Source organism: Bradyrhizobium sp. Bra78 (assembly GCF_024519855.1).
GTDB classification, from domain to species: Bacteria; Pseudomonadota; Alphaproteobacteria; order Rhizobiales; family Xanthobacteraceae; genus Bradyrhizobium; species Bradyrhizobium japonicum_G.
The window spans coordinates 792,972-849,910 of record NZ_JALJRE010000001.1; the positions used below are offsets into that span (position 1 = coordinate 792,972).

Below are 56,939 nucleotides of genomic sequence, written 5' to 3' on the forward strand. Positions count from 1 at the left end.
CCTTCGAGGCCAAGGGCGCCGACACCACGCATGCGGACCTCACCAGCGGCGAGTGGGTGATGCGCTGCGAGGCGCGGACGCTCGACGACATCCGGGCCATGGGCGGCAATTCGCCCGAGGACGAGCGCCGCTTCGCCGCCGCCAAGCGAGTCTCGGAGCTCAACCTCGCCGCCTATCGGAAGTTCGTGCAGCCATGGATCAAGAGCATGGTGGCGCCCCAAACGGCGGAGTTGATGCGCAATCTGCATCCGTTGCGGACGCAGTATGAGGCGTTCAGCAGTCAGAATCCGTGGATGACGGCGGTGAAGTCGGCGGCGGATGGCTTGGAAGAGAACCGCAAGCCGGTTTCGAAGGACAATCCTTTCCTGGCGTTTCAGGAGCAGGTCTCCAAGCAGATCGTTCATGTCCTGGACGCCTGGCGCGATTCGCAGGAAGCGCTGAGCGAAGCGATCTTCCTCAACGTGTATGGCTCGCCAGCGCTCCAGGCGGCCGTCGGGATCGATCCGAAGGCCGACCCGTCGCACCGGCGGGAGATGCCCGCCGAACACCGCGCCATGCTCGAGAAACGGACCGCCGAGCTCAAATCCAGGATTGGGGAGGGCGGACTGCGCGAAGCTGCCATTCGTGCCCTGCTCTATGTCGGCTCGGCGAGAGGAATGGTGGACGAGCGCAGCATCGAGGCGTTGCGGCAGGCTCGTCGCGACGACAGCGGAGCGAAGTTGACGCTTCCAGAGTTCAAGATGCTGGTCCGCGAGCAATTCTTCATGCTGCTGCTCGATCGCGAGGCGGCGCTGGCTGCGATTCCGAAGTTGCTCCCCGACGACGTCAATCAACGCCGAGCTGCCTTTACGACGATGAACGAGGTGCTGTCGGCCAGTGAGGATATCACGGGCGAGCGCGCCAGCCGCCTGCAGCGTGTCGCAACGCTGTTCGGTCTCGACGCCGGCGAGACGTCGGGGAGGGCGTCGAACGTTGCCCCTTTCGATCCCAAGGCGAAGGCGTCGTAACACTGGTTGGAAGGAGCGGCCTCATGTCAGCCGACGCGACGCAGACCCCGAGCAAATACGACCGCCTGATCGCCGCCGCGAGGGCGGTGCCGCCGACCCCGACCGTCGTCGTGCATCCCTGCGACGAGACATCTCTGCGCGGTGCCGTCGAAAGTGCACAGGCCGGCATCATCCGGCCAATCCTGGTCGGGCCTGAAAAGAAGATCCGGGAGACGGCCGCCAAACACGGCCTCGACATTGCTCCCTTCGAGATTGTCGATGCCGCGCACAGCGACGAATCTGCCGCCCGCGGGGTCGAACTGATCCATGTCGGCAAAGGTGAGCTGCTGATGAAGGGCAGTCTGCACACCGACGAACTGATGCGCGCCGTCACCGCCAAGGTCGGCGGCCTGCGCACCGACCGACGCATCAGCCATGTCTTCGTGATGGACGTGCCGGCTTATGCCGAGACCATCTTCGTGACGGATGCGGCCATCAACATCTTTCCCGATCTCGACGCCAAGCGGGACATCATTCAGAACGCGATCGATCTCTATAATCAGGCGGGCTTCGGCACGTCGCCGCGGGTGGCGATCCTGTCGGCCGTCGAAACGGTGACCTCGAAGATTCCGTCCACGATCGAGGCGGCCGCGCTCTGCAAGATGGCCGATCGCGGCCAGATCACCGGCGGGCTGCTCGACGGCCCGCTGGCGTTCGACAATGCCATCGATATGGAGGCAGCGCGGATCAAGGGAATCAAATCGGAGGTCGCCGGCCGGGCGCAGATCCTGGTCGTTCCAGACCTCGAGGCCGGCAATATGCTCGCGAAGAATCTCGCCTATTTCGCCAAGGCGGACGGCGCCGGCATCGTGCTCGGAGCCCGGGTGCCCGTTGTCCTGACCTCGCGCGCGGACTCGGCGCGCGCGAGGATGGCTTCCTGCGCGGTGGCAGCGCTGTACGCCCACGCGCGGCGCCAGCATGCTCCGACGATTGCCGCGTGAGCGCCATGGACACTATCCTTGTCGTCAATGCCGGCTCTTCCAGCGTCAAGTTCCAGATCTATTCGATCGAGGGTGAAGGAGCGCTACGACAGCAGCTCAAGGGGCAGATCGACGGCATTGGAAGCCGTCCGCGCCTGCGCGCGAGCGGCGCCAGTGGCGATCCACTTGCCGATCGCGCTTATCCGATCGAGACGGTGCCGGACGTTCCCGCCGCGATGGACATCGCCGGCGCCTGGCTGCGGGACGAGCTTCGCATCCAGCCCATTGCCGTCGGCCACCGCGTCGTTCACGGCGGACCCGACTATGATCGCCCGATCCGGATCGACCATGGCGTCGTGACCCGGCTGGAACGGTTCATCGCGCTGGCGCCGCTGCATCAGCCGCACAATCTGGCGCCGATCCGCTCGATTCTCGCCAATTTTCCGGCGCTTCCGCAGGTCGCCTGTTTCGATACCGCATTTCATCGCACGCATAGCGCGGTCGCTGATCATTATGCGATCCCGCACCAGCTTCATGCCGAGGGCGTGCGCCGCTACGGCTTTCACGGTCTCTCCTACGAATACATTGCGAAGTCCTTGCCGAAGATCGCGCCGAAAATTGCGAATGGGCGGGTGATCGTCGCGCATCTCGGGAGCGGAGCCTCGATGTGCGCGATCAGAGGCGGACGCAGCGTCGAGAGCACCATGGGTTTCACGGCCCTCGACGGGCTCCCGATGGGGACGCGCCCCGGTCAGATCGATCCGGGCGTCGTGCTCTACCTCATCTCCGAGAAGGGAATGTCCGCGCCGAACGTCCAGGATTTCCTCTATCGCGATTGCGGCCTCAAGGGATTGTCCGGCATCAGCAACGACATGCGCGAGCTTGAAGCCAGCGACAGCTTCAACGCCAAGCTGGCGATCGACTATTTCGTCTACCGGATCGGGCTCAACGCCGGCATGCTCGCGGCGGCATTGCAAGGGCTGGATGCCTTCGTCTTCACGGCCGGCATTGGCGAGAACTCCGCGACCATTCGCGCGCGCATCTGCGATCAACTCGCATGGCTCGGCGTCGGCATCGACCAGGCGGAAAACGCCCGTCATGCCCGGCTGATATCGCGCTCGCACAGCCTCGTTCCCGTCTACGTCGTGTCGACCGACGAAGAACTGATGATCGCGCAACACACGCTGTCGCTGCTGATGAACTCGCCATCGTCCACCCCCAGACATGAGAAAGCGTCATGATTCCCGCATTTCCGGAAACCAAGGTCGCCCTCAAGGGCAAGAAGGGACTTGTCGTCGGCATCGCCAACGACCAGTCGATCGCATGGGGATGCGCCAGGGCCTTCCGCGCGCTCGGAGCGGATCTCGCGGTGACCTACCTCAATGAACGCGCCAAAAAGCATGTCGAGCCGCTCGCGCAGGCGCTTGAGGCGCCGATCTTCATGCCGCTGGACGTCATGGTGGAAGGACAGACGGAGGAGGTGTTCGCCCGGGTCGAGAAGGAATGGGGGCAGCTCGATTTCCTGCTGCACTCGATCGCCTTCTCGCCAAAGGAAGCCTTGCACGGACGCGTGGTGGACGTCGGCCGCGACGGCTTCCTGAAGACGATGGACGTCTCCTGCTGGTCATTCATGCGCATGGCTCATCTGGCCGAACCGCTGATGAAGAACGGCGGCACGATGTTCACCATGACCTATTACGGCAGCCAGATGGTGGTCGAGAACTACAACGTGATGGGTGTGGCCAAGGCGGCGCTTGAAGCATCCGTCCGCTACATTGCCGCCGAACTGGGGCCGAAGGGTATCCGCGTGCACGCGATCTCGCCCGGCCCGCTCGCCACGCGCGCGGCGTCAGGCATCCCGGAATTCGACGAGTTGATGGACAAGGCGCAATCCAAGGCGCCGGCGCGCAGCCTCGTCAGCATCGAGGACGTCGGCAACGCCACGGCCTTCCTCGCCCTTGACGGCGCCAAGCTGATCACTGGCGGCGTGCTTTATATCGACGGTGGCTATCACATCATCGATTGAACGACGAGCCCGGCGGGCGTCCCGCGCGCCGGCTAGCGATAGTGCAGGGCGATCAACTCGGCGACGCAGGCCGGGCGTTTGCCCCCTTCGACCTCGATCACGAGATGGTAGTTCACGCGCAGGCCGTCGGGAGGCACGTCCTCCGTCTCGGCAACGGTGACGCGGCCGCGCAGCTTTGAGCCCGCCGGGACCGGCGCAAGGTACCGGATCCTGTCCGCGCCGTAGTTCAGGGTGTTGCGCAGGCCCTTCAGCCCCATGACCGATCGGATAAACATCGGCGCCAGCGCCAGCGACAACAGTCCGTGGGCGATGGTGGTGCCGCCGGGCAGTTCCTTCCTCGCACGCTCCTGGTCGACATGGATCCACTGCTCGTCGCACGTCGCTTCCGCAAACCTGTTGATCCGATCCTGCGTCACCTCGATCCAGTCACTGGCGCCGATTTCGGTGCCGACCGCGGATCTGATCTCGTCGAAATCGCCGAATATCCGCATGTCCGTCACCTCGTCAGATCTTCATTTCCGGGACGTGATCGGGGACGACGAGGTCGGCCTCCGTCACCGCCATGACTTCACCGACGCTGATGCCCGGCGCGGTCTCCAGCAGCGTGGCCTTGCCGTCCGGGAAGCCGATCACCGCCATGTCGGTGACGACGAGATGGACGGGCCGCGCGGAGGTTAGCGGCAACGTGCACTTGCCGACGATCTTCGACTTGCCCTTTGCGGCATGCTGCATGGCGACGATGACGCGCTTGGCGCCGCTGACGAGGTCCATCGCGCCGCCCATGCCGGGCACCATCTTGCCAGGGATCATCCAATTGGCGAGATGGCCGTGCGCATCGACCTGAAGACCGCCGAGCACGGTGACATCGACGTGGCCGCCGCGGATCAATCCGAACGACATCGCGCTGTCGAAGGTGCTGGCGCCGGGCAGCGCACTGATCGGGCGTCCGCCTGCGTCCGTCAGCGTCGGATGCGCCAGACCTTGCTCGGGGATGGGCCCGGTGCCGATCAGTCCGTTCTCCGACTGGAAGAATACTTTCAGATCCGCCGGAACGTAGTTCGCAACCAGCGTCGGAATGCCGATGCCGAGATTGACGAGGTCGCCGCTCTTCAGCTCCTTGGCGACGCGCCGGGCGATGACAATCTGCGGATCCATGGGTCACCCGTTCGCAATGAGGTAGTCGACGAGCGGTGCCGGCGTCACGACGTGGTCGGGAGCGATCACACCGACGGGCACGATGTTCTCGGCCGTCACGATCACCGTGTCGGCCGCCATCGCCATGATCGGGTTGAAGTTGCGCGCCGTCAGCGCGTAGGTCAGGTTGCCGAGGTAATCCGCGAGAAAGGCGTGCACCAGCGCGAACTGCGCACGCAGGGCCGTCTCCAGCAGGTACGGCTTACCCTCGACTTCGATCTGGCGCTTGCCTTCCGCAACCAGCGTGCCGACACCGGTCGACGTCAGGACGCCGCCCAGGCCGCATCCGCCGGCGCGAATGCGCTCGGCAAATGTTCCCTGCGGTATGAGATCGACGGCGATCGTGCTAGCCAGCATCTGCTGCTGCGCCTTCGCATTGAGACCGATATGCGTTGCGGTCAACCGCGACACCAGCGCAGCGTCGAACAGCTTGCCGACGCCTTTGCCGGGGGTCGCAGCGTCGTTGCAGATCAACGACAGGCCGGTCTTCTTCTGGCGCACGATCTCGTCGAGCAGTCGCTCCGGTGTCCCGACGCCCATGAACCCGCCGACCATGACGCTGGCGCCGGTCGGGATCATTGCGACGGCTTCTTCGACGGAAACGACCTTCATGACGACAACTCCGGTCGGGGCACAGAAGCGACGGTTGTTGAATGTTGGGGGGCGCCGGCCGCGCGCCCTTGATCTGCGTCAAGCCCCCGCATTATTCGCGACTGCGATTCCCACGCTTTCGAGCGCGTCGCTCCAGAGCTTGCGCAACTCGGTGTGTCGGCGTTCGAGCGCCGCGCCGACGACATCTCTGAAAGGCACCAGGTCCGGCCCCTTCAGGAACATGATTTGAGCCTGCAACAGCCGGCCGCTCTCGAATTCGATCCGGCGCAGCGCCACCGCGAAGGGATCGTTCGCATTCGCCTCGATCGGCAGCAAGGCCGCCGGTCGTATTCCGGCATGAACGGCATGGGCAAGCGTGGTCAGGTGCACCGCTTGCGCAAGTGAGCTATCGCTGATGCCTTTGATCGGCGTCGGGAACCATGCTGTCTCCCAGGACGTGGCCATGTAGCACAGGGCAAGGTCAGGCACCCACGTGGTTGCGCGCATCAGAAGCGAGACGATCTCGGTCTCGCGGTAGAACTGCGCGTTCAACTCGCTCTGCCAGGCGGACTGAAGCTTGAGGGGCAGGGTGAACGCGAACTGCCGCGCCAGGGCGCCATGGGCGGAGATCAGGAAAGCGGCGGCGCGCGTCTGCTGGTGCGGTGGTACGCGACCTTCGGGATCGAGAGGTCCAAAGAATCCGCTCATGTTGACGTCCCCTGCACGGGGATCGCGCGCAGATGATCGTAGCCGGCGGGAAACGGGGTGAGCTCACCGCCGGGATCTTCCGGCGCAATCCAGACCGCCTTGTTGCCCCGCCAGCGTCCGGCCAGCACGTCATCGGCGAAGCGCGCGAGCAGGTCAGCTGTGAGCGCACCCTTCTCGAGCGTAAAGGCGTGATAGGCACGCGGGATGATCACGAGCGCGCTGTCGGGGATTTCGACCCGCAAGGTCTCGTGCAGCGCGCGCGGCGTCAGGAAGTCGAACTCGCCGTTCAGGATCATGGTCGGCACGGCGATCGACGAAAGCTGCGGCGTCAGCGGCTGAAAGTCGAGAAACGACTCCATCAGGTTCTGAAGCGCGTAGACATCGTTGACCAGCCAGCCCTGCCGCTTCACGCTGTCGAGCTTGTTCAGCAGCGGCTTGAGCCATTCATCGGACAGGTTCATCGGCAGCAGCAGATCCTGGAGATAGCCGGTGCCGCCCAGGATCAGTCCGGTGCGCAGGGCATTGCCGATCAAGAGAAGCTGGGGCGAAAGCTCGGCAAAGCAGCTCATCGGCACCAGGCCCGAAAGGCGCTTGCCATGCTCGATGGCGTAGCGAAGCGCGATCAAGCCGCCGAAGCTGATACCGCTGAGGAAGATCGGCTCATCGCCGAGCTCGCCGATCAGGCGATGCAGCGCCAGGACCTGGTCGTCCTGATTGATGAAGAGCGCGGGCTTGTCGGAGGCGCCCTGACCGAGCAGATCGAAGGTCGCAACGCGAAACCCACGCGCGATCAGCGCGTCGCGATAGGGGGTCCACAGTTCGGAATATTGTGTCAGTCCGTTGACCAGCACATAGGCCGGCGCCTTGGCAGGACCGTCGAGCTCGTACCGGATCCGGTAGGAGCTGTGGCTGAGGAAAGGCATCGCGGCGCCCCGGCGGGAAATTCGTCGTGGAAATTCTCGCGCGCGCAGTGCGAATTCCCTTGCGCTAGATCAAGGGTCGCGCCGCCGCCGCTCATAGCGTTTGAAAAAATGTAGCCTGCCGGAGGAATTCGCCATGATCGTGAGACATGTCATGCGGCGATATCTCATCAGCCTGCTGTTGCTGTTGATCGGGACATCGCTTGCGGTCGCGCAGCCGTTCTCGCGCCGCTCGTCGCAGGTGCAGCACGACGGGTTGAAGAAGACCTACGAGATCGCCAACTTCCGCCTCGGCGGAAAGTACGATCTCGCCGATCCCTCGAAATGGGAGAATGGCGGCGAGGGCGGCGTCACGCTGGAATCGCTTGGCGCCGGGAAACTGCACACGGCCTATATCGCGGTCGGCACGCCGCGGCGCAATGCCGCCGGCGAGATCACCAATGCCGTCGTCATCAACTCATACTATTCCGGCGATTCCACCGACATGTATGAGCAGTGGGTCAAGGGCGCCGCCTTGTCCGGCACCGTGCCCATCATCGGTCCGGGCCGGCCGATCGATACCGACCGCTATTACGTCATCATGGTCGACCCGCTCGGGACCTGGGGCGCGAGCAAGCCGTCCGACGGGCTTGGCATCAAGTTTCCGCAGTACAGCTACTATGACATGGTCCAGGCCAATTACCGGCTGCTGCGCGACGAGCTGAAGGTCGCGCGCGTGGCCCTCGTGTCGGGCGTCTCGATGGGCGGCACCCAGACCTATGTCTGGGGCGTGATGCATCCGGAATATATCGGCGCGCTGATGCCGATCGGTGGCACGACGCAGTCGGATGGCGAGGATCCCGTCGGCAACTGGACGTTCCAGATGATGACCGCAGCGATCGAATCCGATCCGGTGTGGCAGGCGACGAAGGGCGATTATTACAAGCTGCCCAAGGAGAAGCATCCGATGCCGGGCGTGGCATTCGGCTGGTCGATCCTCGGCATGACGGGCTATGACTTTGCCTTCCGTACGTCCCAGAACTGGGGGGCCGTCCAGCCCGAAATCTTCTATTGGGACCCACCGAACGAAAAGGCGGCGCTGAACGTCGTCAACCGTGCCAAGCTTTACGACGCGGTCGACCTCGTCTGGCGCAACCGGGTCGGCGAAACGCACAACATCAACGCTTATCTCGGCCGCATCCAGGCGCGCACGCTGGTGATGCACATCACGAACGACCTTTGGCTGAACTTCAAGCTGGCACAACAGGCGGTCGACCGCGTGCCCGGTGCGGACCTTATCGCTCAAGAAAGCCCGGTCGCCCATTATGGCGTGTTTCCGATCATCAACCAGCGGAAGAACGACCCGAAGTTCGTCGCCTTCATGGACGATGTCGCAAGCCTCGATCGCGCGCAGAAGTTCGTCGACAAGAACTATCGCGTGCCCGGCGTCGCCGGGAATATCGATCCGAAGAAGTCTTTCTGGAAGGAGTTCGTGACCTACCCCTATCCGGTCAAATACGCCAACGCCAAGGACAAGAGCGGCAATACCTGGCAGATCGGCTACATGGATGAATATGCCGGCACCGACAAGGATCCGAAGGTCCTCGTCGTCATCCATGGCAAGGGCGCTTTCGGCGGCCACTACGGCAACATCATGCAGTATGCGCTACGCAGCGGCCTGCGCGTGATTGTGCCCGACCTGCCGCATTACGGCATGTCCGGGCCCGGCAATCTCGACAAGAGTCTGGCGCGCACCATGCAGGACATGCGCGAGGTCATCTACGACCTCGTCGTCAACCAGCTCGGCGTCAAGAAAGCGTACTATCTCGGCCATTCGCTCGGCGGGCAGTTCGTGATGGGTTACGCCCTGACCTGGCCGGATGCGGTGCAGGGCCTCGCACTGGAGGCTCCGTCGGGGCTCGAGGAATATCCGCGCGACATCACCATCGCCAAGGGCAAGAAGGCGCGATTGTTCGACCCGGCCTTCGATCATGACTTCGACAAGTGGAAGGCGACCTGGGACCAAACCGGCATTCTGGCCGCGGAGAAGGCGCGTGACGAGCAGAACATCCGCGACTTCTTCTACTTCAAGAAGCGCGACCCTGAGACCGGCGCGGTGTCTGCGGCGAAGAGCGGCTATTTCTTCAGCGACAGCGAATATGCCCGCCTCCACACCGAGCAGCGCGTCGGGCTGACCAAAGGTAATCCGAAGGAGCTCGAGCAGTGGTGCAACGTGTTCATCTATGACGTCTACACGATCGGTGCGGAGCTCCAGCAGGATGATCCGAAGAACCTCTATGAGCGACTCACGCAGATCAAGGCACCGATCTTTCTCGCCTTTGGCGACAAGGAGCCGTTCATCCCGACGCCCGCCTTCAACGGGCTGACGGATCTCGGACGCGACGCCATCACACCGTTCATGACGCGCATGACCAATGCGGGTAACCGGCCGATCCTCAAGATCTATCCGGAGACCGGGCACTTCATCCATACCGACAACCCGGTCGAGTATCCGGCCGACGTCGTGGATTTCGTGACGAGGGAAAGCGTCGACACGTCATCGCCGCTCGGGACCGATCGGATGATCAAGGGCTCGGTGGTTTCGGCCCTGCCGGTGGCACCGACGCCGCCAGGCGCGGCGCCCACTGCCGGCCTGAACAAGTAGGACCGGTTCATGCCGAGGGTGCAGGCGGGTGAAATTCAGCTGGGCTGGCGAGAGTGGGGACACGGCGACATCACCGTCGTCTTCATCCACGGCAATCTCGCCAGCAAGGACTGGATCGAGCTCGCTGCGCCGCTTTTTCCCTCCGGCCTCCGTGTGATCGGGATCGACTGGCGCGGCTGCGGCGACAGCGATCGGCCGAAGCCCACGGTCGATTATACCAACTATACGATGCAGCAGCACGCGCAGGACATGCTGGCTGCACTGGATACGCTGGGTATCAATTACTGCCATCTTGCAACGCATTCGACCGGCGGCATCATTGCGGCCCGCATGCTGTTGATGCAGCCACGCCGGTTCGGACGGGTGTTTGCGCTTGATCCGGTCACCCCGCTCGGCATGGCATTCAATGCCGACCAGATCGGGCTGTTCCGCGCGATGATGGCGAGCAAGGAGTTGACCCGGTCGGTGATGGCGACCGCAGCGTCATCTTTGTTCGTGCCGGAAAGCATGGCGCCGAATATGATCCCGCAATTCCGTCCAGGGATCCCGGACATCCAGGCGCTGTTCGACCGGATCATCGAACAGACCTTTGGTGTCTCCGAGGGCATCTGGATCGGCACGCCCGTCAATCTCACCCGCGAGAAGGAGAGCCGCGAGCTGGAGCTCCGGATGCCGGATATCGGGCATTCGCATCTGGTGCTCTGGGGCGAGTGGGACGGCTGGATTCCGCCGGCCGATCTTCGCAGGATGGCCGAGGCGATGCCGGATTGCCGGCTCGTCGTGGTGCCCCGGGTCGGACATTCAATGAATCTCGAACTGCCCGCACTCTACGCCGGCTATTTCGGTGCGTGGTTCGGCGGGCTTGCAGCATAGGACTTGCAGCATAACCAGGAGGAACGACACCATGGCCGACATCAATCCATCTGCCGAGGGCATTCGTACGATGCTAACCGAGACGCTCGGCCGTCTGCGCAAGGCCAATGCTGAATATTTCGAGCAGCTGGAGAAGGGCCTGAGCGCCTCGCCGCTGCCGATTGCCAACCAGGCCAAGGAATTCTGCAGCTACATGCAGCGCAACGTCGCTGCGACATTTGATCTCGGCGACAAGATCATTCAGGCCAAGGACATGCAGGACGCGCTCAAGATCCAGTCCGATTTCTTCCAGGAGCAGATGCGTTTGCTCACCGATCAGACCAGGAGCATGGGCGAGTCCGCAATGAAGGCGGCGGCAGGGGCCTTTACGCCGAAGGCGTGAGCAGTGCGGTTGCCTGGGGCGCGCGATGGCGGTTCAGTTCCTGCTCGGCACCTTCGTCAGCGTGATCGACATCATGATCCACGCGCTGGTGACCGTTGCAGCGATCGACGTCGCTCGCGCTGCGGGATTGCAGCATACGTCGCGGCCTCGATCGCATCTGATGGCCGTGATGGTCACGACGGCTGTCATTTTGATGGTCGCGCATACGGTTGAGGTGCTGGTCTGGGCGCTGGCCTATGCCGTGGTTGGCGCAGCGCCTGCCGGAAGCGATCTGCTGTATTTTGCCTTCGTGAACTACACCACGCTCGGCTATGGCGATATTACTCCCGTGGAGGGGTGGCGCCTAATCGGACCGATGACCGCGATGAACGGAATCCTGATGTTCGGCTGGTCCACCGCCGTCTTGTTCGAGGTGCTGCGCAAGACGCTCGAACATCTCGCCGCTATTGCGGCCGCCGGGTCTAGTTCTGCAGATCGAGGCTAGCGAGCTGCGGCCGATCCAGCAGCACGATCTGGCGCTGGTTGCTGCCGATGAAGCCGAGGATGCCGAGCTCATGCAGTCGCGACAGCGCGCGGGACACGGTCTCCAGGGTCAGTCCGAGATAGTCCGCGATGTCGCGCCGCGACATCGGGAGCGCCAGGATGCCCGCGGCCGTCAGCCGCTTGTCCATTTCGATCAGGAAGGCCGCGACCCGCTCCAGCGATGTCTTGCGGCCCAGCAGCAGCATGTGGTCTTCGGCATGCTGAAGATTGCTGGTGGTCATGCTGAGCAGATTTCGAGCGACCATGGCGTCGCTTTCCGCAACGAGCTCGAGGCTTTGCCGCCTGACCAGGCGAACCGCGGTGTCGACGACGGCCTCCGCCGTGAATCTGTGTTCGCTGCCGTTCTCCAACCCGAATATGTCGCCGGCCAGGTGAAACGCGCCGATCTGGCGGCGGCCGTCGGACAGCAACTTGTAGCTTCGGACCGCGCCCAGCTTGACCTGGTAGACGTAGTCCGCGGGCTCCTTCTCGCCGTAGATCTCGGTACCCTTCTTGTAGGCAAATTCGTTTAAACTGATGATCGGATTCGAATCACTGGTCATTCCGAGTTCGCGCAGCGAGTTGGGGCGAGGGGAGGTATCGATGGCGCTACGGATGAACATGGCCAACTCCCGAACTGATGATGATGTGATAGCCCGCCAGCGTTGAGGGGAAGGAGCCGCCGATACCCCCATTCCCGCATGGGTGGCTTACGACTAAAACCGCATATTCAGCCATTGTCTCTAGGTTCATTGTACCAAAGGACAGCGCAGCGAACGGTGCGCTAAATGAGATGATTGGCATGGGGCCTGCCCGATCTCTGGGGAGTATGGTGCGATCGAGATATTTCGGCATAATGTTGCTGTTCGATTATGCCGTGACTTCGGACGGACGGTGGCTTCCTTCGGGTGGCTTTTGATTAGCACTTCGCGATTTCGTGGCTTGCCCACGGTTCTGTGAGTGGCTCGAGAGGGGACATTGCCAGGCCTCGTTTATGTCGTGGACGACGACGAATCGTTTCGAGTGGCAATCGAGCGCCGGCTCAAGGTTGGCGGCTATGAGGTCGTGACGCATTCATCGGCGCAGGAGCTGCTTGATCACATGCCGGATGCTTCAAGACCCGGATGCATCCTGCTCGACGTGCAGATCCCCGGGCTGAGTGGACCCGAGTTGCAAGCACGGCTCATCGAACTGGGTTCGATGCTGCCGATCGTGTTTCTCACCGGTCATGCCGATACCGCAATCACCGTCCGCACCATCAAGGCCGGGGCGGAGGATTTTCTGACCAAGCCGGTTTCATCGGAACAATTGATCGATGCGATCGAACGGGCATTGGCTCGCTGGGAAGCCTCGCGCGGCCGACAGAGCAAGCTTGACGCGCTGCGTGCTCTTTTGGCGTCGCTGACGCCGCGCGAACGGCAGGTGTTCGACCTGATCGTGCGCGGCAAGATAAACAAGCAGATCGCCCACGAGCTTGGGACCACTGAACGTACGGTGAAGGCGCATCGCCATCAGGTGATGGAGAAAATGCGGGTGCCTTCGTTCGCCGAGCTGGTTTCAATCGCCGAGCGCTTGGGTCTGCTCGATCCCGGGAAGATGTAACTAACCGGTCGGTACATGAGCCCGTCGCTGTTGTTCTCATGCGTCCTGTACGAAGGGACAATATGAAACTTTGTTGACAGAATCCGGCAGAAGCTGCGTAGTGTTTTCTCGTCGAGAGCGGCGCGGAATTATCAAACGACCGGATCAATAGCGATATCGCCGCAACTTCTCCGGACTCAGAAAGAGATCTCTTGTCCGCACGCAGATCCATTTTCGTCGTGGATGATAATTCTTCCGTGCGCCGAAGCATAGAGCGTCTGCTTCGCGAGCGTGGCTTCGATGTGATCCCGTTCGACTCGGCCAGCGCACTGCTGCGTCATGGCCGTTTCGACGAAGCCTGTTGCATCGTTCTGGATATCAACCTGAACGGCGAATCCGGCATCGTTCTCCGCCGCAGGATCGCGCAGGAGGGCGCTACCGTGCCGGTCATCTACATCACCGGCAACGACAGCCACGCGAACCAGGCGGCGGCGATCGAGTCGGGATGTGTTGCCTATCTGACGAAGCCGTTTGCCGCGGATGCATTCATCGAGTCGGTGGAACGTGCCTGCACCGGAAGCGTCTAACCCGATCGCGCTCGTTCATTCGTCGATGTCCTGTTCAAATGTCTTTGCCGCCGCGCCCTTGTGGACGGAGGCGAACTGGGTGAGCGGCAGTGAAGTCGTCACGGCCAGAAGGCTGGAATCAACCACCACGAGTACCAGTGCCTTTCCGGACTCCATCGCTGTGACGAAGCTGCGATCCACGACGTCGGCGGCGATGCAGGCGTTGGTCAGGCACCAGTTGTAGGGGAGCAGCTGCTCGCTGCCCTGATCGACCGTCAGCTTGGCTGGCTGTTTTAGATACATGCCGACCGGAACGAACACTTGCAGCCGCGCGGCGCGGTCGCCGTCACGCTCGATCAGGTCCACGCGTACCGCCGTTTGCCCGGTCGGAAACTTGCCCGTGATCGACGTCCGGCACAGCGCACGCGCACCGCCCGGCTTGAAGCAGAGCTTCTGCCAGTCGCCGAAAGTGATGTCCTTGGCTTCGCGCTGTCCGCGGGGCGCGATTTCGGCGGGTTTCGCCTGGCGCGCCTGCTGTTGCGCTGCAGCGGCGCTCAGAACCGAAGCTGGTCCGGTGATAGCGGCAGCGAACAGAATCGACAGGCAGGCGCGTGCAGGCCTGGGCCACGGTGTTGAAGCTGTGTCGATCATGACAGTGTCTCCAGGCGCCGCGCTTGCGGCTACTTCTGTGCATCGAGGAATTTTTCGACGAGCGGCGACCACATCGGGATCGCATCGGGCGAGCCGACGAAGAAATGACCCTCATTGCCGAAGGGCGGCATCAGATGATACTCGGCCCTGCCGCCGGCGGCGGTGAAGGCGTCATGCATGCGTTTCGACAGGGCCGGGCCGAAGAACGTGTCGTTTTCGATGTAGAACCACAGCATCGGCACCCGCGAGGTCCGGCCGAAATCCGCGGTCGCTTCGACCAGCCTGTCCGGTGCGCAGTTGTTGTTGGGCTTGCCGTCGACGCGTCCGCCGCGACCGGCTGCAAAGGTGATGATCGCCTTGACCTGCGACGGGTTCACGCTCGACAGCGCGATCGAACCCCAGCCACCGGCGGACTGCCCGATGACGATGACGTCCTTCGCGAGCACGCGTTTCTCGGCGACCATGTAGTCGATGATCCAGAGGTCGACCTGTGCCAACGCGCGTCCGGCATCCTTGAAATTTGGATTGCTGCAGTTGCCGATTTTGGCGAAGAAGGGCCCGTAGAGTCCGCGCTCGGGAATGTCAATGGCGGCCGCGCCATATCCGGTGCCGACCGGCGCCACGACGAAATAGCCGTGTTCTGCGAACCACTTCGCGGCGTCGCGGAATTCCACCAGCGGAAAGAAGCTCCGGTCGACCGGCTTGAGCGACACGCCATGGTTCATGATCGCGAGAGGAAAGGGGCCGTCACCGACGGGGCGTACCACGTAGGCGAGCATCGGGAGCGGGAGCTGCAGCGCCCAGATTTCCTCCTGGATGGGGCCGCCGTCTGCGGCCCGCGCCGGGGCGAACAGGCAGATCAGGAGGGCCAATGCCGCCGCCATCGACTTTAGGGCTGGGGCATGCAGGAGATTCATACGCGCCTCGCTCAACCGGCGAATGTGCTGGCCACGATAATCGGGCCGAGCACGGTCAGGACGACATTGCCGACCGCGTAAGGCACGGCGACCCCGAGCACCGGCGTCTGGCTTTCGGCAACATCGCAGGCACCGGTTACGGCGGCGTCGACCGTCATGGCTCCGGCCAGCGCGCCGCAAATAATGACCGGGTTCATCCGCAGCACACGATGGGCGAACAGGGTTGTAACAACGAGCGGCACCAGCGTGACGACCAGGCCCATGCCGACCAGCAGCATGCCGTGCGACTGGATCGCAACCCATGCCGCATGGCCGTTGCCGAGCCCGATCGCTGCGATGAAGCCGCCGAGCCCGAGATCGCTGAGCGTCTGCTGTGCCGCGGGCGGCATTGCGCCTATCGTGGGCCGCCTCGAGCGCAGCCAGCCACAGAACAGCCCGGCGATCAGGGCGCCGCCGCCACCGCCCAGCGTGAGCGGGACTGAGCCGATCTTGACGCTCGCGAGACCGGCGAGCAGGCCCACGGCGATGCCCGCGGCAAGGAACGCGATGTCGGTGCGGTCGCCCGAGCGCAGAATCTGGCCGACCTTCGCGGCGGCGCGCTCGATATTGCGGGTGCTGCCGACCAGCGTCATGACATCGCCGACATAGACGCGGGTGTCCGCGCTCAACGGGACCTCGCGTCCCATCCGCGTCAATGTGCGCAGGAAAACGCCACGCGCGTTGTCGCCGACGCGTTCGGCGACGTCCTTGACAGAGCGGCCATGGAGTTTGCGGTTGTCGATGAGGACATCGACCACGTTGCCGGGAATCGCCCTCAGAATCTCGTCGGCATCGATCTCGGTGCCAATGATCGGCTTTGCTGCAACAAGGGCCGCGGTCCGTCCTGCGATGACGATGTCGTCGCCTGCTTCAAGAACGGTGTCGAGATGCGGCTCGACGTCGGCGCCCTGACGCACGATCCGCTCGACCACGCTACGACTGCCAATCTCGCCTTCGACGGCGCCGACGGTCCGTCCTGCCGCGACCGACACCCGATAGGCGCGGGCCTGGAATTTTCGATAGTGCAGGTTTTCAGTTTGTGGCGGGTTGCCACCCGAAAGCTCCGCCTCGAGCTTTGCGGCTTCCGCTTTCAAATCGATCCGCATCAATTTCGGCGCGACAAACGGCACGTACAGGAGCGTGAGGATATAGCCGAGCACGTAGGTGACGGCGTAGCCGGCGGCAATATTGGCGTCCTGCTGCTCCAGCACCTCTTTGGCGAGTCCGAGCTGGGCCAGTGCGCCAGATGCGGTGCCGATGACCGAGGACTGTGTCAGGGCTCCTGCAGCAAGACCGGAAGCGGTGCCGGGACCGAGCGCGAACACATGGGCAAATATGAGAACGATGACGAGGCCGGTCCCACCGAGCACGAGCGCGAGCGCGACCTGCGCCAGGGTCCGGATGCTCAGCGAGGCAAAGAACTCGGGTCCGGACCGGTAACCGATCGTGAACACGAAAAGGCTGAAGAGAATGACCCTGAGCAGGGAGGGAAACGTGAATGTGCCGAGCTGCCCGATGAGGACGGCGATGATGAGCGTGCACGCCGTGGTGCCGATCGAAAAGCCGTGGATCCGGACGCGGCCAAGAATGGTGCCGAGTGCGACCGACAGCAGCAGGAAGATTTCCGGAGCGGCGGAGATGATCCATCTGACCGTGCTCATGACGCATGCCCTCCAGCGATTTGCGCCAAATCTGGTTCGTGAAACCCGGCGATGCTTGATCCAGATCAACCCCTGCCGAGGGCTAAGCCGCTCCCTGTTCAGGCTCTACAGCACCCAAGACCCGGCGTTCGGACATGAGCACGATGGATATCGCCCCTGTGTCGTCGATAGGCCGCGACGAAACGGTGCCAATCGCGCTGCTGCTGGCCTTCGCCGGCGGCTATCTCGACGCCTATACCTGGATCGTCCACGGCGTGATGGCCAACGCGCAGACCGCCAATCTCGTTCTGCTTTGGGTCTATGGGTCGATCGGCGACTGGACGAAAGCGCTCCACTTCGTTCCACCGATCCTCGCGTTCGCGGCCGGTATCGTGATCGCGGCATGGCTGCGCCGCGCAACCGGCGAGCGCGCCAGGGTGATCAGCACGCTGGTCGAGATCGTGCTTTTGGTCGTCATCGCCGTCCTGCACAACCGCCTGCCGGATCTCGCCGGAACGCTCGGCATTTCATTCGTCGCCGCCATACAGAGCGCCGTCTTCACCCGGGTCGAGGGCGTTGTCTTCAGTTCGGTGATGATCACGGGCAATATGCGGCAGGCGATTGAAGGTGCGTTCGCTGCAGCGTCCGGCGATGGATCGCTGCGCCCTCCAGGTATTTTCGCTACCTTGTGCCTCACTTTTGGCCTCGGGGCCGCCCTCGGCGCCTTCGCGACCAAGCAAATCCCGAATCTGGCGCTCGGTTCGCCCGTGATCGCACTGCTGGGCGTGCTGTTGCTCTGCGAAGCCCCGCGCGACGAGGCCAGCCTATGACGACTTCCGAGCGGAGAGCGCGCTGGACTTTCCTGTTTCCGCCGGCGACATGGCTTGCGCACTACCGCAGCGCCTGGCTGCGCCCGGACGCCGTCGCCGGCATCACCCTCGCGGCCTACGCCATTCCCGTGTCGCTCGCCTATGCCGCGCTGGCGGGCCTGCCGCCCCAGATCGGAATCTACGGTTACATGCTTGGCGGCATCGGCTATGCGCTGCTCGGGTCGTCGCGTCAGCTTGCAGTTGGTCCGACCTCCGCGATCTCGTTGATGATTGCGGCCTCCGTCGGAGCGTTGGCGGGCGGAGACGCGACAAAATACGCCGAGATCGCCAGCCTGGCGGCATGCGCGGTGGCGCTGCTCTGTCTGATCTCCTGGCTGTTCAAGCTCAGCGTTCTCGTCCGCCTGGTGAGTGACAGCATCCTGGTCGGATTCAAGGCCGGCGCCGGACTCACCATCATGATGAGCCAGTTGCCGAGCCTGTTCGGCGTCGCTGGCGGCGGTCACAATTTCTTCGATCGCGCCATCAAGCTTGCCGGACAGCTCGGCGGCATAAATTGGCTGGTTCTCGCGATCGGAGCCATCGCGCTCTTGTTCCTGCTGGTGGGAGAACGGCGGCTGCCCGGGAGGCCAGTCGGGCTCACGATCATGGCGCTGTCGATCGTCGTTGCGACGTTGCTCGGGCTTCCGTCGCTTGGCGTGCCGGTCACCGGCAAGATTCCCGAGGGATTGCCGTCAATCGGCTTGCCCAGGTTCGGTCTGTTGGAGCCCGACGAGCTCTTCCCGCTGGCTGCGGGTTGCGTGCTGCTGGCCTACATAGAAGGCGTGTCCGCCGCCCGCAGCTTCGCTGCCAAGCATGGCTATGCGCTTGATGTCCGGCAGGAATTTTTGGGGCTCGGCGCGGCGAACCTCGTAGCGGCATTCGGCCACGGCTATCCCGTGGCCGGAGGGCTGTCACAATCTGCGGTCAACGACAACGCAGGGGCGCGCACGCCGCTGGCGCTGATGATCTGTTCGGCGACGCTTGCGCTATGCCTGCTGTTCTTCACGGGCCTGTTGACGAATCTGCCCAAGGCAGTGCTTGCGGCGATCGTCTTTGCCGCCGTCTACAGACTGGTGGACATACGCGCGCTGTTGCGGATGTGGCAAGTCAGCCGCATCGACTTTTTTGCCGCGGCCATTGCGCTGCTGGCAGTGTTGCTCCTCGGGATATTACAGGGGGTCCTGCTGGCGGCCATTGCATCGATCGTTCTGCTTTTGGCGCGGGCCTCACGCCCGAATGTCGCTTTCCTTGGTCGCCTGCAAGGGACCGGCCGTTACTCCGACAATGCGAGACATGAAGGCGTCGAGCCGCTGGTCGGAATCATCGCCTTTCGACCCGAAGCCTCGCTGCTCTATATCAATGCCGAAACGATCCTGGAAGCGGTGTTGGACACCTTGCTGAGGTCGGTCGATATCAGGCTGGTCGTCTGCGATCTCTCGGCCTCGCCCTATATCGATCTGGCCGGGGCGCGTATGTTGCACGATCTCTATGACGAACTCGCCTCCCGGAAGATCGCATTCGCGATCGTTGGCGCGCATGCACAGTTGCGCGATCTGTTGAGGGCTGAGGGTCTGGCGGAAAAGACCGACAGCGGAGCGTGGCTCCGCTCGCTCGACAGCGTGCTGGGAGAGGGCAAAGCCGGGCAATCGCCGGATCCCAAACCGGAGGATCCGGCGGACTTGTTGGCCGGCCGGCTCTGACCTGTCCCATTGATCGCTCGCCGTCCTTCGCGCGGCAGCCGCCCGGACGATATTGCATCGCGAAGTGTTCCAGGCCTGTTCAAGATGCGCGACCGTTGACTTGGATCAATGGACCGAGGTGAGCGGGCACCACGATGCGGCCGGGACTTTGCAAAAGATCCGGAGAGAGACATGTCCAAGGACGCCAAGCCAGCAGAAAAGCGCATCGATCAGTTCATTTCCGGGCCCGGCGGGCGAGCGGACGACTGGCGCGATCTGGTCGAGGCAGCCAAGGCATGGGCGCGCGGCGGCGACCGCGCGAAGTATGATGCGGCGCTGGCCGATCTTTCCGTCATAGAGGAGTTTCACGGCTATCCCGGGCTGCAATTGATGGCGGCGTTGCGGGAGGCGGCCTCGGCGGGCGATGCGGCGGGGTCACTGAGCCTTGCGACGCGCATCACGCAGGCCCTGATGACGAGATCCTTCCGCCAACATGCCGGCGACTGGAATGCCAGGGATGACGGCAACGGCGATGCGCCCGAGCTCGTGCCCTCGAGTTTCGGGTCGCATGAGGGCCATCGGCCCTATTTTGAAACGCTGATCGTCACCGGCCTCTCGTCCGACAAATGGCCGGCGCTCGCTGCCGAATGGCGCAAGCTGCGACGTCCGGTGGATTCCTTCGTCTATGAGCCGGTGATCGTCGGCAGTCTTGAAGACGCCTTTTGTGCGACGATGCTCAATCCCACCATCGCGGCCGTAATCATCAACGAAGGGTTTGGCCTGCGCTCGCGTCACAACGCACCGATCCTGCGTACCATGACCGCGACGGCGGGCATCAATGACGAGACCGACGCGTCCGCACTCCGGCTTGCACACATCATCAAGCGGGTACGTCCCGAGCTTGACCTCTATCTGATGTCGAATCGCGACGTCGAGAAGATGGCGGGAGATCCCGACGCCAACGTGGTTCGGCGGATATTCTACTCGATCGAAGAGCTCCTCGAACTCCATCTCTCCATCCTCGAGGGTATCCAGGATCGATTCGACACACCGTTCTTCGACAATCTCAAGAAATACGCACAACGCCCGATCGGGACGTTCCACGCGCTGCCGATCGCGCGCGGAAAATCCGTGTTCAAGTCGGACTGGATCCGCGACATGGGCGAATTCTACGGCTTGAACCTGTTCCTTGCCGAGAGCAGCGCCACCACCGGCGGTCTCGACAGCCTGCTAGAGCCGACCGGCAACATCAAGAAGGCGCAGGACAAGGCGGCGCGCGCGCTCGGTGCGGACCGCGTTTTCTTCGTGACCAACGGCACCTCGACCTCGAACAAGATGGCGGTGCAGGCGCTGCTTGGGCCGGGCGACATCGCGATCGTCGATCGCAACTGCCACAAGTCGCACCACTACGGGATGGTGCTGGCCGGCGCCCAGCCGATCTACGTCGAAGCGTTTCCGATGACGGAATACTCGATGTACGGCGCGGTGCCGCTGAAGACCATCAAGCAGGCCCTGCTGAATGCCAGGGCCGATGGCCGGCTGGACCGTGTCAAAATGCTTGACCTGACCAACTGCACCTTTGACGGCCACATCTACAACACCCGGCGGGTGATGGAGGAATGCCTCGCCATCAAGCCCGACCTGATCTTCCTCTGGGACGAAGCCTGGTTCGGGTTTGCGCGATTCTCGCCGTTCCTGCGGCGACGGACCGCGATGGGCGCCGCCAATGAGATCGAGGCCTGGATGCACGATCCGAAATCGGTCGCGGCTTACGAGAAGCAACAGGCCGAGCTCGGCAAGACCCCCTCGGACGAGGTGCTGCTCAAGACCAGGCTGATCCCGGATCCGCGTCAGATCCGCTTGCGCGTCTACCAGACCAACTCGACCCACAAGTCGATGTCGGCGATCCGGCAGGGCTCGATGCTGTCCGTCAAGGACGTCGAATTCCACACCGTCGAGCAGCAGTTCAAGGAGGCGGTCTTCACGCATGCATCGACCAGCCCGAACCAGCAGATCATCGCGAGCCTCGACGTATCGCGGCGCCAGATGGAACTCGAGGGCTATGGTCTGGTGTCCAATGCGATCGAAATCGCTTTCGCGATCCGCCAGGCGGTCAACAACAATCCGCTGATCTCCAAATACTTCCGGATTCTCGGCGCGGACGCGATGGTGCCGGCGCAATACCGCCAGAGCGGCTTTACCGACTATCTGGCCCCCGGCATGAACTGGGCGAACGCCTTGAAGAGCCTGGACGACGACGAGTTCTGCCTCGATCCGACCCGCATGACCCTGGTGTGCGGCACCGCCGGCTACGACGGCACGCAGTTCAAGGGAATCCTGGCCAACGAGTACGATATCCAGATCAACAAGACGTCACGCAACTCGGTGTTGTTCCAGTCCAACATCAACAACACGCGCAGCGACGTTGCGCATCTGGTGAGAGTGCTGGCCGAGATCGCGGGCGAGGTCGATCGCGGGCTGGTTCAGGGCGGCGTCAATGCGAAGAAGACCTTCGAGGCGCGGGTCAAGAGCCTGATGACGGACGTGCCGGACTTGCCGAACTTTTCGCATTTCCACCAGAGTTTCCGTGGCGATGCCGGCACCAAGACCAACGAAGGCGACATCCGCAGCGGTTTCTACTCGGCCTATGACGCGGCGGGGTGCGAATATATCCGGCTGGCCGATCCCGAGATCGACCGTCGTCTGAAGGCCGGTCCCGATCTCGTGTCTGCCAGTTTCGTGATCCCGTACCCGCCGGGCTTCCCGATCATGGTGCCGGGACAGGTCATCACCCAGGAAACCATTGACTTCATGCGCAAGCTCGATGTGAAGGAAATCCACGGCTACGACGCCAAGGAAGGGCTGAAGCTCGTACGTGCCGAAGCCCTGGCGAAGATTGGCCGGCCCAAGCCCGGTGCGACGCCGAAGCTGAAGGCCGCATCATAGATAGGGGACGACCATGCTAGGGTTTTTCACGTTCTTGCAGCAGAATCCGTTTCTGTTGCTGTTCTTCGTCGTCGGGCTCGCCGTCTGGATCGGCCGGGCCAGCATCAAGGGTTACGGCCTCGGCATGGTCGCTGGCGCCATCGTGGTCGGCGCCGGCCTGGCCGTCTGGGCTTCGAGCTACGGCGTGAAGCTCGAGCTGAATAACTTCGCCAAGAGCCTGTTCTACTACCTCTTCATGTACGGCGTCGGCTTGCGCGTCGGGCCGTCCTTCATCAACAGCCTGAGGGGGGACGGCATCAAATTCGTGCTCCTGGCGGTGGTGTCGAGTGTGCTCGGTCTGGCGCTCGTCGTCATTCTTTCAAAGCTCTTCGCGCTGCCGATCGGCGCCGCCGGCGGCATGCTGGCGGGGTCGCAGACCATGTCGGCCGCGATCGGTTCGGCCGAGCAGGCAATCACCTCGGGTGTCGTGAAGCTTCCCGAAGGGATGAAGCCTGAGGACGCGACCGGCATGATCGCGCTGTCCTACGGCATCACCTATATCTGGGGTACCGTCGGCATCATTTTGATCTGCAAGTACCTGCCGCGTTGGTGGGGTGTCGACGCCAAGGCGGCTGCCACGCAGTATGAGAAGGAGTTCGGCGTCAAGGATCTCGAGGGCGGCGGCCTGACCGGCTATCGGCAGTTCGGTCTGCGCGCCTACCGGCTCGACAATCCGGCCCAGGTCGGCATGAGCATCGCCAAATTCCGCACGATCAACCCGGAATACCGCATCGTCAACGTGGTGCGGGGCGGTCAACCGTTGGGAGCCGATCCCGAAATCGTGCTGCAAAAGGGAGACGTCGTCGCGCTCGGTGGCGCGACCGAGCATCTGACCGACAAGATGGGCCTGATCGGCCCCGAGGTTGCCGATGCCAAGGCGCTCGGTATTCCCATGGACCAGGCGGACATCCTCGTCACCAACAAGGAGATGGTCGGACGCACCTTCGAATCGTTCCGCGAGACAGCGTTGGCGGGCCAGTTGCAGGTCACCAAGGTCGAGCGTGGTGGTGTGCCGCTTGCCGCCGGTCTCAAGACCGAGTTGCAGCGGATGGATATCATCTCCGTTGTCGGTCTCAAATCGGCCGTCAACGAGCTCGGCGAGATGTGGGGGCGCATTGCGCGGACCAACACCTCGACCGATCTTCTCACGCTCGCCGCGGGCATGATCATCGGCTTCCTGATCGGCATGATCGAGTTTCCGGCCTTCGGTGCCAAGATCGGCCTCGGAAACGCCGGCGGTCTATTGCTATCGGGCGTGATCGTCTCGTCGCTGGTTTCGCGGCTGCGCTTCTTCGGCAACACGCCGAACGCGGCGCGCAACGTGCTGGAGGATCTCGGCCTCGTCGTCTTCGTCGCCATCGTCGGCGTCAATGCCGGCGCCGGATTGCTGGCGCAGCTCACGGGTGCGGTTGCCTTGAAGATATTCGTCGCCGGCTTTATCGCCTGCACGATCCCGCCTTTCGTCGTCTGGGCGATCGGCTACCACGTCTTCAAGATCAACCCCGCGGTGCTGATGGGCGGCGTTGCCGGCGCGCGGTCGCACTCCGGTCCGTGCCGCGAAGCGGCGGTGGAAATCCAGAGCTCCGTGCCCTGGATCGGATTCCCGGTCGGCTACGCCGTGTCGGGCATCCTGCTCACCGTGTTCGGCTACTTCGCAATGCTCCTTGCCCAATAGCTCGGCATCACAACCAAAGGGAAACGAAAGTCATGAGAAAAGTCGCCATCTGCGCCGTCCTGGCCACCGCGCTTGCAAGCATCGCCGGTTTCAGCACGCCATCGCGTGCCGAGACCGGCCAGGTTGCCGTGGTCTTCACCAAGGGCGGATTCATCGTCGGCGTCGGTGGCGGCGAGGGGGTTCTGCTTTATCGCGGCAAGAAATATCCCTTCACGGTCTCCGGCATGAGCGTCGGCTTCACGATCGGCGCCTCGACCACCAAGCTGGTCGGCCGCGCCCTCAATCTGAGGGGACCGGAGTCCATCGAAGGCTCCTACGCGGCGGGCGGCGCGGGCGGCGCCGTTGCCGCGGGCGCCGGAGCCGTTCAGTTGCAGAACGGCAACGGCGTGATCCTCCAGCTCAGCGGACCGAAGGTCGGCGCGGAAGTGTCGGCCGCCGTCGGCGGTGTGACGATACGGTTGAAGTAGACCAACGATCGGGCCGCGTCCAGGCGCGGCCTGATCGTCTCGTCAATATCGTTCGGTGACGAAGTTCATCCCGCGCAGGGTGGCCTGGTCGTTGTAGCGTCCCTTGTCGGAACGCTTGGGCAGCTTGACCTTGGTCTTCCTGATCCGCTTGTAGGGGATCGCCCTGAGCAGATGCGCGATGCAGTTCAGCCGCGCCCGCCGCTTGTCGTCGGAGCGGATGATGTACCATGGCGCATGCTTCGTGCTCGTCTTCTTGAGCATCAGGTCGCGTGCGCGTGAGTAATCGTACCAGCGCTTGAAGGATTCCAGATCCATCGGGCTGAGCTTCCACTGCCGCACCGGGTCGTCGATGCGAGCCGTGAAGCGGCGCTCCTGCTCCTCCATTCCGACCTCGAGCCAGACCTTGATCAGGATGATGCCGCCGTCGATGACGTACTTTTCCATCTGCGGACAGAGCGAGAGAAAGCGGTCGTGCTCGGCGGGCGAGCAGAAGCCCATGACGTATTCGACGCCGGCGCGGTTGTACCAGCTGCGGTCGAAGATCACGACCTCGCCGCCGGCTGGAAAATGCTTCATGTAGCGCTGAAAGAACAGCTGCGACTTCTCGCGGTCCGACGGCGCCGGCAGCGCAACCACGCGGAACACGCGCGGACTGACCTTTTCCGTGATCGCCTTGATCGTGCCACCTTTGCCGGCTGCGTCCCGCCCCTCGAACAGCACGATGACCCGAAGCTTGTTTTCCCTGACATAGTCCTGGAGATGGCAAAGTTCGACCTGGAGCTTTTCGAGCTCCTTCTCGTAATCCTTGCGCTTCATCCGTTCCGTCGCCCCGGCCTTTGCCATGCTTCGCGTTCCATTGCGTCAATGCGGCCAAACCGCGATCAGTCCCCCCAGGAAATGGTCACCCCGATGTCGCCGGGCACGCCGCCGGGAAAGTCGATGACCTGATAGCCGATCCGATAGCCGCGCGGCTTGAGGTATTCGGTCCAGAGCTCGAAGATCTCCTTTGGAATTCCCGTCAGCGTTTTCTCCCAGCCTGCCTCCATCTGGTTGATGGCGCGGCCCTTGTCGGTGCACAGCGTATTCGGGAAGCGATAGACTTGTACTTCGGTCAGGCCGTTGCGTACCGCGCGCTGGATGATGGTCGAGGCGAGCTTGATCTTCTCCTCCTCGGACTTGCCGGACGGTTTGCTCAGCCGTTCGATCAAGTCGCGTTTCTCGGCTTCGGCCGCCGCGGCGAGGCGAACATATTCCTCGGCCTTTCTGGCTTCCTCGAGCGCGGCTTCCTTGCGGATTTGCAGTGCGTTGGGAATGAGATCATCGATGCCGGGCATGATTGATGCGTTCCTGGCTTGCTGTTGGGGCAGAGTCAGGACTAGTCTAGGTTTCGCGCCGTCTCGACCTTTGATTCATATCAAGCAATTTCTCACCTGCGTGGCCACGGTGGCCGTGCGGTGCATAAGCCGCCCTGGTCCCTTCCGTGGAGAAGAGCATTGAGCGAGCAACTTCATCCGCTGGCCCCTCATCATTTGCCGTTCTATCTCGCGCCGGGAAGCGGGACCGACGTGCTGATGGTGGTGATGGGGATCTTCCTGGTCGGTACCGTGCTCTGGGTGGGCACGCTCTACTGGAAGCTGCACAGCCTACCCGAGCGGATGGCGCACAAATCGCAGAAGCTGCAGTTCGAGATCGTGGCGGTGCTGGGCATCATCTCGCTCTTTACGCACTTGCACATTTTCTGGGTGGCGGGTCTGCTGCTCGCGATGATCGACCTGCCCGATTTCGGCACGCCGCTACGCAGCATTGCCGGCTCCGTCGAGAGGATCGCTGACGCGGCGCCGGGCGAGGCGCGCGAGCCCGACCAGCCGAGCCCCGCGCCGATAGAGACGTCAGTCCCGAAGGAGAAGGAGCGCAGCCATGTTTGAGCTCATGTTCTGCTCCCTTCTGACCATCCTGCCGGACTATCTCTACCGCCGCTATGCCCAGGGCAAGCGCTTCGGCAAGGAGATCACGTTCTTTTCCATCTGGTACGAGCTGCGCTGGGGCATCACCGGCTGCCTGATGCTCACGGTGTCGCTGATCACCATGATCTTCTACTTTCATCCGGCGACCAACTCGGCGGCAATCTACTTCCGGACCGTGCCGATTCTTCCCGAGGGTTCGGGGCGCGTCGCCGAGGTCAAGGTCAGATACAGCCAGTCGGTGAAGCAAGGCGACGTCCTGTTCACGCTGGACAGTTCGAAACAGCAGGCCGCTCTGGAAACGGCCAGGAGCAAGGTTGCCGAAGTCGATGCTTCGCTGATTTCGGCGCGCGCCGACGTCGTCAAGGCCGAGGCTCAGCTGGAGGAGGCGAAATCCTCCTTTCAGCAGGCCAAGGACGAACTGGATGTGAAATCCGAGCTGCAGCGTCGCAATCCCGGCATCGTGCCGCAGCGTGACATCGAGAAGTTGCAAGTGGTGGTCAACGGACGGCAAGCCGGTATCGACGCCGCGAATGCCACACGGGAATCCGCGTCCTTGCGAGTCTCCACGCTGCTGCCCGCGGAGAGAGCCAGCGCCTCCGCCGCGATGGCGCAGGCACAGGTCGATCTCGACAAGACCTTCGTTCGCGCCGGCGTCGATGGGCGGGTCGAACAGTTCTTCGTTCGGCCCGGCGATCTTGTTGCACAGATCATGCGACCAGCCGGTGTTTTGATACCGACAGAATCCGGCAAGGGTGGGCTGCAGGCCGGGTTTGGACAGATTGAAGCGGGGGTGATGAAGGTAGGGATGGTCGCGGAAGCGACCTGCATCTCCAAGCCGTGGGTGATCATTCCGCTCATTGTCACCGATGTGCAGGATTACATCGCCGCCGGCCAGGTCCAGGCTGGCCAGGAATTGATTGAACTTCAGAATGCACGGAAGCCGGGTTCGATACTCGCCTTCCTGGAGCCGCTCTACAAAGGCGGCCTTGAAGGCGTCACTCCGGGGAGCAGCTGCATCGTCAACGCCTACACCAGCAATCACGAGGAGATCTCGGCGAAGGAGACCAGCACCGTCCGCGCCATTGCCTTGCATGTCGTCGACGGCGTCGGGCTGGTGCATGCGATGCTGCTGCGCATTCAGGCGCTGCTGCTGCCGATCAAGACGCTGGTGCTCAGCGGACACTGATCGGGTTCGACGCGCTACCAAATCGAGCGGGCAAATTGCTCCAGGCGGAGTGAGATTAGCCCGTCCGGCCTGCGAACGTCATCTGTTCTGCGAGAGCCGCATGGTCTCAGCGAGAATGCCGATATGGTTTCGTTTCGTCATCGTCGCCGGCTTGGTCGTGCTGGTTCTCGGGGCTGGCCTGTTCGGCTATCGCTGGTATTCCCGCCCGACGGTGCTGACTATCGCGGTCGGATCCCTGGACCGGGAGGCCACACGGCTGGTAGCGGCGCTGGCGAGCCGGCTCGCTGCGGTCAATGCTCCGGTGCGCCTCAAGCTGGTCGAGACGACCAGCGCTGTTGACGCGGCCGATTTGTTTGCGGCCGAGAAGGTCGATCTCGCCGTCGTGCGCGGCGACGTCGGCGATCTGTCGCAGGCCCAGGCCGTCGTGGTGCTCGCCCATGCCGTCGTTCTGCTGGCGACTCCGCCGGGATCGTCCATCACCGACATCGCCGGCTTGAAGCGCACCAGCGTCGGCGTGATCGGCGGCGAGATCAATCGCAAGATCGTCAACGTCCTGAGCGACGAATATGGCCTGGCCCGCGCCAACGTGACGTTCCGCAATCTCCAGCCGCCAGACGCGCGGCGCGCGCTGGACACCAAGGAGGTCCGGGCGATTCTGATCGTCGTTCCTCTCGCCGAAAAATACCTCGCTCTGTTGCGCGGCCTGTTTTTGCAGACGCCGAAGACCGCGCCGGTTCTGCTTCCCATCGATGCCGCCGGTGCCATCGCCGCGAAGCAGCGCGCATTTGAAAGCTTCGATGTCCCGAAGGGCACGTTGCGCGGTTCGCCTCCTGTCCCGAGCGAGGATATCACCACGCTGCGGGTCTCGTTCTATGTGGTCGCGCAAAAGCAGCTCAGCGCAAAGGTGGCCGGCGGCCTGGCTGACGCGCTGATGAAGGCGCGCAGGGACCTGCTCGGCGAATTGCCGGTCCTCTCGCAAATGACAGCGCCGAGCACGGATTCGGACGCCTTCCTCCCGGTCCATCCCGGCGCCGCCGCGTTCTACAACGGCACACAGCAGAGCTTTCTGGACGAATGGGGAAACGCGATCTTCCTCGCGCCGATGATCCTGGGCGGGCTTGTGTCGGTGCTGGCGGCCGCGTGGAAATTCCTTCGGGCGGGCGATCCTTCGAAGGATGAGCACGACCTGGATTCGCTTTATGCGCTGGGTGCGCGGATACGCACGACCGGCGCGGAAACCGAACTGTCCGAGATCGAGGCCGAGATTGACCGGGTTCTCCAGGCGCAGCGGACCAAGACGGCGGCGGGAGACGAGAACGCGCTCGATGTCACGACCCTGAACGTTGCCGCGCATCGCCTTCAGAGCCTGATCCACGACCGCCGGATTCTGCTGTCGGCGCTGCCGGACTCGAGCGCTTGAGCGGCGCGGCCGAAGGGCGATAGAGGCGCAGTGCGTTAGCGCAAGAGTTGTGCTGTAATAGCCGCCGTTTAGACTTTTGAGGCTGCCGGGGAATAGAATGAACGGGCGCATTCCCATCGGCGCGGTCAACATGGTCTGGCCCGGGGTAGCTGCGCGTGTCGTCGTCTGCCTGCTGGTTTGGGCCATGCTGCCGGCCGCCGCGAGCAGCGAGCCGCGTGGCCAGCCCAAGCGCGTCCTCATGCTCCACTCCTTCGGACGCGACTTCAGACCATGGAGCGAATATGCCCGCACCATCCGGGCCGACCTCCAGCAGCAATCGCCGTGGCCAATCGACCTGCAGGAGCACACGCTCCTGACGGCGCGGTTCAACGATCCGGGTCCGGAGGCACCGTTCGTCGCCTATCTCCGCTCGCTTTATCGCGACAACCCGCCCGACATCGTGATGAGCATTGGGGCGCCGGCGGCAAGGTTTGTCCAGAAACATCGTGACCAGCTATTCCGCGACACGCCCATGGTGCTGACGGCGGTCGAACAACGGCTGGTGAACCGCATCGAACTGACCGACAACGACGTTGTCGTCGCCGTTCACAACGACTTCCCGGCGTTCTTCGGCAGTATTCTTCAAGTCATGCCGGAGACCGAGACGATTGCCGTCGTCATCGGCTCTTCGCCGCTTGAGAAGTTCTGGCTCGAGGAGATCAAGAGGGAAGCGAAGCCGTTCGAAAACCGGGTCGCATTCGTCTGGTATGCAGACTTGGCATTTGAACAGATTCTTCATCGGGCGTCGGCGCTTCCGCCGCATACGGTGCTGTTCTGGCATCTGATGTCCGTCGATGGCGCCGGTATCGCACACGAAGGTGATCTCGCGCTGCGCAGCCTGCATGCGGTCGCCAACGCGCCGATTTTTTCCTACCAGGAGGCGTTCTTCGGTCACGACACCGTCGGCGGCCCGATGCATTCGATCGCGGGAGCGAGCCAGGCAACCGTCAACGTTGCGATCCGCCTTCTCGGCGGCGAGAAGCCCAACGCGATCAAGATCGAGCCGCTTCGGTTCGCGTCGCCGAGATACGATTGGCGCGAGTTGCAGCGCTGGGGCATCAGCGAGAGCAATCTGCCCGAGGGCAACGATATCCTGTTTCGCGAGGCAACCATTTGGGACAGATATCGCTGGCAGCTGGTGCTGCTTGCCAGCGTGATCCTGATCCAGGGGGCGTTGATCAGCGGATTGCTCCATGAGCACCGCCGCCGCCGCCTGGCCGAGGTCGAGGCGCGCCAGCGGATGGTGGAGCTCGCCCATGTCAACCGCTACGCGGCCGCCGGCGAGCTCACGACGTCGGTCGCGCACGAACTCAACCAGCCGCTGGGCGCCATCCTCACCAATGCGGAGACTGCGGAGCTCATGCTGAGGAGCACCTCGCCGAACCTCCGGGAAATCGCCGATATTCTCGCCGACATCAAGCGGGACGACCAGCGCGCCAGTGAAGTGATACGCCGGCTTCGCAGCGTGCTGAAGAAGACGCCATTCGAGATCAGGGACATCGACCTCAATCAGACGGTGCGCGAGGCGATGGGATTTGTGGGCGATCTGGCGCGTGGACAGGGTGTGGTGTTGAATTATGTTCCGCCCCCGACCGAGCTGCACGTCAAGGGGGACCCTGTTCAACTGCAACAGGTCATGCTCAATCTCATCATGAACGCAATCGACGCGGTGTCCGACGCGGACCCGAGGAAGCGCGAAATCAGCGTCACGGCGGTCCACGCCGGCAGCCATGCCGAGATCAAGGTCGCCGACAACGGGCAGGGCATTGCGCCCGGCGACCTGAATACGATCTTCGATCCGTTTTTCTCCACCAAGCCGCAAGGCATGGGCATGGGGCTGGCCATCGTCCGCACCATTGTCGAGGCGCATCAAGGGCGTATCGCCGCTGAAAATCAGCCATCGGGGGGCGCGCTCTTCACCGTTAGGCTTCCGATCGGTCGCGGCAGCGCGAAATCGGCTTGATACCGCCGTATCGCTCTGGCGTCGCAGCAGGTTTCCTCCCCGCGCCGGATGCGCGTTCCTTTGATCTTGATCAATGAAGGCTGTTGACCTTCCAGGATGCTCGCGCTGCGAGGCCCGAGGGAGGATGTGATGTTTCGTTGCGGCAAGACCTTGATCGCGATGGCGCTGCTGCTGGCGATCCCGGTCGCTGCGGTCGCTCAAACGGCTGGCACCCCGACTGCCCCGGGCGGTCAGGCACAACCGTCAAGCCAGCCGCCGCCGACTGTCGAGTTGCTCAAGCCCGAGCAGCTCGAGGCACTGGTGGCGCCGATCGCGCTCTATCCCGACGAACTGCTCGCCAATGTGCTGGCGGCATCCACCTATCCTCTGGAAGTCGTGCAGGCCGATCGCTGGCTGAAAGAGCGCAAGACCCTGAAGGGCGATGCGCTGAAGACCGAGGTCGAGAAGCAATCCTGGGACGACAGCGTCAAGGCACTGGCCTCGACCGCCGACGTCCTCACGATGATGAGTGACAAGCTCGACTGGACCAAGGCGCTCGGCGACGCCGTGCTGGCGCAGCAGCCGGACGCGATGGATGCGGTCCAGCGGCTCCGTTCCAAGGCCTTTGACAACAAGAAGCTGGTCACCACCAAGCAGCAGAAGGTCAGCGTCCAGACCCAGGAGAGCAGGCAGGTGATCGTGATCGAACCGGCCGTATCAGATACGATGTACGTGCCGTATTACGAGCCGGCGACGGTCTACGGCGAGTGGCCCTACGCGGAGTATCCGCCGTATTACTTCGGTTACCCGTCCTACATTGGTGCGGGCGTCGTCGCGGCGGGTCTCGCCTTCGGCACGGCCTGGGCCATTGGCCGCTGGGGCAATTATTGGGGCGGTGGCTGCAACTGGGGCAACCGCAACGTCTACATCAATCACCGAACCACCAACGTTGGAAATGGCTGGCAACACAATCCGTCGCATCGCCAGGGCGTTCGCTACAACAACGCAAATGTTCAGCAGCGCTTCGGCAATAGCAACCTGAAGGCCGGTGCCTCCGACCGGATGGATTTCCGCGGACGCGACGGACAGCAAGTATTGAAGCCGGGACAGGACCGGGCAGGTTCTGGAGATCGTGCGGGAGATCGTGCAGGAGACCGCGCCGGCGATCGAGGTGGCCAGGGTGCGGGGGATCGCGCCAAGGGCGGAGGTGATCGTGCGGCCAAGGGTGGTGCCAAGAATGCCGGTGCCAAAAATGCCGGTGCCAAGAGCGCCGGCAACAAAGCAGGCGGTGGCAAGGGCGGTGCTGCGGCTGCGAACCGTGGTGGCGGCAGCTCACGCGGCGGAAGTGCGCTGAACGTATCGTCGGGCCGCTCGGCGGCGGCGGCGTCGGCCCGCGGTCACGCCAGCATGGCGAGCGCGGGGCCGCGTGGCGGCGGTGGCGGCGCCAGCTTCGCCGGCCGCGGTGGTGGCGGTGGAGGTGGCCGCGGCGGTGGTGGCGGCGGGCGCCGTTCCGACATCTCGCTGAAGCACGATGTCGTCTTGCTTGGCCATCTCGCAAACGGACTCGGCTATTATCGCTTCAACTATATCGGCAGCGACAAGGCCTATGTCGGCGTCATCGCGCAGGAGGTCGAGGAGGTGATGCCGAAAGCTGTCACCCGCGGAGCGGACGGTTATCTCCGGGTCTATTACGAAAAGCTCGGTCTTAAATTCCGCACCTACCGCGATTGGCTCGCCGGCGGCGCGAAGATTCCTGCGGAGGTGACGCCATGATGGGCTTGAATACGGTTCATCGTGCGGTTGTGCCGGCCATCATGGCACTGGCGCTCATGGGTTCGCCGTCGCTCGCGCAGCAGTCCTATCCGACACCGGAGGAAGCAGCGGCGGCGCTCGCCACCGCCGTCAAGAGCGGGCCGGACAGGGCCATCCTGAAAGTGCTCGGCAGCGCCGCCGACGACATCGTCTCGTCCGGCGACGAGGTGGCCGACGTCGACATCCGGAAACGCTTCACCTCGATGTACGATGCGAAACATTCGATCAAGGCGGAGGGTAACAAGAAAGCGACGCTGATGCTGGGGCCGGACGACTTCCCGTTCCCGATCCCGCTCGTCAACACCAAGACCGGCTGGGAGTTCGACACCGCCGAAGGCCGCATCGAGATCCTGTATCGCCGTATCGGCCGCAACGAGCTCGACGCGATCCAGACCAGCCTCGCCTTTGTCGATGCGGAGAACGAGTACGCCGATAAGGATCGCGGCGAGGGAGCCGGCGTGTACGCACAGCGCATCGTCAGCAGTGCGGGCAAGAAGGATGGGTTGTTCTGGCGCGACGACAGTGACCCGAGCCCGCTCGGCGCACTGGCGGCACAGGCTTCGACCGAGGGCTACAAGGCCGAGGAGGGGCCGGCGCCCTATCACGGCTACTATTTCCGCATCCTGAAGGGGCAGGGCGCAAACGCGCCGGGCGGCGTGCTCAACTATGTCGTCAAAGGCAAGATGATCGGGGGCTTTGCGCTGATCGCCTGGCCTGCCGAGTACGGCAATTCCGGAGTGATGACCTTCCTGGTCAACCATGCGGGCATCGTCTATCAGAAGGATCTGGGGACTCGGACCAAGGTCCTCGCTCCCCGCATGACCGAGTTCGATCCGGACCAGACCTGGAAGAAGGTCGATGCTGCAAAACCCTGAGCGACGCACGGAGATATCGCGCCGGCTGCTTGGGCGTCTCGCACCACTCGTGTTGCTCGCGCTCCTCGCCTCGATGACCCCCTCGTTCGCGCAGGCGTCCGCCCAGGTCCGCGTCAAGATCGTCAAGGCGGGGCTGCTCTTGGGTGGGGGCGCCGGCAGCGGGGTGCTGACTTATCGGGGCCGCCATTATCCATTCCGTGTCACCGGGTTGAGCTTGGGTTTCACCGCCGGCGCCACGGTTGGACGGCTCGAGGGCCGGGCTTCAGGAATTCGAGAGGTCGGCGATTTTGCCGGTACGTACAGCTCGGTCGGCGGCGGAGCCGCCCTGATCGGCGGCATCAACGGCGTTCAGTTGCGCAACGACAGAGGTGTCACGATGGTGCTGCAGGGACCAAAGGCCGGGCTGGAGTTCGCCGCCAACCTCAGCTCGATCATGATCTCCCTGAGGTGAGCGTGCAGCGGCGAAATGGGGACCTCACATCCAGCGCCCCCTGACGCCTTTTCGCTCGCAACGCCACTGCTCCGATGACGGGGCGTAATTGACTGGGCTTTCAGATCACGAGCTCGAATTTCTCGCGCGGCAGAAACTGATCTGAAGCTATTGTCGGGCAGCGATTGCGGTCATCTCGAGTTTGACGCCCGGACCGAGATCGGCCACGCCGATTGCGGCGCGCGCCGGCAGATGAGCTTCTGCGAAGTGCGCCTTCCAGGCCGCATTGAACTCTGCCTTCTCCTTGAGGTCGGCCATGTAGATGGTGACCTGCAAGACGTTGGCGAGATCGGACCCGAGGGTCTTCAGCAGGTGGGCCAATTGTCCGAGGACGTCGTATGCCTGGCCCGACATATCGAGACTCGTGTCCTCGGGGACGATGCCACCGATGTAAAGCACGCCGTTATGCTCGACCACTTCGTGGAGCAGACCCTCGTAAGGCAAGACGCGCTTGATCATGACGAAACCGATGTTGCTGTGAGGACCGGCGGCATATCGCACATTTCAATGTCGGTGTCGTTGCAAGAGATGGCGTACGCCTGCGAAAGGGCCACTCCGATCGTGGTCAGATAAAGTATTGAAAATAAAGGAACAAATTGACCTGCGAATCGTCGTCATCGCTCTGGCGAAGGTCACCAGCCTCTCATTGCGCACGAGGGCCCGGCATTTCCGCAGGCCTTGACCCTGACGACATCGGAAAGTGGATCGGTATACTGGCACCCGAATGACGCGGGGCTGCCGGACCATGCCGTGCCCGGAACAAGGATCAGACGATGGACGATACGATTGGCTTCCCCGACCCCGGCCTCGACCTGTCCGACGGCTTCAAGCCGCACACCTCCCATTGGGGCGTGTTCTCGGCGCGTCAAAGCGCGGCCGGGCTCGAGGTCAGGGCGTATGCGGGCGATCCCGATCCGAACGGCATCATCGACAATTTCCCCGGTGCGCTGCGACACCAGGCGCGTATTGGCCAGCCGGCGATCCGCCGCGGCTGGCTCGAGCGTGGCCCGGGCCCGGACGATCGCCGCGGCCGCGACGAGTTCGTCTCCGTCAGCTGGGAGAAGGCGCTCGATCTCCTCGGCGACGAGCTCGGTCGCATCCGTGACACGCGCGGGCCCGGTGCCGTGTTCGGCGGCTCCTATGGCTGGTCGAGCGCGGGCCGCTTCCATCACGCCCAGAGCCAGGTGCACCGTTTCCTCAACATCGCCCTGGGCGGCTATGTACGCTCTGTGAATTCCTATTCCTCGGGCGCGTCCTCGGTGCTGCTGCCGCAGATCCTCTGCGGCTACGAGGACATCACCAAGCGCAACGTCACCTGGGAGCAGATCGCGGCCGAAACCGACATCGTGCTGGCGTTCGGCGGCATGGCGTTGAAGAACTCGATGGTCGCCGGCGGCTCGATCAGCAAGCATGTCGAGCGCGGCGCGATGGCAGCTGCGCGCCGGCGCGGCTGCGAGTTCATCCTCTTCAGCCCGCTGCGTGAAGACCTGCCCGTCGAGGCCGGTGCCGAATGGATGACATGCGTGCCCGGCACCGACACCGCGCTGATGCTCGGAATCGTCCACACGCTGGCGAGCGAAGGCCTGCACGACCAGGCTTTCCTCGATCGCTACACGGAGGGGTGGCCGGTCTTCCTGCGCTATCTCACCGGCGAAACCGATGGCCAGCCGAAGAGCGCCGAGTGGGCCGCCGCGATCTGCGGCGTCGGCGCGGACACGATCCGCCGGCTGGCGCGTCGCCTGGCCGGAAAGCGCGCGCTGATCACCGTCTCCCATTCGCTCCAGCGCGCCGAGCATGGCGAGCAGCCGGTGTGGATGGGCATGGTGCTGGCGGCAGCCCTTGGCCAGATCGGCCTTCCCGGCGGTGGCTACGCCTATTCGTTGGGTGCGATCGGTTATTACGGCCGCCGCGTCAACGACGTGCCGGGGCCGACGCTGGGGCAGGGCCGCAATGCCGTCCGTGATTTCATTCCGGTGGCGCGCATCGCCGACATGCTGCTCAACCCCGGCAGCACCTATCGCTACAACGGCGAGACGCGCACCTATCCGGACATCCGTCTCGTCTACTGGGCCGGCGGCAATCCCTTTCATCACCACCAGGACATCAACCGCCTGCGCAAGGCGTTTGCGAAAGTCGACACGCTGGTCGTGCACGAGCTCGCATGGACCGCCACGGCCCGGCATGCCGACATCGTGCTGCCCTCGACGATGACGCTCGAGCGCGAGGACATCGGCTATTCCAGCAACGATCCGCTGATGGTCGCCATGCACCGGATCGCCGAGCCGTTTGGCCTTGCGCGCGACGATTACGAGATTTTTGCCGATCTCGCCGAACGTCTCGGCGCGCGCGAGCCTTTCACGGAGGGACGCACGTCGCGAGAATGGCTAGAACATCTTTACGAGCCGACCCGCGCATCGCTGGAAGCGCGCGGCCTTGAGGCCCCGGCCTTCGAGGACTTCTGGCAGCGCGGCAGCCTGGTCGTGCCGCAGCAACCCGATGACGGCGGCCGGCTGCGCAGTTTCCGCGACGATCCTGTCAATCATCCGCTGCCGACGCCGAGCGGCCGCATCGAAATATTCTCCGCCAAGATTGCGGGCCATGGCGACGCGGATTGTCCCGGCCATCCGGTCTGGCTCGACAAGACCGACATGCCCAAGCCCGGCGCGCCCTGCTTCCTCGTCGCCAACCAGCCGGCGACGCGTCTGCACAGCCAGCTCGATTTCGGCGGACATTCGCTGGCGGCAAAGCATCGCGGCCGCGAGGTCGCGCGCATGAATCCGCGCGATGCGGGCGCGCGCGGCATCGGGGACGGCGACATCATCCGCCTGTTCAACGCGCGCGGCGCGTGCCTTGCCGCAGTCCATGTCACCGACGGCGTCGCGCCGGGCGTCGTGCAGCTTCCGACCGGCGCCTGGTACGATCCGATGGATCCCGAAGACGAAGCGCCGCTCTGCGTTCACGGCAATCCGAACGTGCTCACCCGCGACATTGGCACTTCATCGTTCGCCCAAGGCTGCACCGGCCAGCTCACGACGGTCGAGGTCGAGAAGTTCACCGGCAATCTCCCGCCGATCCGGGCTTTCGATCCGGTGTAGAAAAAAGCGAGGCCGCCCTGTTGGGTGCAGGGACGGCCCCGAGAGGCTCGCGGGCCCGGGAGGAGGAGGGCGCGAGCTGAATGCTTAGGCGGCCGCGCTGATCCATTCCCTCTGTGCAGAACCACGACGCGGCGGAAGCGCCTTCACCTCGGGCCGCTCGCCCTTGCTGGCGAGGCGCCAGCGTGCCGGTGATTGACCGCTGATGCGCTTGAAGACGGTGGAAAAATGCGCCTGCGTGCTGAAGCCGACCGCAAGCGCGATCTCCGCCAGAGGCCGCTCGGTCGTCGCCAGCAGCGCCTTGGCCTGCTCGATCCGGTAATTGAGCAGATACTCCCGGGGGCGATAACCGGTCGCGGTGCGGAATTGCGCCGCAAAGTGCATTCTGGACAGGCCGGCGACGTTGGCGAGCTCGGACAGGCTGATGCACCGGTCGAAATGATCGGCGACATATTGCTCGATGCGCCGCAGCCGCCATTTCGGCAACGCATTGACCCTGGCGCGCGGCAATTCCACGCGCGCAAGATGCATCGCAAGGGTCTGGCCGATGCAGCACGTAAACTTGTGGTCCACGGCGTCGCCATGTTCGATCAGCGCCTTGGCAAGTTCGGCGGCGAGCGGGTCGCGCAACAGCACGAGGTCATTCAGTCCTTCGGTCGCGGCGAATTGCGCCGGAAAATGCTCCGTGGCGATGTGGACGTGCAGGAAGGCGCAGGGCGACTGGAATTGCACGGCGAGAGGTTTCGACGGCGCGGTGAGATAGAGGGTGCCGGCGGGCATCGTGCCGTCGAAAATGATCTGGCGGTCCCGGCTCAGTTTTAGGCGCGTGGTCTTCAACGCGATGCCGACGAAATAGCGATCCTCGGGCGTCGTCGCTTCGTGCGAGGACGTGCTCCGCGGGTCTTCCCATCGCGAAACCGTGATGTCCTCGACGGCCTCGGGGCCGCAATCGATCTGGCGCCATTGGCGCTCCCGAATGATCGCCTGTGTCGATTGGGGGATCTCGTGACCCCGCTGGCCGGCCGGAAAATCAGTCCAGGCAGGCGCTCCCTGCGAATTGGTCAACATCGTTGGTCCTCTCCAGGCTTTGCGGCTGCTTGCAATCGGCAAACGCGCAAACCCATGCTTTCGATGTTGAGAGGATAGGCGTGCTCTGGCCAGGAAGCCCGTTAGTGGTGATTAGGATCTGTTAGTTTTTGTGGGGCGCGTCACGTGCGGCAGCTCGTCGCAGAAGGGGACGTTTTTGCGCGTTTTATCAACTGTTTGCGCAGCCCGATCCGACTCGGGAGAGCGCGGGCTATCACGCGGCTATCCATGCAGCGGCGTGGGTTTCGTACGATGCCCTCGCTGGACCTCGCACCGGTGCCGGGTATAGTCGCGCCGCATTTCGATGGAGCGGCTGTCAAGATGAGTCAGAAGTGACCGAGCTCTCGGCAGGTCATGGCCCCCGTGGCAGCGGCGCCGCAACGATGCTCGATTTCGAGGCCGTCTCGTTCGGTCCATTTTCGCTTCGGTCGCGGCTGCTGGAGAAGGATGGCCTGCCGGTCAGGCTCGGCAGCCGCGCGATGGATATCTTGCGCCTGCTCGTCAGCCGCGCCGGCGAAGTGGTCCCGAAGGACGAGATTCTCGGCTATGCGTGGTCCGGACTCTCTGTCGAGGAGATCAGCCTTCGCGTCCATGTCGCGGAGCTGCGCAAGGTGCTGGGCGACGGAAAAAGTGGCGCCCGCTACATCACCACCATCCCTGGCCGGGGCTATTGCTTCGTCGCGCCCGTGCGGCGCGTCGAGCGCGCAGAGGTGTCTGCGTTGGCGTCGCGGGCACCTCAAAAGGCGGCGCCACCGCCGTCTCTGCCGCATCGACTGGACCGGATGGTCGGGCGGGAGGACGCCGTGGCCGAGTTGACGGCGCGCTTGCTCCGCGATCGCTTCGTCACGCTACGTGGGCCGGGCGGCATCGGCAAGACCACCGTCGCGACCGCGATCGCGCATGACATGTGCGATACCTTCGACGGCAACGTCCATTTTCTCGAATTCGGTCCCCTGAAGGACGCGGCGCTGGTTGCGAGCACGGTTGCCGCCGCATTGGGCCTCGTCGTTCACCACGATGATCCCTCGGGCAGCATCGTCAATTTCCTGCGCGGGCGGCGGCTGCTTCTCGTTCTCGACAGCTGCGAGCACGTGATCGACGAGGTCGCGCGCCTTGCGGAAAACATCTACCGGGAGGCGCCCGGCATCGTCATTCTCGCCACCAGTCGCGAGTCGCTGCTGGTGGAAGGCGAGCAGATTTTCGAGCTCGTTTCGCTGCCCGGCCCCCCGCAGGGAACCCGCCTCAATGCCGGCGAGGTGCTGGCTTATCCCGCTGCGCGTCTGTTCGTCGATCGCGCGGTCGCTGCGGGGCATCGCGACGACATCACCGACGCCGATGCGGAGATCCTGTCCCGGATTTGCGGCAAGCTCGATGGCATCGCGCTCGCGATCGAGCTGGCTGCCGCACGCGTCGGTCTCTACGGGCTGCGCGAGATGGCGGATCTGCTCGACAGCCGGCTGCAGCTCGAATGGCGCGGGCGGCGAACGGCGCCGCCGCGGCAGCAGACCCTCAGTGCAACGCTCGATTGGAGCTTCGGCCTGATCGGCGAGAGCGAGCGGATCGTGTTCCAGCGGCTCGCCGTCTTCGCGGGCAACTTCACGTTGAAAGGCGCGATAGCGGTCGCGGCCGGGGAGGCGCCGGAAGAAGGCGTCGTCCACGCACTGGAGCAGCTCGTGGCCAAGTCGCTGGTGTCCGCGCTGCCGGACGGAGCGTCGCGGCGCTATCGCCTGCTGGATGCCACGCGCGCCTATGCCATGCAGAAGCTGGCGGATGGCGATCAGGCAAACGAGATCGCGCGCCGTCACGCGCTATATGTTCAACGCGCGCTCGAAGCAGGCATGAGGGATCATGGGGGCACCGATCATGCATCCCTTGTGCAGGAGCGCGTGAGCCTGCTCGCCGACGCTCGCGCGGCGCTGCAATGGAGTTATGCCAACGACGACGGCGCCGGCTTGCGCGTGCCGCTGGCGGCCGGCTGCACAAGGCTGTTCGTCGAGCTCAATCTGCTCAGCGAGGCCCGCATCTGGTCCGATCGCGCACTCGCAACGCTCGACAATGCCGACCGGGGCGGCAGATGGGAGCTCGAGCTCCAGTCCACGCTCGGTCACGCCCTCATGTTCACCGAGCGCAACAGCGAGCAGGCGGAAGCGGCGCTCCGGCGCGGGCTGGAGCTTGCGGAGGCGCTTTCCGATCACGCCAACACGTTCAGGCTGCTGTCGCGGCTCAACATGTTCTACCGCCGCACCGGTGGCTATCGGCATCTGGTGCCGACCGCGCTTCACGCCGAGCGGATTGCCCGCCTGATCGGCGACATCGCGGGGATTGCCGGCAGTAAGGCGCTGCTCGGCGTTTCCTATCACCTCGCCGGAGATCAGGTCGCGGCGGAGGCCCATCTCGACCAGGGCGTACGCGACGACGCTGCGCTACGCGGAACGCAACCCGGACATTTCGCCTATTCGCGCACGCCGCAAATTCCGCTCGCGCGCGTGCTGTGGCTGCGCGGCTTTCCCGATCGTGCGCTCGAATGCGTCCGGCCGCTTGTCGGCGCTTCAGCGCCGCGCGACGCGGTGATGCATTGTATCGCGCTGTGCTGGTCCGCCTCCGTGTTCGGGTGGGTTGGCGACTGGTCGTCCGTCGAGACCATGACCGGTCGCTTGTCGGCGCATGCGGGCATGCACGGACTCGTACCCTACGAAGCCGTCGCGACCGGCTTTCGAGCCCAGGCCATGATCGGCCGCGGCGAGGTCACCGGCGGCATCGACTTGTTGCGGAGCGCGCTTCCACGCCTGCATGCCGATCGCTACGAGCTCTATGCATCGGCGTTCGCCTCGGACCTGTGCCGGGGATTGGTCTCTTTGGGACGATTGACGGAAGGCGCCCAGGTCCTGCACGAAACCATCGACCGGGTCGTGCAGGAAGGCGGGGCCTTCGACATGCCCGAACTGCTCCGTCTGCGGGGAGAACTCGAGGCTCGTGGCGGCAATCTCGAGGCGGCCGAAGCAGATCTTGTCGCGTCGATCACCCTTGCCGAGCAGCAGGGCGCATTGTCCTGGCGGCTGCGGGCCGAGACGTCGCTGGCGCAGCTTCGTGTTCGGCAGGGTGTGCAGGCTCCGCTGGAACGGCTCGCCGAAACCTACGCCCGCTTCTCCGAAGGATTCGAGACCGCCGATCTCATTGCGGCGCGGCGCATGCTGAACGGGCCGGCGGCCTGAACACGTCGCAGCAACCGGCCGTCAAGGCCTCTCCTAAGGCCTCTCCTAAGGCCTGTCCTGGGCGCGTCCATCGGCGGTCATCTCTTCTGTCCGTCCAGCCGCGCCAGGAAGTCGCGGACGAGCGCGGCGATCTCGTCGGTGGCTTCATCCAGCGCGAAGTGGCCGGCTTCGAGGATGTGAATCTCGGCATCCGGCACGTCGTCGCGATAGGCCTCGGCGCCTGCGACGGTGAAGGACGGATCGTATTTGCCCCAGACCACCAGCGTCGGTGGCCGCGTCTTGCGCAGCCAGTCCTGCCATTTGGGATATGAGGCGACGTTGGTCCGGTAATCGAGGAACAGCGTGGTCTGGATCTCGGCCTGGCCGGGACGCGTCAGGAACGCGTATTCGTCGGTCCAGGTGTCGGGGTCGTAGCGTTCGGGGTGCGGGCTCGAGCCGAGATGCCGCTGACGGGTCGCTTCCAGGGACGTGAAGTTGGCCTTGAGCGCCTCGAGCTCGTGTGCGGGATCGGCCCAGTACTTCCTGCGCGCACTCCAGAGCGGACCCAGCCCCTGCTCGTGCGAAACCGCGTTCTGAACGATGATGGCGCTGATACGTTCGGGCTGCGCCAGGGCAATGCGGAAGCCGACAGGACCTCCGTAGTCCTGCATGAACAGGACGTAGCCGGCAAGTCCGAGCTTTGTCGTGAGCTCGCCGATCACGGCGGCGATGTTGTCGAACGTATAGGTGAAATCTGACGGCGGCGGCGCGCTGCTGTTGCCGAAGCCGGGATAGTCCGGAGCGATGACATGATATTTGTCGGCGAGCAGCGACAGCAGGGGCTCCCACATCCGCGACGACGAGGGAAAGCCGTGCAGCAGCAAAACGGCCGGGGCGTCGGTGGGGCCGGCCTCGCGGTAGAAGACCTTGAGGCCCTCGATCTCGACGGTGTGATAGCTGATCGAGCGTCGGCTCGACCGCAACTCTTGCGCCGACGCTGTCACGGTCGCGCCGACCATCGCGGCCGAGAGGACGAGTGCGGCTGGGATGTTCATGTCATCGCTCCGGTCCGGTATGTCGGGTGAAGATCTGTCGAAAGCGGGTCATGCGCTTGCGACTGCGATGTCGGGAGGCGCCGTCACGGGCCCCTCCCGAGATGTGGCCGCATCCCGGCTTTACGAAGCGCGCGCCAACGGTTTGCCCTTGAGGGCGGCGAGCAGCGCCTGCGCGGCCGGCCTGGACGAATGCGGGTTCTGTCCCGTGATCAGCAGGCCGTCGCTGACGACGTGAGGCGTCCAGTTGGCCTTCTTCGAGAAGGTGGCGCCGAGGCGCAGCATCTCGTCCTCGACCAGGAACGGCACCACCTTGGTGAGGCCGACGGCTTCCTCCTCGCCATTGGTGAAACCGGTCACTTCCCTGCCCCGCACCAGTGGCTTGCCGTCCGGCGTCTTGACGTGGCGCAGCGCCGCCGGGGAATGGCATACGATCGCGACATGCTTGCCGGCGGCAAAGAACGACTCGATCAGCTTGACCGAGTCCGGGTCTTCGGCAAGGTCCCACATCGGGCCGTGGCCGCCGGGATAGAACAGCGTGTCGAAATCCTCCTGCCTGACGCTGTCGAGGCGAAGCGTCTTGTCGAGCTGTGCTTCCGCGGCGGCATCCGCTTCAAAGCGCAGCGTTAGGTCGGTGCGGAACTCGGGCTCGTTGCTCTTGGGGTCGAGCGGCGGACGGCCGCCCTTGGGCGAGACGAGCGTGATCTCCGCGCCCGAATCCTTGAACACGTAATAGGGGGCGGCCAGCTCCTCGAGCCAGAAGCCCGTCTTGCGCCCGGTGTTGCCGAGTTGATCGTGTGACGTGAGAACCATCAGTACTTTCATGACTGTTTCCCTTGAGTGTGTTCACTGAAATGATGCGTTCCAACCCGATGGAGATGGGCCGCCTGCGTCTCGTTCGAGCACGTCGTTCGATGCTCGCAAGCGCAATCTGCACTCGAGGCGCGCTGTTGGCTCGTTATGTATTGTTAGACGTTGAGAGCGGTGGTCCGTTGCCGGGCCTGCGCGCGCGGTTACTCGAACACGGCGTCGAATATCTCGACGTCCATCAGCACCGGCTTGGCGATCACGGTTCCGTCGGGCCGCAGCGTCTGCGCACGTCGAAGCGTCGGCACCACGATGCCGCCGAAGCTGTCATGGGCCCAGGAATAATTTGCGACCTTCATCCCGAACAGATCGTGATCCGTCCGCCGTTGCAGGGCGCTCTCGTCGAAGTAGAAGATCTGCTCGGGCGCGAGCGTGATCAAATGCGCGGGAAATTGCGCCCGCAGCCGCCGCCAGGTCTCGGCGCCCTCGCGCCATGGCGCCAGCTCCTCCGTGACGACATCGGGATGGGCAAGGAGGAATGGGCTGGTCAGGTAATTCCAGATTGCGACGCCGCAGAAGAAGACGAGGTGCAGTTCGTCCGCGAGCGCAGGCGAGCCGACCTCGGGAAATGCAAGGCTCGGGTTGCGCCAGGACCGCAGGACCTCGCCATCCAGGCTCTCGATCGTGATCGCATCGGGCTGGAAGGAGCCGGAGTGTTCGCCCCCGGTGATGCCTGTGAAGCGGACCGATTGTGTCTTGGTCGAGCCTTCCGCAGTCACATCCTTGAATTCCCTGGCATGTCCGGCGCTGGAGAACAGCGTTCCGCCGACGGACAGGTGGAGGGTGAACCGGTTCAAGCTGTTCCAGCGGGCCAAACCACCGCTGGCATCGATGACGTCGTCAAGAAGGGCCATGTCCCGCCATATCCACCGTGAAGTGCCACCACCATGGCGGGGTGTATGCGGCTTGGCGTGTTAGAAGTTGTTAGGAGTTGCGAGCGCGCAGCATGGTGGTATCTCCTTGAAGATACTATCAATTCAGGCTGCCCAGGAGCTCCCTTGCGGCGACCAGATCGCAAGTCTGGAGGCCTTCCCTGTATCGCGCCACGAGTGGGGTGAGCAGGGCCCGCGTGTCGGCGGATTTGCCGGCCCGCTCCCAGATGCGGCCGAGACTGATCGCTCCGCGGAGCTCCCAGCCAAGCGCGCATTGCCGGCGTGACAGATCGAGCGATTTGCGGACGTAGTTCTCGGCTTCCGCTGAGTGACCCGACCGCGCAAGGATGTCGCCCTTGATCCTGAGCATCTCCGGCATGTCGAAGGACTCGCCGTTATCGGGAATCTGGGCGATGGCCTCATTGATCGTCTGCAAGGCCTCCTCGGCCTGGTTCTGGGCGGCGAGACCCTCCGCGAGTGCCGTCGCGAACACCGTCGTCATGATCCGGTGCCGGGTCGCGTACAGCGTGGCCTGGCTGCGGCGCAGGAGTTCGATGCCGGCGGCGACCTCGCCGCGGCGCAGCAGCAACTCGCCCTTCTGGCCGATGCCGACCGCGTGATAGGGGCCGAGGAAGTGCCGGGCGGAGTGATCGATCAGGCGCTCGATCAGGCTTTCGGCATTGGCCCAGTCGCCGACCCAGAGGAACACGTAGATCGTCCAGATCAGGGAAATACCGAGCGTGAGCGGCTGCTCGAGCAGCTCGGCCTCGCGCACCGTGTATCTCGCCGCCTCGATCGCATGATCGGGCCTGCCGGTGAGCCAGAGCCCGCGCGCCAGCGCCACCAGCGCGACGATGCGGTCGTCATAACCGAGATGGCCGATATTGAGCCGCTGCGAGCCGGGATTATGCACCATCGCGCTCTCGCAGAACTGCACCGCCTTGTCCTGGTTGCCGATCAAATGATGCGCGACGCCCAGCATCCATTCCACGTTCAGCGTGCTGGCGGGATCGTTCAGCTTCCGCGCAACGCTTTCGCCCTGTTCGCCGGTCCCGAGCGCGCCGTGAAAATCTCCGACCCGGGTCAGGTAGATGTGCAATCCGCGCAGCAGCCAGAGCTGCCAGTGCAGATCCTCGAGCTCCCGGGCAAGCTGGAGGCTGCGCGTGAACGCCGAGTGGACTGCTTCGGTATTGCCCTGCGTGAACATCGCGGAGACGCCGAGCGCGGCTTGCAGCGTCATCTCCGTGCGGCTGTCGGCCGCGCTCGCATCGAGCAACGCCAGCGCCTGCTGGGTCCAGCGGGAGCATTCCGTCAGCAAGGTCAGCTCGAGGAAGAACTGGGCCGCCGCGGCCGCCAGATCCACGCCGATGGTCCGGTCGCCGCCGTCCGAAAAGCTGAAGGTCAGCGCGGCCCGGACATTGGGCAGATGATCGGCATAGGGAAGGAAGCCGCCCGCGCTCTGCATACCAGTGGATTTCAGTGCGATGTCGCGCAGGAAATCGCGGAAATATTCGGCGTGGGCGCGCGCGACGCGGGGCGCTTCCCCGTTCTCGACGAGCTTGTCCGCGACGAAGGCGCGTGTCGTGTCGAGCAGGCGATAGCGCAGCCGCCGCTCCGCAGGCGAGGTCGCGATCAGCGATTTCGACAGCAGGTTCGAGATCGCCTCGACCGCTTCGGGCTCGCCGATGCCCTGGCAGGAGGCGACCGCAAGCGCGGCTTCCAGCGTGAAAGGCCCGACGAACACCGACAATCCGCGCAGCGTTGCGCTCTCGGCTGCCGGCAGCAGATCGTAGCTCCAGGCGAGCGCCGCGCTGAGGGTCTGGTGCCGCGGGATCGCGGTGCGCCCCCCCCGCCACAGCAGCGAGAAGCGGCTGTCCAGCAGCGAGGCGGTTCCGGCTATGCCATAGGCGTTCACGCGCCCGGCCGCGAGCTCGATCGCGAGCGCGATGCCGTCCAGCCGCCGGCAGATCTCGGCGACGAGCGGCGCATCCTCTTCGCTGAGCTCGAATTCTCCGAGGCTTTCGGCAATGCGTTCCACGAAGAGCTGACTTGCGGGATAGGCAAGGATGTCGGCGAGGCCGAGCCCGTCGCGCTCCGGCGGGCAATCCAGCGGAAACAACCGATGGACGCGCTCCCCTTCCGAGCGGAAGGATTCGCGGCTGGTGGCCAGAATATGCAGCTTGCCCGCCTCCCGGACGATGCGCTCGGCCAGGGGGGCGAGGTCGTCGAGGATGTGCTCGCAACTGTCGAAGACCAGCAGCATCCGCCGGCTGCGCAGGTGCGTCAGCAGCCCCGGCATCGGGTCCTCGGAATTGACGGTCAGGCCGAGGGCGGCTGCGATCGTTCCGGTAACGAGCCGAGGCTCCGTCAGCGCGCCGAAATCGACGAAGCACACCTGGCCCTCGAAGGCCTGGAGCTCGGCGTGCGCGACGGCCAGTGCGACCGAGGTCTTGCCGATCCCGCCGGGGCCGACGATCGTGACGAAGCGATGCAGGGCAAGCTCGGCCGAAATCTTCTCGATCGCATCGTCCCGCCCGATCATCTTCGCGAGTGGCGAGGGCAGCGAGCGGGGCGAAGCCGCGGGCAGGCCGGACCGGTTCTCCGAAGCAGGCTGCAGCAGCGGAGCCGCGAAGCAATAGCCGCGCCCTGGGACGTTGACGACGTAGCGGGAGGCTTCCCCGGCATCGCCCAAGGCCTTGCGGAGCGTCGTGATGTGAAAGCGAAGGCTGCCTTCGTCGACGTTCACGTCGGCCCAGACGCGCTTGATCAACTCACGCTTGTCCACAACCTCGCCGGCGCGCTCGGCGAGAAAAACGAGGAGGTCGAGCGCACGACCGCCAAGGTGAACGGGAGCGCCGTCCTTCTCGAGCAGCCGCGACTTTGCGAACAGCCGGAACGGTCCGAAGGCAATGGCCGAATCCTGGTCGTTGGTGTCCGGCACGGGCTAGTGATTCCAGTGAAAAGGCTGGTGTCTGCGCTTTGATCTACCAGAACGAGGTCATCAGTAAACTGGCCGAAAGTGGCAAAATCGCGTGGCGATGACCGACCGCAGGCGGAATCTCAGCCGCAAATTTGCTTAAACGCGAACGGTTTACGACGCGACCGCGACAATTCGTCAGTGGGCCTGACCGTCGCGGCGGCAGTCGCCACTGCCAGATCGTGATGCCGCCGATCATAACAAAAACTTGCAACGTCTAACGGGCAAAACACGCGCGATGCATCCAGTATGGCTTCCGAGTTAGATCCTATTTCAACAGGGAGGCTATGATGTCCGCTATCGGGTCCATGCCGAACGGTAGCTCCGTTCGTGCTCAATTTGTCGCCAGCCTCGACGACCAGTCGCGTGATTGGGAACTCGTGCTGCGGGAGTCCCATCATCGCATGAAGAACACGCTGACGCTGCTCGGCGCGTCGGTCCGTCGCGACTTCACGCGGGCCGGCACCAGGGACGTGTCGCTTGCGGTGGATCGGTTCGAGCGGCGCATCGTCGCCTTCGGCAGGCTCTACCAACTCCTGTCTGACAATGACGACCATTCGGCGATCTTCGTTGCAGGCTTCTTCGAAAGCCTGTGCGCGGCGATTTCCGAGGCCGTGCTGGAGCCGTCGGGCATCCGCTGCGAAGCGGCCATCGAAGGCGGCACGCTGCCGGCATGGCAATGCCATCGACTCGCATTGATGCTGACGGAGCTGGTGACGAATGCGGCAAAGCATGCCTTCCCGAACAGGAATGGTGCGCTGATCCGCATCGACATGGCCAAGCGTGACGGCGCCTGGTTCTGCACGGTGGCCGACAACGGGATCGGCGCGACCAAGCCGCTTCAGGGCACCGGCAGCCGGCTTCTCGAAGGACTCGCACGCGGCATTCGCGCGCGGCTGCACGGCGAGGCGGGAGAGGGCGGCACACGGGTGACCATCGTGATGCCGATCGAAGCCGCCTGAGGCTCGTTTCAAATCCAACTCAGGGAGTTCGACATGGCCACACTCGACATCGACCGTGATGCCGCGGTCAAATCTTCGGAGACGTCTGCAAGCAAGCCTTCGACGTCGCCTGGCGTTGATCTGAGGCTCGAGGTGGTCGTGATCCCCGTGTCCGACGTCGACCGCGCCAAGGCGTTCTACACCCGTCTCGGCTGGCGGCTCGACGCCGATTTTGCCTCGGACGACGACTGGCGTGTGATCCAGTTCACGCCGCCGGGCTCGGCCTGCTCGGTGATCTTCGGCAGCAACGTGACGGCGGCGGCGCCCGGGTCGGCGCGGGGCCTGTACCTGATCGTGTCCGATCTGGAGGCGGCCCGAAAGGATCTGCTCGACCGTGGCATCGAGGTCAGCGCTCCGTTCCACGGTGCCGGCGACGTTCATTCCGGATCGGACGAACCATATCTGTTCGGCCGCGCGCGAGTCGGCGGTGCTGACCCGAAGCGCGGCAGCTACAGCTCATTTGCCTCGTTCAGCGATCCCGACGGCAATGGCTGGCTGTTCCAGGAAGTCACCACGCGACTGCCAGGACGCATCGCGGGCGGCGGCACGACGTTCGCTTCGCAGGCCGAGCTGGCCGCGGCATTGCGCCGTGCGGCGGCGGCCCATGGCGAACACGAAAAGCGGACCGGCGGGCACGACGAGAACTGGGCCGATTGGTACGCCGACTACATCGTCCGTGAGCAGGCGGGCCAGCCTCTGCCATCCTGAGCTGGGCGGCACGAACGCTTCAACCGACGAAAGCCGACGCGGCGCGCGATGACCGAGGTCATCGCGCGCCGCGTTGCTTTTTGCCGCGGGGATTGCGCGATCGGCGATGTGCCCCGCCGGCTCGCAACGGCTAACGCAGTCTAACAATGCATAACGAGCCAATTGCAGTTGTCTGCGTCACTCTCTGCCCATGACGAGCCGACGCGTCGATTTCGAATTCGATCGGCGTCACCGATCAAGCCAGGGAGAGCCAACATGACCACGCAAGCACGAGCCGACATCCTCAACCCCGACCGCCGTCAATTGCTGACCCAGGCCGCGATGACGGCGGTTGCCGCCAGCGTATCGAGCCTGCTGCCGCTGCATCCGGCGAAGGCCGCTGCAAGCGGCGCCGTCCGCCCGTTCCACGTCAGCGTGCCGGAGGAGGATCTGCTCGATCTCCGTCGTCGCCTCGCAGCGACGCGCTGGCCGGATCGTGAGATCGTCGCCGATCGATCGCAGGGCGTGCAGCTGGCGACGGTGCAGCAGCTCGTGCGCCACTGGCAGAACGACTACGACTGGCGCAAGATCGAGGCGCGGCTGAATGCCTTGCCGCAATTCGTCACCGAGATCGACGGCGTCGACATCCACTTCATTCACGTCCGCTCTCGTCACGAGAACGCGCTGCCGATGATCGTCACGCATGGCTGGCCCGGCTCGATCATCGAGCAGATGAAGATCGTCGGCCCGCTCACCGATCCGACCGCGCACGGTGCAAAGGCGGCCGACGCCTTTGATCTCGTCATCCCCTCGCTGCCCGGCCACGGCTTCTCCGGCAAGCCAACGGCACTCGGCTGGGACCCCCAGCGCGTCGCGCGCGCCTGGATCGTGCTGATGAAGCGGCTCGGATACGGCCGCTACGTTGCGCAAGGCGGCGATTGGGGCAATGCCGTGACGGAGCAGATGGCGTTGATCGCGCCGCCGGAACTGCTCGGCATCCACACCAACATGCCTGCCACCGTTCCCGACGATATCGCCAAGGCGCTACAGCCCGGCGGGTCGCGGCCGGCTAATCTCTCGGCCGACGAACGCCATGCCTACGACCAGCTCGACGATTTCTACAAGCACGGACTGGGCTACGCGATCGAGATGTCGAACCGACCCCAGACACTCTATGGCCTCGTGGATTCGCCGGCAGGTCTCGCATCCTGGATGCTCGATCACGATGCGCGCAGCGCTGCCATGATCGCGCGGGTGTTCGACGGCAGGACGGAAGGGTTGTCGCGGGACGATGTGATCGACAACATCACGCTCTATTGGCTCACCAACACTGCAGTGTCGTCGGCGCGGCTCTACTGGGAGAACAAGCTGGTGTTCTTCGAGCCCAAGCACATCAAGATCCCGGTCGCCGTCAGCGTCTTCCCGGACGAGATCTACGCCGCGCCCCGCAGCTGGACCGAGAAGGCCTATCCTAAGCTGATGCACTACAACCGACTCGACAAGGGTGGGCATTTCGCCGCCTGGGAGCAGCCCGCGCTGTTCGCTGCGGAAATGCGCACCGCGTTCCGCCCGCTGCGCCAGTCGATCTGAGAACGAGCAGGGACACGCAATCCCGCACGTCCCCGACCGCCCCGACATCAGGAGTTACAATCATGAACCGTCCCGAACGCAATTTCACGACCGGAGACATTCGTCTGGAACGCCGTCTGCCGTCCTACTGGCGCGTCACCTTCGACATGCCGCCGGTGAACATATTCGGCCCGAAGCATCTTCCGCTACTCGACGACATCGTCACGGCGGTCGAGACCGATCCGGAGGTGAAAGTCGTCGTTTTCGACAGCGCCGTCGCAGGCTTCTTCATCACGCATTACGACTTCCTCGCGCCGCTGGAGGATTCGCTTCGTATCCCGCCCGGACCGACCGGATTGCAGGCGCTGCCCGACGCGCTGGTTCGCCTCAGTCGCGCGCCGGTCGTTTCCATTGCGTCCATCCGGGGCCGCGCCACCGGCGTCGGCAGCGAGCTCGCGCTCGCCAGCGACATGCGCTTTGCCAGTCGCGAGAAGGCGATCCTGTCGCAATGGGAAGTTGGTGCGGGCCTGGTGCCCGGCGGCGGCCCGATGGCGCGGCTGCCGCGCCTGATGGGCCGCGGCCGCGCGCTCGAAGTGCTGCTCGGCGCCGACGACATCCACGGCGATCTCGCCGAGCGCTACGGCTATGTGAACCGGTCGTTGCCCGATGCCGAGCTCGACGGTTTCGTCGAGGCGCTCGCGATGCGCATCGCGTCGTTCGACAAGGACGCCATTGCCGAGACCAAGCGTCTCGTCGACGTCGCGAGCCTGCCGCCGGATGTCGAGATCAAGCCGGAATGGGACGCGTTCCTGGCCGCGCTCGGCCGCCCCGCGAGCCAGACCCGCATCAAGGCGTTGATGGCACGTGGCTTCCACCGCGCCGGCGACTTGGAGAATCGCCTGGGTTTCCACGTCGGCCAGATTGGGGCCTGACGGAACCGCCGCGGCGCTTGGCCGGTTGGAATGGCGACAGGCGGTCGTGCCAATGTCGCTTTCCTCCGGTACGGACGCCGGTGCTGAAAATCAACAAGGAGAATTGAGATGATCCGCAAGGCAACAGCAGTCTGGAAGGGGACCGGTCGCGACGGCACCGGTCAGCTATCGAGCGAATCCGGCGTGCTCGCCGCAACGCCTTATTCGTTCAAGACCCGCTTCGAGAACGAGAAGGGCACCAATCCCGAGGAGTTGATCGCGGCGGCCCATGCCGGCTGCTTCACCATGGCGCTGGCGTTCGGCCTTCAGCTCGCCGGCTTCACGCCGGACGAACTCTCGACGGAGGCCGCCGTCACGCTGGAGCCGGAAGGCAAGGGCTTCAAGATCAGCAAGTCCGCGCTGACCCTGCGCGCCAAGGTGCCGAACCTCGATGACGCAGGCTTCGCCAGGATCGCCGGCGAGGCCGAGAAGAACTGTCCGGTGTCGAAGGTTCTCAACGCCGCGATCACGCTCGATGCCAAATTGACCTAGGCAACACAGGGAGCGGCGCCATGCTTCGTCAAGATCCGTCCCGTCAACATCAGCCGGACGAAGACAGGTTTCGGGCGATACTGCCCGAGGATATCGCATGGCTGCCGTTCCCGGCGTTTCCATCCGGGGCGCGGCTGGCCGTGATCGTCGGTCATCCCAATGAACCCGGACCCTACGTGGTCCGGGTGAAGGTGCCCGGCGGTACCAGACTGATGCCACACAAGCATCCGGAGGACCGCGTCTACACGGTCATGTCGGGTGTGTTCTATATCGGACTCGGCGAGCGTTTCGACGGCGACGATGTCAAGGCCTACCCGCCCGGTAGCGTGATCGTGCTGCCCGGCGAAACCTGGCATTTCCATTGGGCGAAGTCCGGTGAATATGTCACACAGGTCTACGCCATCGGCCCATTGGGCCTCGAATATCACGACGACGATGATGACCCGCGCCTCCATGCAGTTGCCAGGTAGAGCGCCGGGGATATCGGCTGAACGAATGGAGGATCAAATGACGACAGAGCGCGCGGTTCTGGCCGGAGGATGCTTCTGGGGCATGCAGGATCTGATCCGCAAGCAGCCCGGTGTGATTTCGACTCGCGTCGGCTACACCGGCGGAGAGGTCAAGAACGCGACCTATCGCCATCACGAGGGCCACGCCGAGGCGATCGAGATCATCTTCGACCCGGCGAAAACGAGCTACCGAACGATGCTGGAGTTCTTCTTCCAGATCCACGATCCCACCACGCTCAACCGTCAGGGCAACGACTGGGGTACGAGCTATCGCTCGGCGATCTTCACGACGAGCGACGAGCAGAAGCGGATCGCGGAAGACACGATCGCCGATGTCGAGACCTCGCAACTGTGGCCTGGTAAAGTAGTGACCGAGGTCACGCCCGCCGGCGAGTTCTGGGAGGCCGAGCCTGAGCACCAGGATTATCTCGAGCGCTATCCGGACGGCTACACCTGTCACTTCATCCGGCCCGGCTGGAAGCTGCCGCGTCGGGCGGCGGCGGCGGGAGGCTAGATCGCACCGTTACAAATTGCCGGGGAGAGCCCGGCTGGGTCCGGCTTGCGAACCGCTCGCGACGGCGGCCATTTGTTGACGAGGAATGCAAGTGTGCCGGTTGAAGTCATCTCATTGCGCGGAAGAATCGCTCCCGACCGTCACCGGCTCGCGAGCCGAGAACGCCTCGCTGCTCAGCGCACCTCTGTCCGGCAATCGCAGATCACGTCCACGGCCTTCCGGGCAAGCTCCCTCAACTCGGCGCGGCGAGCGCCGGCGCGGGCGCGAATGGCGATGGTATGCATCGTGGCTGAGGCGAGGATTGCAAGCGCAGCGGGATCCGCATCACGCTTCAGTTCGCCCTTGTCCTGGGCAAGGCGGAAGCGGGCCTCGAAATCGGCATCGATCGCGCGGAGTCCCGCCGCTACGCTGTTCCGGATTGCTGCATCCTCTGCCACTTCGGTCACCGCGGTTCCCACCACGAAGCAGCCGCGCGCGGTTCCCTTGCCGGAAAAATAGATCGACAGCGCAGCGTCATAGGCCAGCATCAAGGCTTCGTCCAAGGGAAGGTCCCCGGCGAGGGCCTCACGCGTTGCGGCAAGGCTCATCTCCCAATAGCGCGCGAGCGCTTCGAGATAGAGCGCGTGCTTGTTGCCGAACACGGCGTAGAGGCTCGGTGGACTCATGCCGGTCGCGGCGGCGACCTTGTCCAGTGATGTGCCGGAATAGCCGGTCCGCCAGAACGTCTCCGTGGCCCGCTTGAGGGCCGTCTCTGCATCGTAGGCGGGCGGCCGTCCGCGGCGCGCCGGGCCCGTTTCGCTCTTCTTCCGTGCCATATCGCCAAAATCCTGGTTGCGATGTTTCACACATATATTTGTATGGATCGTTATAAAAATCAATGGCCGCGCACCTTGATCGGCGCACCGGAGTACAATATTTGTAACGATCGTTAGTGAAGAGGATAAGACGAGGGCCTTACGATGCGCTTGAATTTTGCGCCAATCGCCGGCTGGTTGGGCGATCGCAGGAGCTTCCGCGGGAGCGAGGCTGCTGCGCCATTGTTCGGAGCGGACCTTGGCAGGCGGCTGCGCCGGCCCCTGATGCTCGCGCTGCCGACTGCGGCCGCCGTGTTCGGCGCCGTCATGTATCTGGCGCAGGAACAATATGTCTCGACCGACGACGCGTTCCTGCGTTCTGCCAAGGTGACCATCAACGCGCGGGTGTCAGGCCAGGCGGTCGAGATCGCCGTGCGCGATAACGAGCGCGTGCGACGGGGCCAGGTCCTGTTTAGAATCGACCCGGAGCCCTATCAGATTGCAGTCGATCAGGCCGAGGCGCGGCTCGGCAGTGCGCGGCTCCAGATCGCCTCCCTCAAGGCGACCTACCGCCAGCAGCAGGCGGAACTGCAATCGGCGAAGGAATCGGCTTCCTTCGACGAACGTGAGTTCGATCGCAAGAAGATGCTGGTCGCCTCCGACTTTACGCCGCGCGCGGTCTATGAACGGGCCGAGACCGATCTCAAGGTCGCCCGCCATCGCATGGCATCGATCGAGCAGCAGATCGCCAACACGGTCGTCGCGCTTAACGGCGATCCCGATATCGATGCCGATCGTCATCCGACAGTTCGCGCGGCAAGAGCCCAGCTTGACCGTGCGCGGCTCGATCTCTCCTACGCCACGGTGATTGCGCCCGACGACGGTATCGTGACGAAGGTCGACGACTTGCAGATCGGCGGCTTCGTCAACGCGGGGGCGCCGACGTTCTCGCTGATGTCGAGCCGGAACATCTGGATCGAGGCGAATTTTCGCGAGACCGGCTTGACCCACATGCGTCCGGGCCAGGAGGCGACGATCGACGTCGACGCCTATCCGGATCGCAAGTTCAGGGCGCATATCGTCAGTATGAGCCCCGGCACCGGCTCGGACTTCTCGATCCTGCCGCCCGAGAATGCGACCGGAAACTGGGTCAAGGTCGTCCAGCGGCTGCCGGTGCGCCTCGAGCTCGACGATCTCGATCCGACGCGGCCGCTGTTCTCGGGCATCAGCGTGACGGCGCGGGTCGACACCGGCCATCGCCGAAGCTGGCCGCATTTGCTCCAAGGCGCGCTTGCGACGGAGGTCAAATGAGTACGCCCCTCCCATCGACCGCGGCGACCGGCGGTCACCACGCGATCTCCGCGGCGGCGCTCATGGCGACCTACATGCAGGCCGTCAACATCTCGATACCGAACGCGGCGTTGCCGCATATTCAGGCGACGCTCTCGATGGCGAACGACGAGGTCGGCTGGGTGTTCTCCTCGTATATCGCGGCAAGTGCCGTGACCATGTCGGTCACGCAGTGGCTCGCGGGGCGCTATGGCCGCAAGGCGGTCTATCAGGCTGCCCTCGCCATCTTCACGCTCGGTCTTGTCCTCGACACGCTGGCAACGACGTCGATCCAGTTCGTGCTGGCGCGGATCCTCCAGGGCGCGGCGAGCGGGCCGCTCGCGACGCTCTCCTTGGCGATCCTGCTCGAGGTGACGCCACCGGCGCGGCACGCGCGGATGGGCCTGGTGTCCACCGTCTGCTCCCTGCTCGGCATCAGCACCGGCCCCGCCATTGGCGGCTGGCTCAGTGAATATTACGGCTGGCCGTCGATCTTCCATTTCAGCCTGCCGATGACGGCCTTCATCTTCCTGACGATGGCCTTGCTGCTGAGCGAGAAGCGGGTCGAGCGAAGCCAGCCCTTCGACTTCTTTGGCCTCACGACCTTCTCCGTCGGCATGATCGGACTACAGATGCTGCTGGACCGCGGCGAGCGCCTCGAATGGTTCGCATCGACGGAGATATGGGGCGAAGCGATCGCCTCGGTGCTGGGTTTCTATCTCTTCATCGTGCACGTTCTGACGAAGAAGGAACATTTTCTCCGCACGGCGCTATTCAGGGATCGCAATCTCGTCCTCTCGACGGTGATCTCCTTCGCGCTTGGCTTCGTCCTGCTGCCGACATTGGCGTTGACGTCCCCGATGCTGGAGGAGTTGCTCAATTACCCCGTCGACACCACCGGCTACATGACCATTCCGCGCGGCGTGGCGCTGATGGGCGCGCTGGTGCTGACGAGCCTGGTTCCGGGACAGGTCGACTACAGGCCGTTCCTCATGGGTGGAATGACGTTGGTGATCTATGCCAATTGGCTGATGCTCGGCTACTCGCCCGCGATGGATTGGCGGCCGGTCGTCGAAGCCGGTTTCCTCCAGGGCGCAGGTCTCGGCATGTTGTTGCCGGCGCTCGCGAGGGCTGCGTTCGGCACGCTCGATCCGAAGCTCCGGCCGGAGGGCAGCGCGATGATCAACCTGTCGCGCCTCTATGGCAGCACCATCGGCATCGCGGTGGTCCAGCTCTTCTTCTATGCCAACACCCAGGCCGTGCACATAGCGCTTGCCAAACACCTCACGCCTTTCCGTGTCGCGGCGAACGTT

At 63.9% G+C, this 56,939-nt stretch carries 51 protein-coding genes (2 of these 51 cut by a window edge); 33 read left to right on the forward strand and 18 right to left on the reverse strand.

What is annotated here, in order from left to right; all coding sequences use genetic code 11:
- The 4 genes in view from OC450_RS03695 to fabI are tightly spaced (at most 23 nt apart) and all read left to right on the forward strand, a layout consistent with a single transcriptional unit that may run on beyond the window.
- Positions 1-1,007: the 3' end of a DUF3141 domain-containing protein gene (locus tag OC450_RS03695; RefSeq protein ID WP_262047190.1), read on the forward strand. Its footprint begins 1,222 nt before the window's first position; 1,007 of the gene's 2,229 nt are visible here — the last part of the coding sequence; the start codon falls outside the window, past its left edge; its stop codon occupies positions 1,005-1,007.
- Between the two features lie 23 nt (positions 1,008-1,030).
- A complete protein-coding gene (locus OC450_RS03700) occupies positions 1,031-1,987 on the forward strand; it encodes a phosphate acetyltransferase (protein ID WP_256806155.1) in 957 nt (318 codons plus the stop codon).
- A 5-nt stretch (positions 1,988-1,992) separates the two neighbouring features.
- Positions 1,993-3,207, forward strand: coding sequence for an acetate/propionate family kinase (locus OC450_RS03705; RefSeq protein ID WP_211384738.1), 1,215 nt, complete (start codon positions 1,993-1,995; stop codon positions 3,205-3,207).
- Positions 3,204-3,992 carry an enoyl-ACP reductase FabI gene (gene fabI / locus OC450_RS03710; protein ID WP_262047191.1) on the forward strand — a complete coding sequence of 263 codons (789 nt, stop codon included), beginning with the start codon at positions 3,204-3,206 and terminating at the stop codon, positions 3,990-3,992. The genes OC450_RS03705 and fabI overlap by 4 nt, the downstream gene beginning before the upstream one ends.
- A 32-nt stretch (positions 3,993-4,024) precedes the next feature.
- Here the strand turns inward: fabI and OC450_RS03715 are convergent, their stop codons facing one another.
- From OC450_RS03715 to OC450_RS03735, 5 genes are all read right to left on the reverse strand, one after another.
- Positions 4,025-4,483, reverse strand: a complete 459-nt coding sequence (locus OC450_RS03715; RefSeq protein ID WP_262047192.1) for a MaoC family dehydratase — start codon at positions 4,481-4,483, stop codon at positions 4,025-4,027.
- A gap of 13 nt (positions 4,484-4,496) precedes the next feature.
- Positions 4,497-5,147 carry a 3-oxoacid CoA-transferase subunit B gene (locus OC450_RS03720; protein WP_262047193.1) on the reverse strand — a complete coding sequence of 217 codons (651 nt, stop codon included), beginning with the start codon at positions 5,145-5,147 and terminating at the stop codon, positions 4,497-4,499.
- Between the two features lie 3 nt (positions 5,148-5,150).
- Complete coding sequence (locus OC450_RS03725) at positions 5,151-5,798, reverse strand: CoA transferase subunit A (protein ID WP_262047194.1); 648 nt, start codon at positions 5,796-5,798, stop codon at positions 5,151-5,153.
- Positions 5,799-5,876: 78 nt separating this feature from the next.
- The gene (locus OC450_RS03730; RefSeq protein WP_262047195.1) at positions 5,877-6,485 is read right to left on the reverse strand and encodes a hypothetical protein; all 609 of its coding nucleotides are present in this window, start codon (positions 6,483-6,485) and stop codon (positions 5,877-5,879) included.
- Positions 6,482-7,408: an alpha/beta fold hydrolase gene (locus OC450_RS03735; protein WP_262047196.1), complete on the reverse strand. Its 927-nt coding sequence runs from the start codon at positions 7,406-7,408 to the stop codon at positions 6,482-6,484. The genes OC450_RS03730 and OC450_RS03735 overlap by 4 nt, the downstream gene beginning before the upstream one ends.
- Before the next feature lie 133 nt (positions 7,409-7,541).
- On the opposite strand from OC450_RS03735, the gene OC450_RS03740 reads away from it, so the two are divergent.
- From OC450_RS03740 to OC450_RS03755, 4 genes are read left to right on the forward strand one after another with little or no spacing between them, the layout of a single operon-like run.
- Complete coding sequence (locus OC450_RS03740) at positions 7,542-10,049, forward strand: alpha/beta hydrolase (RefSeq protein WP_262047197.1); 2,508 nt, start codon at positions 7,542-7,544, stop codon at positions 10,047-10,049.
- A 9-nt stretch (positions 10,050-10,058) separates the two neighbouring features.
- Positions 10,059-10,922 (forward strand): alpha/beta fold hydrolase, encoded by an 864-nt coding sequence (locus tag OC450_RS03745; RefSeq protein ID WP_262047198.1) that lies wholly within the window; start codon positions 10,059-10,061, stop codon positions 10,920-10,922.
- A gap of 31 nt (positions 10,923-10,953) precedes the next feature.
- Positions 10,954-11,304, forward strand: coding sequence for a phasin (locus tag OC450_RS03750; protein ID WP_262047199.1), 351 nt, complete (start codon positions 10,954-10,956; stop codon positions 11,302-11,304).
- Positions 11,305-11,329: 25 nt separating this feature from the next.
- Positions 11,330-11,788 carry a potassium channel family protein gene (locus OC450_RS03755; protein WP_262047200.1) on the forward strand — a complete coding sequence of 153 codons (459 nt, stop codon included), beginning with the start codon at positions 11,330-11,332 and terminating at the stop codon, positions 11,786-11,788.
- On the opposite strand, the gene OC450_RS03760 is transcribed toward OC450_RS03755, so the two are convergent.
- Positions 11,766-12,449, reverse strand: a complete 684-nt coding sequence (locus tag OC450_RS03760) for a helix-turn-helix domain-containing protein (RefSeq protein WP_211384749.1) — start codon at positions 12,447-12,449, stop codon at positions 11,766-11,768. The genes OC450_RS03755 and OC450_RS03760 overlap by 23 nt on opposite strands.
- Before the next feature lie 355 nt (positions 12,450-12,804).
- On the opposite strand from OC450_RS03760, the gene OC450_RS03765 reads away from it, so the two are divergent.
- Both OC450_RS03765 and OC450_RS03770 read left to right on the forward strand, forming a co-directional pair.
- Positions 12,805-13,428: a response regulator transcription factor gene (locus tag OC450_RS03765; protein WP_262047201.1), complete on the forward strand. Its 624-nt coding sequence runs from the start codon at positions 12,805-12,807 to the stop codon at positions 13,426-13,428.
- Positions 13,429-13,619: 191 nt separating this feature from the next.
- On the forward strand, positions 13,620-13,994 hold the full coding sequence (locus tag OC450_RS03770; RefSeq protein ID WP_262047202.1) for a response regulator transcription factor: 375 nt from the start codon (positions 13,620-13,622) through the stop codon (positions 13,992-13,994).
- Between the two features lie 15 nt (positions 13,995-14,009).
- Here OC450_RS03770 and OC450_RS03775 read toward each other — a convergent pair whose 3' ends face one another.
- From OC450_RS03775 to OC450_RS03785, 3 genes are read right to left on the reverse strand one after another with little or no spacing between them, the layout of a single operon-like run.
- Positions 14,010-14,624 (reverse strand): invasion associated locus B family protein, encoded by a 615-nt coding sequence (locus OC450_RS03775; RefSeq protein ID WP_262047203.1) that lies wholly within the window; start codon positions 14,622-14,624, stop codon positions 14,010-14,012.
- A 29-nt stretch (positions 14,625-14,653) separates the two neighbouring features.
- Positions 14,654-15,541 carry an alpha/beta hydrolase family protein gene (locus OC450_RS03780; RefSeq protein WP_262047204.1) on the reverse strand — a complete coding sequence of 296 codons (888 nt, stop codon included), beginning with the start codon at positions 15,539-15,541 and terminating at the stop codon, positions 14,654-14,656.
- Between the two features lie 11 nt (positions 15,542-15,552).
- Positions 15,553-17,241, reverse strand: coding sequence for a transporter (locus tag OC450_RS03785; RefSeq protein WP_262047205.1), 1,689 nt, complete (start codon positions 17,239-17,241; stop codon positions 15,553-15,555).
- 134 nt (positions 17,242-17,375) lie between these two features.
- On the opposite strand from OC450_RS03785, the gene OC450_RS03790 reads away from it, so the two are divergent.
- The 5 genes from OC450_RS03790 to OC450_RS03810 all read left to right on the forward strand — a co-directional run bounded on the left by OC450_RS03790 (position 17,376) and on the right by OC450_RS03810 (position 24,895).
- Positions 17,376-18,050: a YoaK family protein gene (locus tag OC450_RS03790; RefSeq protein ID WP_262047206.1), complete on the forward strand. Its 675-nt coding sequence runs from the start codon at positions 17,376-17,378 to the stop codon at positions 18,048-18,050.
- Entirely contained in the window at positions 18,047-19,789 is a 1,743-nt protein-coding gene (locus OC450_RS03795; protein WP_262047207.1) for a SulP family inorganic anion transporter, read from the forward strand. The genes OC450_RS03790 and OC450_RS03795 overlap by 4 nt, the downstream gene beginning before the upstream one ends.
- A 171-nt stretch (positions 19,790-19,960) precedes the next feature.
- Positions 19,961-22,714, forward strand: a complete 2,754-nt coding sequence (locus OC450_RS03800; protein WP_211384757.1) for a decarboxylase — start codon at positions 19,961-19,963, stop codon at positions 22,712-22,714.
- Between the two features lie 13 nt (positions 22,715-22,727).
- The gene (locus tag OC450_RS03805; protein WP_211384758.1) at positions 22,728-24,428 is read left to right on the forward strand and encodes an aspartate:alanine exchanger family transporter; all 1,701 of its coding nucleotides are present in this window, start codon (positions 22,728-22,730) and stop codon (positions 24,426-24,428) included.
- Positions 24,429-24,460: 32 nt separating this feature from the next.
- Positions 24,461-24,895: a hypothetical protein gene (locus OC450_RS03810; protein ID WP_211384759.1), complete on the forward strand. Its 435-nt coding sequence runs from the start codon at positions 24,461-24,463 to the stop codon at positions 24,893-24,895.
- Positions 24,896-24,937: 42 nt separating this feature from the next.
- Here the strand turns inward: OC450_RS03810 and ppk2 are convergent, their stop codons facing one another.
- Positions 24,938-25,738, reverse strand: a complete 801-nt coding sequence (gene ppk2, locus OC450_RS03815) for a polyphosphate kinase 2 (RefSeq protein WP_256806163.1) — start codon at positions 25,736-25,738, stop codon at positions 24,938-24,940.
- 38 nt (positions 25,739-25,776) lie between these two features.
- Positions 25,777-26,229: a hypothetical protein gene (locus OC450_RS03820; protein ID WP_211384761.1), complete on the reverse strand. Its 453-nt coding sequence runs from the start codon at positions 26,227-26,229 to the stop codon at positions 25,777-25,779.
- 159 nt (positions 26,230-26,388) lie between these two features.
- Between OC450_RS03820 and OC450_RS03825 the strand changes: the two genes are divergently transcribed.
- The 7 genes from OC450_RS03825 (at position 26,389) to OC450_RS03855 (ending at position 34,584) form a co-directional block, all read left to right on the forward strand.
- Positions 26,389-26,820 carry a hypothetical protein gene (locus OC450_RS03825; RefSeq protein ID WP_249129146.1) on the forward strand — a complete coding sequence of 144 codons (432 nt, stop codon included), beginning with the start codon at positions 26,389-26,391 and terminating at the stop codon, positions 26,818-26,820.
- Positions 26,813-28,045: an HlyD family secretion protein gene (locus tag OC450_RS03830; RefSeq protein WP_211384762.1), complete on the forward strand. Its 1,233-nt coding sequence runs from the start codon at positions 26,813-26,815 to the stop codon at positions 28,043-28,045. Before OC450_RS03825 ends, OC450_RS03830 begins: the two co-directional genes overlap by 8 nt.
- 100 nt (positions 28,046-28,145) lie before the next feature.
- On the forward strand, positions 28,146-29,465 hold the full coding sequence (locus OC450_RS03835; RefSeq protein ID WP_262047235.1) for a TAXI family TRAP transporter solute-binding subunit: 1,320 nt from the start codon (positions 28,146-28,148) through the stop codon (positions 29,463-29,465).
- A gap of 97 nt (positions 29,466-29,562) precedes the next feature.
- Positions 29,563-31,467, forward strand: a complete 1,905-nt coding sequence (locus OC450_RS03840) for a sensor histidine kinase (protein WP_262047208.1) — start codon at positions 29,563-29,565, stop codon at positions 31,465-31,467.
- Positions 31,468-31,596: 129 nt separating this feature from the next.
- Entirely contained in the window at positions 31,597-33,219 is a 1,623-nt protein-coding gene (locus OC450_RS03845; protein WP_262047209.1) for a DUF3300 domain-containing protein, read from the forward strand.
- Entirely contained in the window at positions 33,216-34,133 is a 918-nt protein-coding gene (locus OC450_RS03850) for a DUF2950 domain-containing protein (RefSeq protein WP_211384766.1), read from the forward strand. Before OC450_RS03845 ends, OC450_RS03850 begins: the two co-directional genes overlap by 4 nt.
- Positions 34,117-34,584 carry a hypothetical protein gene (locus OC450_RS03855; protein WP_211384767.1) on the forward strand — a complete coding sequence of 156 codons (468 nt, stop codon included), beginning with the start codon at positions 34,117-34,119 and terminating at the stop codon, positions 34,582-34,584. The genes OC450_RS03850 and OC450_RS03855 overlap by 17 nt, the downstream gene beginning before the upstream one ends.
- 147 nt (positions 34,585-34,731) lie before the next feature.
- On the opposite strand, the gene OC450_RS03860 is transcribed toward OC450_RS03855, so the two are convergent.
- Positions 34,732-35,082 (reverse strand): RidA family protein, encoded by a 351-nt coding sequence (locus OC450_RS03860; RefSeq protein WP_211384768.1) that lies wholly within the window; start codon positions 35,080-35,082, stop codon positions 34,732-34,734.
- 314 nt (positions 35,083-35,396) lie between these two features.
- Between OC450_RS03860 and OC450_RS03865 the strand changes: the two genes are divergently transcribed.
- The gene (locus tag OC450_RS03865) at positions 35,397-37,718 is read left to right on the forward strand and encodes a molybdopterin guanine dinucleotide-containing S/N-oxide reductase (RefSeq protein WP_262047210.1); all 2,322 of its coding nucleotides are present in this window, start codon (positions 35,397-35,399) and stop codon (positions 37,716-37,718) included.
- Between the two features lie 84 nt (positions 37,719-37,802).
- On the opposite strand, the gene OC450_RS03870 is transcribed toward OC450_RS03865, so the two are convergent.
- Positions 37,803-38,783, reverse strand: coding sequence for a helix-turn-helix domain-containing protein (locus OC450_RS03870; RefSeq protein ID WP_256806167.1), 981 nt, complete (start codon positions 38,781-38,783; stop codon positions 37,803-37,805).
- Between the two features lie 350 nt (positions 38,784-39,133).
- Between OC450_RS03870 and OC450_RS03875 the strand changes: the two genes are divergently transcribed.
- Complete coding sequence (locus OC450_RS03875; protein WP_262047211.1) at positions 39,134-42,013, forward strand: ATP-binding protein; 2,880 nt, start codon at positions 39,134-39,136, stop codon at positions 42,011-42,013.
- A gap of 77 nt (positions 42,014-42,090) precedes the next feature.
- Here OC450_RS03875 and OC450_RS03880 read toward each other — a convergent pair whose 3' ends face one another.
- The 4 genes from OC450_RS03880 to OC450_RS03895 all read right to left on the reverse strand — a co-directional run bounded on the left by OC450_RS03880 (position 42,091) and on the right by OC450_RS03895 (position 47,724).
- Positions 42,091-43,047, reverse strand: a complete 957-nt coding sequence (locus tag OC450_RS03880; RefSeq protein WP_211384772.1) for an alpha/beta fold hydrolase — start codon at positions 43,045-43,047, stop codon at positions 42,091-42,093.
- A 120-nt stretch (positions 43,048-43,167) separates the two neighbouring features.
- Positions 43,168-43,869: a type 1 glutamine amidotransferase domain-containing protein gene (locus OC450_RS03885; RefSeq protein WP_256806170.1), complete on the reverse strand. Its 702-nt coding sequence runs from the start codon at positions 43,867-43,869 to the stop codon at positions 43,168-43,170.
- A gap of 188 nt (positions 43,870-44,057) precedes the next feature.
- Positions 44,058-44,765 carry a hypothetical protein gene (locus OC450_RS03890; protein ID WP_211384774.1) on the reverse strand — a complete coding sequence of 236 codons (708 nt, stop codon included), beginning with the start codon at positions 44,763-44,765 and terminating at the stop codon, positions 44,058-44,060.
- Between the two features lie 118 nt (positions 44,766-44,883).
- The gene (locus OC450_RS03895; protein WP_262047212.1) at positions 44,884-47,724 is read right to left on the reverse strand and encodes an ATP-binding protein; all 2,841 of its coding nucleotides are present in this window, start codon (positions 47,722-47,724) and stop codon (positions 44,884-44,886) included.
- Between the two features lie 326 nt (positions 47,725-48,050).
- On the opposite strand from OC450_RS03895, the gene OC450_RS03900 reads away from it, so the two are divergent.
- The 7 genes from OC450_RS03900 (at position 48,051) to msrA (ending at position 53,503) form a co-directional block, all read left to right on the forward strand.
- Entirely contained in the window at positions 48,051-48,722 is a 672-nt protein-coding gene (locus tag OC450_RS03900; RefSeq protein ID WP_262047213.1) for a sensor histidine kinase, read from the forward strand.
- 33 nt (positions 48,723-48,755) lie between these two features.
- Positions 48,756-49,469 carry a VOC family protein gene (locus OC450_RS03905; protein ID WP_211384777.1) on the forward strand — a complete coding sequence of 238 codons (714 nt, stop codon included), beginning with the start codon at positions 48,756-48,758 and terminating at the stop codon, positions 49,467-49,469.
- Positions 49,470-49,724: 255 nt separating this feature from the next.
- Positions 49,725-51,038, forward strand: coding sequence for an epoxide hydrolase family protein (locus OC450_RS03910; protein ID WP_262047214.1), 1,314 nt, complete (start codon positions 49,725-49,727; stop codon positions 51,036-51,038).
- A 62-nt stretch (positions 51,039-51,100) separates the two neighbouring features.
- The gene (locus OC450_RS03915) at positions 51,101-51,949 is read left to right on the forward strand and encodes an enoyl-CoA hydratase/isomerase family protein (RefSeq protein WP_262047215.1); all 849 of its coding nucleotides are present in this window, start codon (positions 51,101-51,103) and stop codon (positions 51,947-51,949) included.
- A 108-nt stretch (positions 51,950-52,057) separates the two neighbouring features.
- A complete protein-coding gene (locus tag OC450_RS03920; RefSeq protein WP_007601290.1) occupies positions 52,058-52,480 on the forward strand; it encodes an OsmC family protein in 423 nt (140 codons plus the stop codon).
- Between the two features lie 20 nt (positions 52,481-52,500).
- Complete coding sequence (locus tag OC450_RS03925; protein WP_262047216.1) at positions 52,501-52,950, forward strand: cupin domain-containing protein; 450 nt, start codon at positions 52,501-52,503, stop codon at positions 52,948-52,950.
- Between the two features lie 37 nt (positions 52,951-52,987).
- A complete protein-coding gene (gene msrA, locus OC450_RS03930; protein ID WP_211384781.1) occupies positions 52,988-53,503 on the forward strand; it encodes a peptide-methionine (S)-S-oxide reductase MsrA in 516 nt (171 codons plus the stop codon).
- 173 nt (positions 53,504-53,676) lie between these two features.
- On the opposite strand, the gene OC450_RS03935 is transcribed toward msrA, so the two are convergent.
- On the reverse strand, positions 53,677-54,645 hold the full coding sequence (locus OC450_RS03935) for a TetR/AcrR family transcriptional regulator (protein WP_262047217.1): 969 nt from the start codon (positions 54,643-54,645) through the stop codon (positions 53,677-53,679).
- Here OC450_RS03935 and OC450_RS03940 point away from each other — a divergent pair.
- Together OC450_RS03940 and OC450_RS03945 are read left to right on the forward strand one after the other, a co-directional pair.
- Positions 54,625-55,608, forward strand: coding sequence for an HlyD family secretion protein (locus OC450_RS03940; RefSeq protein WP_262047218.1), 984 nt, complete (start codon positions 54,625-54,627; stop codon positions 55,606-55,608). The genes OC450_RS03935 and OC450_RS03940 overlap by 21 nt on opposite strands.
- Positions 55,605-56,939, forward strand: partial view of an MDR family MFS transporter gene (locus tag OC450_RS03945; RefSeq protein WP_211384784.1) — the 5' portion only. 162 nt of this gene lie beyond the right edge of the window; 1,335 of the gene's 1,497 nt are visible here — the first part of the coding sequence; its start codon is at positions 55,605-55,607; the stop codon falls past the right edge of the window. Before OC450_RS03940 ends, OC450_RS03945 begins: the two co-directional genes overlap by 4 nt.

Bases quoted from the DNA above. Each gene is read 5' to 3' on its own strand.
- OC450_RS03700 (WP_256806155.1), top strand. From the start codon at position 1,031: ATGTCAGCCGACGCGACGCAGACCCCGAGCAAATACGACCGCCTGATC.
- OC450_RS03705 (WP_211384738.1), top strand. From the start codon at position 1,993: ATGGACACTATCCTTGTCGTCAATGCCGGCTCTTCCAGCGTCAAGTTC.
- fabI (WP_262047191.1), top strand. From the start codon at position 3,204: ATGATTCCCGCATTTCCGGAAACCAAGGTCGCCCTCAAGGGCAAGAAG.
- OC450_RS03715 (WP_262047192.1), bottom strand. From the start codon at position 4,483: ATGCGGATATTCGGCGATTTCGACGAGATCAGATCCGCGGTCGGCACC.
- OC450_RS03720 (WP_262047193.1), bottom strand. From the start codon at position 5,147: ATGGATCCGCAGATTGTCATCGCCCGGCGCGTCGCCAAGGAGCTGAAG.
- OC450_RS03725 (WP_262047194.1), bottom strand. From the start codon at position 5,798: ATGAAGGTCGTTTCCGTCGAAGAAGCCGTCGCAATGATCCCGACCGGC.
- OC450_RS03730 (WP_262047195.1), bottom strand. From the start codon at position 6,485: ATGAGCGGATTCTTTGGACCTCTCGATCCCGAAGGTCGCGTACCACCG.
- OC450_RS03735 (WP_262047196.1), bottom strand. From the start codon at position 7,408: ATGCCTTTCCTCAGCCACAGCTCCTACCGGATCCGGTACGAGCTCGAC.
- OC450_RS03740 (WP_262047197.1), top strand. From the start codon at position 7,542: ATGATCGTGAGACATGTCATGCGGCGATATCTCATCAGCCTGCTGTTG.
- OC450_RS03745 (WP_262047198.1), top strand. From the start codon at position 10,059: ATGCCGAGGGTGCAGGCGGGTGAAATTCAGCTGGGCTGGCGAGAGTGG.
- OC450_RS03750 (WP_262047199.1), top strand. From the start codon at position 10,954: ATGGCCGACATCAATCCATCTGCCGAGGGCATTCGTACGATGCTAACC.
- OC450_RS03755 (WP_262047200.1), top strand. From the start codon at position 11,330: ATGGCGGTTCAGTTCCTGCTCGGCACCTTCGTCAGCGTGATCGACATC.
- OC450_RS03760 (WP_211384749.1), bottom strand. From the start codon at position 12,449: ATGTTCATCCGTAGCGCCATCGATACCTCCCCTCGCCCCAACTCGCTG.
- OC450_RS03775 (WP_262047203.1), bottom strand. From the start codon at position 14,624: ATGATCGACACAGCTTCAACACCGTGGCCCAGGCCTGCACGCGCCTGC.
- OC450_RS03780 (WP_262047204.1), bottom strand. From the start codon at position 15,541: ATGAATCTCCTGCATGCCCCAGCCCTAAAGTCGATGGCGGCGGCATTG.
- OC450_RS03785 (WP_262047205.1), bottom strand. From the start codon at position 17,241: ATGAGCACGGTCAGATGGATCATCTCCGCCGCTCCGGAAATCTTCCTG.
- OC450_RS03790 (WP_262047206.1), top strand. From the start codon at position 17,376: ATGAGCACGATGGATATCGCCCCTGTGTCGTCGATAGGCCGCGACGAA.
- OC450_RS03795 (WP_262047207.1), top strand. From the start codon at position 18,047: ATGACGACTTCCGAGCGGAGAGCGCGCTGGACTTTCCTGTTTCCGCCG.
- OC450_RS03800 (WP_211384757.1), top strand. From the start codon at position 19,961: ATGTCCAAGGACGCCAAGCCAGCAGAAAAGCGCATCGATCAGTTCATT.
- OC450_RS03805 (WP_211384758.1), top strand. From the start codon at position 22,728: ATGCTAGGGTTTTTCACGTTCTTGCAGCAGAATCCGTTTCTGTTGCTG.
- OC450_RS03810 (WP_211384759.1), top strand. From the start codon at position 24,461: ATGAGAAAAGTCGCCATCTGCGCCGTCCTGGCCACCGCGCTTGCAAGC.
- ppk2 (WP_256806163.1), bottom strand. From the start codon at position 25,738: ATGGCAAAGGCCGGGGCGACGGAACGGATGAAGCGCAAGGATTACGAG.
- OC450_RS03820 (WP_211384761.1), bottom strand. From the start codon at position 26,229: ATGCCCGGCATCGATGATCTCATTCCCAACGCACTGCAAATCCGCAAG.
- OC450_RS03830 (WP_211384762.1), top strand. From the start codon at position 26,813: ATGTTTGAGCTCATGTTCTGCTCCCTTCTGACCATCCTGCCGGACTAT.
- OC450_RS03835 (WP_262047235.1), top strand. From the start codon at position 28,146: ATGGTCTCAGCGAGAATGCCGATATGGTTTCGTTTCGTCATCGTCGCC.
- OC450_RS03840 (WP_262047208.1), top strand. From the start codon at position 29,563: ATGAACGGGCGCATTCCCATCGGCGCGGTCAACATGGTCTGGCCCGGG.
- OC450_RS03845 (WP_262047209.1), top strand. From the start codon at position 31,597: ATGTTTCGTTGCGGCAAGACCTTGATCGCGATGGCGCTGCTGCTGGCG.
- OC450_RS03850 (WP_211384766.1), top strand. From the start codon at position 33,216: ATGATGGGCTTGAATACGGTTCATCGTGCGGTTGTGCCGGCCATCATG.
- OC450_RS03855 (WP_211384767.1), top strand. From the start codon at position 34,117: ATGCTGCAAAACCCTGAGCGACGCACGGAGATATCGCGCCGGCTGCTT.
- OC450_RS03860 (WP_211384768.1), bottom strand. From the start codon at position 35,082: ATGATCAAGCGCGTCTTGCCTTACGAGGGTCTGCTCCACGAAGTGGTC.
- OC450_RS03865 (WP_262047210.1), top strand. From the start codon at position 35,397: ATGGACGATACGATTGGCTTCCCCGACCCCGGCCTCGACCTGTCCGAC.
- OC450_RS03870 (WP_256806167.1), bottom strand. From the start codon at position 38,783: ATGTTGACCAATTCGCAGGGAGCGCCTGCCTGGACTGATTTTCCGGCC.
- OC450_RS03880 (WP_211384772.1), bottom strand. From the start codon at position 43,047: ATGAACATCCCAGCCGCACTCGTCCTCTCGGCCGCGATGGTCGGCGCG.
- OC450_RS03885 (WP_256806170.1), bottom strand. From the start codon at position 43,869: ATGAAAGTACTGATGGTTCTCACGTCACACGATCAACTCGGCAACACC.
- OC450_RS03890 (WP_211384774.1), bottom strand. From the start codon at position 44,765: ATGGCCCTTCTTGACGACGTCATCGATGCCAGCGGTGGTTTGGCCCGC.
- OC450_RS03900 (WP_262047213.1), top strand. From the start codon at position 48,051: ATGTCCGCTATCGGGTCCATGCCGAACGGTAGCTCCGTTCGTGCTCAA.
- OC450_RS03905 (WP_211384777.1), top strand. From the start codon at position 48,756: ATGGCCACACTCGACATCGACCGTGATGCCGCGGTCAAATCTTCGGAG.
- OC450_RS03910 (WP_262047214.1), top strand. From the start codon at position 49,725: ATGACCACGCAAGCACGAGCCGACATCCTCAACCCCGACCGCCGTCAA.
- OC450_RS03915 (WP_262047215.1), top strand. From the start codon at position 51,101: ATGAACCGTCCCGAACGCAATTTCACGACCGGAGACATTCGTCTGGAA.
- OC450_RS03920 (WP_007601290.1), top strand. From the start codon at position 52,058: ATGATCCGCAAGGCAACAGCAGTCTGGAAGGGGACCGGTCGCGACGGC.
- OC450_RS03925 (WP_262047216.1), top strand. From the start codon at position 52,501: ATGCTTCGTCAAGATCCGTCCCGTCAACATCAGCCGGACGAAGACAGG.
- msrA (WP_211384781.1), top strand. From the start codon at position 52,988: ATGACGACAGAGCGCGCGGTTCTGGCCGGAGGATGCTTCTGGGGCATG.
- OC450_RS03940 (WP_262047218.1), top strand. From the start codon at position 54,625: ATGTATCTGGCGCAGGAACAATATGTCTCGACCGACGACGCGTTCCTG.